Origin of the sequence: Chryseobacterium jejuense, assembly GCF_900100075.1 — a bacterium.
In the GTDB taxonomy this organism is placed as follows: Bacteria; Bacteroidota; Bacteroidia; order Flavobacteriales; family Weeksellaceae; genus Chryseobacterium; species Chryseobacterium jejuense.
In genome coordinates, this window is record NZ_FNEG01000009.1 from 57672 (window position 1) to 115342 (window position 57671).

54 protein-coding genes and 1 tRNA gene (2 of these 55 cut by a window edge) are annotated in these 57671 nt (G+C 35.8%); 41 read left to right on the top strand and 14 right to left on the bottom strand.

Annotation, left to right across the window (positions count from 1 at the left end):
• Positions 1 to 534, top strand: the 3' portion of a protein-coding gene (locus tag BLS98_RS23450) for a DUF4822 domain-containing protein (RefSeq protein WP_167356267.1). The gene continues 324 nt to the left of window position 1, outside the view; the window shows 534 of its 858 coding nt (coding positions 325-858); the start codon falls outside the window, past its left edge; the stop codon is at positions 532 to 534.
• A gap of 182 nt (positions 535 to 716) precedes the next feature.
• Here the strand turns inward: BLS98_RS23450 and BLS98_RS21520 are convergent, their stop codons facing one another.
• The 7 genes from BLS98_RS21520 to mce all read right to left on the bottom strand — a co-directional run bounded on the left by BLS98_RS21520 (position 717) and on the right by mce (position 8384).
• On the bottom strand, positions 717 to 1763 hold the full coding sequence (locus BLS98_RS21520) for an MBL fold metallo-hydrolase (RefSeq protein ID WP_089739320.1): 1047 nt from the start codon (positions 1761 to 1763) through the stop codon (positions 717 to 719).
• 12 nt (positions 1764 to 1775) lie between these two features.
• Positions 1776 to 3356 carry a Na+/H+ antiporter gene (locus BLS98_RS21525; protein ID WP_089739323.1) on the bottom strand — a complete coding sequence of 527 codons (1581 nt, stop codon included), beginning with the start codon at positions 3354 to 3356 and terminating at the stop codon, positions 1776 to 1778.
• 601 nt (positions 3357 to 3957) lie between these two features.
• Entirely contained in the window at positions 3958 to 4650 is a 693-nt protein-coding gene (locus BLS98_RS21530) for a hypothetical protein (protein WP_089739325.1), read from the bottom strand.
• A gap of 93 nt (positions 4651 to 4743) precedes the next feature.
• Positions 4744 to 6495: an alkaline phosphatase D family protein gene (locus tag BLS98_RS21535; RefSeq protein ID WP_089739328.1), complete on the bottom strand. Its 1752-nt coding sequence runs from the start codon at positions 6493 to 6495 to the stop codon at positions 4744 to 4746.
• 163 nt (positions 6496 to 6658) lie between these two features.
• On the bottom strand, positions 6659 to 7441 hold the full coding sequence (locus tag BLS98_RS21540; RefSeq protein ID WP_089739329.1) for a DUF5694 domain-containing protein: 783 nt from the start codon (positions 7439 to 7441) through the stop codon (positions 6659 to 6661).
• A gap of 408 nt (positions 7442 to 7849) precedes the next feature.
• Positions 7850 to 7923, bottom strand: a tRNA-Ile gene (locus tag BLS98_RS21545).
• A gap of 62 nt (positions 7924 to 7985) precedes the next feature.
• Positions 7986 to 8384 carry a methylmalonyl-CoA epimerase gene (mce, locus tag BLS98_RS21550; protein ID WP_047095995.1) on the bottom strand — a complete coding sequence of 133 codons (399 nt, stop codon included), beginning with the start codon at positions 8382 to 8384 and terminating at the stop codon, positions 7986 to 7988.
• Positions 8385 to 8477: 93 nt separating this feature from the next.
• Between mce and rbfA the strand changes: the two genes are divergently transcribed.
• The 10 genes from rbfA to BLS98_RS21595 all read left to right on the top strand — a co-directional run bounded on the left by rbfA (position 8478) and on the right by BLS98_RS21595 (position 19019).
• Entirely contained in the window at positions 8478 to 8837 is a 360-nt protein-coding gene (gene rbfA, locus BLS98_RS21555; RefSeq protein WP_089739331.1) for a 30S ribosome-binding factor RbfA, read from the top strand.
• A 3-nt stretch (positions 8838 to 8840) separates the two neighbouring features.
• Positions 8841 to 10046 (top strand): ABC transporter permease, encoded by a 1206-nt coding sequence (locus BLS98_RS21560; RefSeq protein ID WP_089739333.1) that lies wholly within the window; start codon positions 8841 to 8843, stop codon positions 10044 to 10046.
• An 80-nt stretch (positions 10047 to 10126) separates the two neighbouring features.
• Positions 10127 to 11917, top strand: coding sequence for an endonuclease (locus tag BLS98_RS21565; protein ID WP_089739335.1), 1791 nt, complete (start codon positions 10127 to 10129; stop codon positions 11915 to 11917).
• Between the two features lie 62 nt (positions 11918 to 11979).
• Positions 11980 to 12717, top strand: coding sequence for a shikimate dehydrogenase family protein (locus BLS98_RS21570; RefSeq protein WP_089739338.1), 738 nt, complete (start codon positions 11980 to 11982; stop codon positions 12715 to 12717).
• A 74-nt stretch (positions 12718 to 12791) separates the two neighbouring features.
• A complete protein-coding gene (locus tag BLS98_RS21575; RefSeq protein WP_089739340.1) occupies positions 12792 to 14594 on the top strand; it encodes a DUF349 domain-containing protein in 1803 nt (600 codons plus the stop codon).
• 64 nt (positions 14595 to 14658) lie between these two features.
• A complete protein-coding gene (gene ribD, locus BLS98_RS21580) occupies positions 14659 to 15684 on the top strand; it encodes a bifunctional diaminohydroxyphosphoribosylaminopyrimidine deaminase/5-amino-6-(5-phosphoribosylamino)uracil reductase RibD (protein ID WP_089739342.1) in 1026 nt (341 codons plus the stop codon).
• Positions 15685 to 15750: 66 nt separating this feature from the next.
• Positions 15751 to 15915, top strand: coding sequence for a bacteriocin-like protein (locus BLS98_RS23830; RefSeq protein WP_164466604.1), 165 nt, complete (start codon positions 15751 to 15753; stop codon positions 15913 to 15915).
• Between the two features lie 42 nt (positions 15916 to 15957).
• Positions 15958 to 16143: a bacteriocin-like protein gene (locus BLS98_RS21585; protein ID WP_089739344.1), complete on the top strand. Its 186-nt coding sequence runs from the start codon at positions 15958 to 15960 to the stop codon at positions 16141 to 16143.
• Positions 16144 to 16249: 106 nt separating this feature from the next.
• Entirely contained in the window at positions 16250 to 18310 is a 2061-nt protein-coding gene (locus BLS98_RS21590; protein ID WP_089739346.1) for a YCF48-related protein, read from the top strand.
• A 103-nt stretch (positions 18311 to 18413) separates the two neighbouring features.
• A complete protein-coding gene (locus BLS98_RS21595; RefSeq protein WP_089739347.1) occupies positions 18414 to 19019 on the top strand; it encodes an IMPACT family protein in 606 nt (201 codons plus the stop codon).
• On the opposite strand, the gene BLS98_RS21600 is transcribed toward BLS98_RS21595, so the two are convergent.
• A complete protein-coding gene (locus BLS98_RS21600) occupies positions 19016 to 19726 on the bottom strand; it encodes a zinc metallopeptidase (RefSeq protein ID WP_089739349.1) in 711 nt (236 codons plus the stop codon). The two genes, BLS98_RS21595 and BLS98_RS21600, sit on opposite strands and share 4 nt — an antisense overlap.
• Before the next feature lie 106 nt (positions 19727 to 19832).
• Here BLS98_RS21600 and BLS98_RS21605 point away from each other — a divergent pair, with 106 nt between their 5' ends.
• From BLS98_RS21605 to BLS98_RS21725, 26 genes are all read left to right on the top strand, one after another.
• On the top strand, positions 19833 to 20966 hold the full coding sequence (locus tag BLS98_RS21605; protein WP_089739352.1) for a GTP cyclohydrolase: 1134 nt from the start codon (positions 19833 to 19835) through the stop codon (positions 20964 to 20966).
• A gap of 66 nt (positions 20967 to 21032) precedes the next feature.
• Complete coding sequence (locus BLS98_RS23455; RefSeq protein WP_167356268.1) at positions 21033 to 21209, top strand: hypothetical protein; 177 nt, start codon at positions 21033 to 21035, stop codon at positions 21207 to 21209.
• Between the two features lie 122 nt (positions 21210 to 21331).
• On the top strand, positions 21332 to 21703 hold the full coding sequence (locus BLS98_RS21610) for an NADH-quinone oxidoreductase subunit A (protein ID WP_089739355.1): 372 nt from the start codon (positions 21332 to 21334) through the stop codon (positions 21701 to 21703).
• Between the two features lie 79 nt (positions 21704 to 21782).
• Positions 21783 to 22343, top strand: coding sequence for an NADH-quinone oxidoreductase subunit B (locus tag BLS98_RS21615; protein ID WP_002983540.1), 561 nt, complete (start codon positions 21783 to 21785; stop codon positions 22341 to 22343).
• A gap of 6 nt (positions 22344 to 22349) precedes the next feature.
• Positions 22350 to 22844, top strand: coding sequence for an NADH-quinone oxidoreductase subunit C (locus BLS98_RS21620; protein WP_089739357.1), 495 nt, complete (start codon positions 22350 to 22352; stop codon positions 22842 to 22844).
• Positions 22845 to 22916: 72 nt separating this feature from the next.
• The gene (nuoD, locus tag BLS98_RS21625; RefSeq protein ID WP_076553057.1) at positions 22917 to 24140 is read left to right on the top strand and encodes an NADH dehydrogenase (quinone) subunit D; all 1224 of its coding nucleotides are present in this window, start codon (positions 22917 to 22919) and stop codon (positions 24138 to 24140) included.
• Between the two features lie 127 nt (positions 24141 to 24267).
• Positions 24268 to 24777 (top strand): NADH-quinone oxidoreductase subunit NuoE family protein, encoded by a 510-nt coding sequence (locus tag BLS98_RS21630; RefSeq protein WP_089739359.1) that lies wholly within the window; start codon positions 24268 to 24270, stop codon positions 24775 to 24777.
• A gap of 103 nt (positions 24778 to 24880) precedes the next feature.
• On the top strand, positions 24881 to 26239 hold the full coding sequence (gene nuoF / locus BLS98_RS21635) for an NADH-quinone oxidoreductase subunit NuoF (RefSeq protein WP_089739361.1): 1359 nt from the start codon (positions 24881 to 24883) through the stop codon (positions 26237 to 26239).
• Between the two features lie 5 nt (positions 26240 to 26244).
• Positions 26245 to 27117: a hypothetical protein gene (locus tag BLS98_RS21640; RefSeq protein ID WP_089739364.1), complete on the top strand. Its 873-nt coding sequence runs from the start codon at positions 26245 to 26247 to the stop codon at positions 27115 to 27117.
• Positions 27118 to 27158: 41 nt separating this feature from the next.
• Complete coding sequence (locus BLS98_RS21645; RefSeq protein ID WP_089739365.1) at positions 27159 to 28157, top strand: NADH-quinone oxidoreductase subunit G; 999 nt, start codon at positions 27159 to 27161, stop codon at positions 28155 to 28157.
• A gap of 85 nt (positions 28158 to 28242) precedes the next feature.
• Positions 28243 to 29307, top strand: coding sequence for an NADH-quinone oxidoreductase subunit NuoH (gene nuoH / locus BLS98_RS21650; protein ID WP_089739367.1), 1065 nt, complete (start codon positions 28243 to 28245; stop codon positions 29305 to 29307).
• 57 nt (positions 29308 to 29364) lie between these two features.
• On the top strand, positions 29365 to 29922 hold the full coding sequence (locus BLS98_RS21655; protein ID WP_040996950.1) for a NuoI/complex I 23 kDa subunit family protein: 558 nt from the start codon (positions 29365 to 29367) through the stop codon (positions 29920 to 29922).
• A complete protein-coding gene (locus BLS98_RS21660) occupies positions 29922 to 30419 on the top strand; it encodes an NADH-quinone oxidoreductase subunit J family protein (protein WP_089739369.1) in 498 nt (165 codons plus the stop codon). Before BLS98_RS21655 ends, BLS98_RS21660 begins: the two co-directional genes overlap by 1 nt.
• Positions 30420 to 30423: 4 nt before the next feature.
• The gene (nuoK, locus tag BLS98_RS21665; RefSeq protein ID WP_045492868.1) at positions 30424 to 30753 is read left to right on the top strand and encodes an NADH-quinone oxidoreductase subunit NuoK; all 330 of its coding nucleotides are present in this window, start codon (positions 30424 to 30426) and stop codon (positions 30751 to 30753) included.
• A 2-nt stretch (positions 30754 to 30755) separates the two neighbouring features.
• Positions 30756 to 32669: an NADH-quinone oxidoreductase subunit L gene (gene nuoL / locus BLS98_RS21670; RefSeq protein WP_089739371.1), complete on the top strand. Its 1914-nt coding sequence runs from the start codon at positions 30756 to 30758 to the stop codon at positions 32667 to 32669.
• A gap of 2 nt (positions 32670 to 32671) precedes the next feature.
• The gene (locus tag BLS98_RS21675) at positions 32672 to 34165 is read left to right on the top strand and encodes a complex I subunit 4 family protein (protein WP_089739373.1); all 1494 of its coding nucleotides are present in this window, start codon (positions 32672 to 32674) and stop codon (positions 34163 to 34165) included.
• A 137-nt stretch (positions 34166 to 34302) separates the two neighbouring features.
• Positions 34303 to 35682 (top strand): NADH-quinone oxidoreductase subunit N, encoded by a 1380-nt coding sequence (locus BLS98_RS21680; protein ID WP_089739375.1) that lies wholly within the window; start codon positions 34303 to 34305, stop codon positions 35680 to 35682.
• Between the two features lie 347 nt (positions 35683 to 36029).
• Positions 36030 to 37103 (top strand): hypothetical protein, encoded by a 1074-nt coding sequence (locus BLS98_RS21685; protein ID WP_139166168.1) that lies wholly within the window; start codon positions 36030 to 36032, stop codon positions 37101 to 37103.
• 39 nt (positions 37104 to 37142) lie between these two features.
• Positions 37143 to 37646, top strand: a complete 504-nt coding sequence (locus tag BLS98_RS21690) for a DUF4280 domain-containing protein (RefSeq protein ID WP_089739380.1) — start codon at positions 37143 to 37145, stop codon at positions 37644 to 37646.
• Positions 37647 to 37663: 17 nt separating this feature from the next.
• On the top strand, positions 37664 to 40876 hold the full coding sequence (locus tag BLS98_RS21695; RefSeq protein WP_089739383.1) for a peptidoglycan DD-metalloendopeptidase family protein: 3213 nt from the start codon (positions 37664 to 37666) through the stop codon (positions 40874 to 40876).
• Positions 40854 to 41963 (top strand): hypothetical protein, encoded by a 1110-nt coding sequence (locus tag BLS98_RS21700; RefSeq protein ID WP_139166169.1) that lies wholly within the window; start codon positions 40854 to 40856, stop codon positions 41961 to 41963. Before BLS98_RS21695 ends, BLS98_RS21700 begins: the two co-directional genes overlap by 23 nt.
• 38 nt (positions 41964 to 42001) lie before the next feature.
• A complete protein-coding gene (locus BLS98_RS21705) occupies positions 42002 to 42499 on the top strand; it encodes a hypothetical protein (protein WP_089739386.1) in 498 nt (165 codons plus the stop codon).
• A 2-nt stretch (positions 42500 to 42501) separates the two neighbouring features.
• Positions 42502 to 42957, top strand: coding sequence for a hypothetical protein (locus tag BLS98_RS21710; protein WP_089739388.1), 456 nt, complete (start codon positions 42502 to 42504; stop codon positions 42955 to 42957).
• A 13-nt stretch (positions 42958 to 42970) separates the two neighbouring features.
• Complete coding sequence (locus tag BLS98_RS21715) at positions 42971 to 43627, top strand: ankyrin repeat domain-containing protein (protein WP_089739390.1); 657 nt, start codon at positions 42971 to 42973, stop codon at positions 43625 to 43627.
• A gap of 14 nt (positions 43628 to 43641) precedes the next feature.
• A complete protein-coding gene (locus tag BLS98_RS21720; protein ID WP_089739392.1) occupies positions 43642 to 44553 on the top strand; it encodes a hypothetical protein in 912 nt (303 codons plus the stop codon).
• A 225-nt stretch (positions 44554 to 44778) separates the two neighbouring features.
• Positions 44779 to 47097: a GAF domain-containing protein gene (locus tag BLS98_RS21725; protein ID WP_089739394.1), complete on the top strand. Its 2319-nt coding sequence runs from the start codon at positions 44779 to 44781 to the stop codon at positions 47095 to 47097.
• Between the two features lie 82 nt (positions 47098 to 47179).
• Here BLS98_RS21725 and BLS98_RS21730 read toward each other — a convergent pair whose 3' ends face one another.
• A complete protein-coding gene (locus BLS98_RS21730; protein WP_089739396.1) occupies positions 47180 to 48355 on the bottom strand; it encodes a Pycsar system effector family protein in 1176 nt (391 codons plus the stop codon).
• Positions 48356 to 48381: 26 nt separating this feature from the next.
• Between BLS98_RS21730 and BLS98_RS21735 the strand changes: the two genes are divergently transcribed.
• Together BLS98_RS21735 and BLS98_RS21740 are read left to right on the top strand one after the other, a co-directional pair.
• Positions 48382 to 52098 carry a metallophosphoesterase gene (locus tag BLS98_RS21735; protein WP_089739398.1) on the top strand — a complete coding sequence of 1239 codons (3717 nt, stop codon included), beginning with the start codon at positions 48382 to 48384 and terminating at the stop codon, positions 52096 to 52098.
• Between the two features lie 123 nt (positions 52099 to 52221).
• Positions 52222 to 52677, top strand: coding sequence for a hypothetical protein (locus BLS98_RS21740; protein WP_089739400.1), 456 nt, complete (start codon positions 52222 to 52224; stop codon positions 52675 to 52677).
• A gap of 59 nt (positions 52678 to 52736) precedes the next feature.
• Here BLS98_RS21740 and BLS98_RS21745 read toward each other — a convergent pair whose 3' ends face one another.
• From BLS98_RS21745 to ruvX, 5 genes are all read right to left on the bottom strand, one after another.
• On the bottom strand, positions 52737 to 53615 hold the full coding sequence (locus BLS98_RS21745) for a hypothetical protein (RefSeq protein ID WP_089739402.1): 879 nt from the start codon (positions 53613 to 53615) through the stop codon (positions 52737 to 52739).
• 58 nt (positions 53616 to 53673) lie between these two features.
• Positions 53674 to 54441 carry a nucleoside triphosphate pyrophosphohydrolase gene (mazG, locus tag BLS98_RS21750; RefSeq protein WP_089739404.1) on the bottom strand — a complete coding sequence of 256 codons (768 nt, stop codon included), beginning with the start codon at positions 54439 to 54441 and terminating at the stop codon, positions 53674 to 53676.
• Positions 54442 to 54731: 290 nt separating this feature from the next.
• Positions 54732 to 55289 carry a DUF5606 family protein gene (locus BLS98_RS21755; protein WP_089739406.1) on the bottom strand — a complete coding sequence of 186 codons (558 nt, stop codon included), beginning with the start codon at positions 55287 to 55289 and terminating at the stop codon, positions 54732 to 54734.
• A gap of 76 nt (positions 55290 to 55365) precedes the next feature.
• Positions 55366 to 55938 carry a peptide deformylase gene (gene def / locus BLS98_RS21760; protein WP_089739407.1) on the bottom strand — a complete coding sequence of 191 codons (573 nt, stop codon included), beginning with the start codon at positions 55936 to 55938 and terminating at the stop codon, positions 55366 to 55368.
• Positions 55935 to 56351, bottom strand: coding sequence for a Holliday junction resolvase RuvX (gene ruvX, locus BLS98_RS21765; protein WP_089739409.1), 417 nt, complete (start codon positions 56349 to 56351; stop codon positions 55935 to 55937). The genes def and ruvX overlap by 4 nt, the downstream gene beginning before the upstream one ends.
• A gap of 115 nt (positions 56352 to 56466) precedes the next feature.
• Between ruvX and BLS98_RS21770 the strand changes: the two genes are divergently transcribed.
• The gene (locus BLS98_RS21770) at positions 56467 to 56943 is read left to right on the top strand and encodes a SixA phosphatase family protein (protein ID WP_089739411.1); all 477 of its coding nucleotides are present in this window, start codon (positions 56467 to 56469) and stop codon (positions 56941 to 56943) included.
• A protein-coding gene (locus BLS98_RS21775) for an archaemetzincin (protein WP_089739413.1) crosses the window boundary here: on the top strand, positions 56924 to 57671 show its 5' portion. 146 nt of this gene lie beyond the right edge of the window; 748 of the gene's 894 nt are visible here — the first part of the coding sequence; its start codon is at positions 56924 to 56926; the stop codon falls past the right edge of the window. The genes BLS98_RS21770 and BLS98_RS21775 overlap by 20 nt, the downstream gene beginning before the upstream one ends.

Below are 57671 nucleotides of genomic sequence, written 5' to 3' on the forward strand. Positions count from 1 at the left end.
GCTTTAAACCCGGATGGAACAACCATTTTCAAACGTGATGTTGAAATTCTTGTCTTAAACAGAAATGAATTCACGTACAGAATTCGTCCTAATGCTGCTGACCAATCTATTTATTATGACATTATCCATACGAGAACTCCTCATGCGGAACCTAAAAACGGACAACTTACATTAGCTTCCACTCCATGGAAAACAACAGGTGCTAAAAATAATAGCGGAAGTGATGTTGCTTTAGACAACGCCAGTGTGGCAGGTTATGTAGGATATTCGTACTTCAAAGCTAACGGAACTTTTAAAATCTTCGGATTAAACGATGTTCTAAGATCTCAGGGAACATGGACTATTTCTCCTGATGGAAAAACAAGAACTCTTGTTGCCTTAGATGCTAGTGGTAATGTACTTTTTACCCGTACTGTAGAGATTCTTGTCCTGAACGAAAATACGTTTACTTACAGAATTACTCCTGATGCAGCACAACCCACTGTATTTTACGATATCATTCATACTAAGGATTCTCACAAAGAGCCTCAGTAGTGATTATTTTTTTTGATAATAAGGAAAAACCTGTCCATTATGGGCAGGTTTTTAATTTTATTGATTCATCCTGAAAATTGAAGAAAGAGAGATTCTTCATTCAGAATGATAACTCTTTTTATTTACAACATGACAGCTTTCCTTTAATTATGTTTGGAAGGGTATAAAAATTATGTTGATTCTTACCAATATTCTTCCCACCATTTTTTCCAGGTTACATTTTCTAATTGATCCAGATCTACTTTTTCACCTATAACCGGTAAAGTAATGGGTTGATTATTTTCTTCTGCATTTTTAGCAGCCAACTCTACAGGTTCAAACCAAGCATGTTGGGATAGCTTGAATTTAGAATGATGCACAGGGATAAAGTTTTTGGCTTTTAATTCCTGTACTTCTCCTATAAGCTGATCCGGCAATGTATGAATGTAGGGCCATTTTTCATTGTATTGGCCACATTCCATGACAGCAAGGTCAAATGGACCATACTTTTCTCCTATTTCTGTAAAATGATTTCCATAGCCGCTATCACCGCCTAAAAATAAGTTTTTAGTAGGCGTTTTCAGGACAAAAGAGGTCCAGAGGGAAATATTTCGGTTCAGTAGCCTTCCGGAGAAATGTCTTGCCGGTGTTAGTGTAATTCTGAAACCTTCTGCAATATCAATGCTTTCCCACCAGTTTTTCTCGATGATTTTTTCTGGTTTCCAACCCCAGTATTCGAAATGCTGTCCTGTTCCCAGTCCACAAATTACTTTTCCTACTCTATTTTTTAATTCCTGTATAGTTTTATAGTCCAGATGATCCCAATGATCGTGTGAAATTAACAGAAAGTCGATATCCGGCATATGTTCTGGCTTATAGTAATCTGCTCCCGAAAATGCTTTTATAGATCCGGGCATTGGTGAGGCATTCCCACTGAAAACAGGATCTATCAGGAATTTTTTGCTATCAACCTGGATAAAATATGAGCTATGTCCAAACCATATCAACACGTTTTCTTCCGGGGGAAGTTTTTTCAAATCGGTGATTACAAACGGAAGAGCAGTTCTGGGAGAGGTATGCTCAACTTTGCATAGACTTCCCAAAAGGGCTTTGGTCATACTTTCGCCTTCTAATAAAGCTGGAGTGATGAGTATATTCTGAAATCTCCCATTGGCATAATTGGGAAGTGTGCTAAAGTATTCCTTTCTTTTTTCATCAGGAAACTGCCCGAGCTGTTTTACTAAATTCATTTCCTTATTTTTTTACATTCTCAGCCTTTCTTCTTCAAGATCCAGCCTTGTTAAATAATGTCTTATATATTCTTCGTCAATATTTAAATTTCTTCTGTTTTCTTCTCTAAGCCAGATGCGCTGCTGTTCCAGCGTTTCAAAGTAAATTTCTTTGGCTTCATTAGACAGTTTATGGACAGAACTTTCTTTGTCTTCCTGCTCCCAACGGTCCATCAGCCTGTTGAAATATTCGTTTTCGTTTCTTCTTTCTTTATAGTTTTCGTTGAGATATTTTAAGGCAACACTACGCATTTCTTTTCTTAAAAAGTGTTCTGATTCTTCTTCAGACAAGTACCCTCTTCCAATATCAGACAGATTGAGTTTTTTAATTAAAGCCGGCAACGTAAGTCCCTGAATAATAAGAGTTGCTAAAATCACGATAAAGGTAATAAAGAGAATGAGATCACGATGGGGAAAAGGCTGTCCGTTTTCCATTACAACAGGAATTGATAAAGCTGCGGCCAGTGAAACTACTCCGCGCATTCCTGTCCAGCTCATGAGTATCGGTGCTTTCATTCCCGGATCTCTATCAGCTACATTAATGAAATTTCGCATAATCAGGGTAACAAAGACCGCTCCAAAAGAGGATAAAAAACGGACGATAATCAGAACTGCAGTAATGAGTAATCCATACATGACTGCATCGGAAAGGCTTATTCCTTCTTTGTCTATTCCTACCATAATCTCCGGAAGATCTAGACCGATCAACAGGAATACAATCCCATTAATCAGGAATACAAAGCTTTCCCATACATTGGAACCTTTAAGCCTTGATTCTGAGGTCCGGAAAATTTCATGTCTTCTGATGGAAAGAAATAATCCACCACTTACTACCGCCAAAACACCGGATGAATGAACTTCTTCAGCAGCAATATACATTACATACGGAGCGGCCAGGCTGAGGATAGCATCCATATTGACATCGGTAGGAAATATTTTTTCTATTTTAAGAAATATAAAAGCGAGTACAACGCCTATTCCCAATCCTCCGAATACCATCCATCCGAAGCTTACTACAGCATCCTGCCAGATAAACTGTCCGGTGGCTACGGCTACCATTGCAAATCTGAAGATGATAAGAGAGGAGGCGTCATTAAAGAGACTTTCACCTTCTAAAACAGTAGATAGATTTTTTGGAACTTTTACAAATTTTAAGATAGCTCCTGCACTCACTGCATCCGGCGGAGAGACAATTCCCCCCAGTACAAAGCCTAACGCTAATGAAAATCCAGGAATATAAGAATTCGCGACAAAAGCTACTGATATAGCAGTAAGAAATACTACAATAAAGGCAAAACTGGTAATGATACGCCTCAACTTCCAGATTTCTTTCCATGAAACGGCAAATGCTGCTTCGTATAATAAGGGCGGTAAAAAAATGATAAAGATAAGTTCAGGATCAATTTTTATAGGAGGCAGACCAGGGATAAAGCTAATAAGCAACCCTGCAATTACTAGTATGATAGGATATGCAACTCTTAAACGGTTAGCCAGCATAATGGCTCCAATAATCACCAGAACCAGCCCCAGATAATAAATAAAATTTTCCACCATTTGTTTCTCAATTAATTTTTAAACCAATTTATATATTTTTTGAGAAATATGATTGTTTTTTATCTGGTTTTCAATCTTAACCGAAAAATATCTATAAGGATTTTGTTCAGTAATTTCCGAGCTGGTTTCTTTTCTTTTTTTTTTGATAGACCAAAAGTAAGGCGAGAGTTATCTTGCAAACGGAAATGTATTACCTGAAAACAGATCCATTTTACTTTTTAGGTTTTGGCTAAAGCCAAATGAATTGTATTAATATGATTTAGGCGGGCTAAAGCCCACCTCTACTGATATTATTAGCCATAAAGCATGGGCTGACGTTTATTTATACAATGGAAGTGGGTTAGAATTTATTAAAAAACAAATGGCACAGATTTTCAGAGATGATTATGGAGATTTCATTGATGGATCTCAGCGGGCTGAAACCCATTCTTATTAGCATAAACAAACAGACATTGAGTTTTAACAGTCATATCATTCATTACTAATCTACTAGCCCCACAATAGTAACGGTTACCCCGCAGCATAAGTTGGCGGGTAAGGATTAAATGGTCTCCTTATGATACATATTCAGGAAAAACGAATACTTTTTACTGTTTTTGTTCTATTTCATTATCCTTATAATAACGATTATTAAGCCACTTATCAATAATAAGACTCCTACTCCAACAGCATTATCTACAACATGTTTCATATATCTTTTTCCGTCAAACGTAAATTTTTCGGGATGAATACTGAATTCTTCAAATACCAATGGGTCTATTCTCAAATCTGGTCTGAAGCGAGCAATACCTTCGATAAATCTGGCTCGTAGCGCTCTTGCATTTTTAATGTAATACATACTTCCAAGGTGTGTTCCATCAAACACCACCTTAATTTCACTACGATCTATTCCTACAGCAAGCATCCATGTTTTGTGTTGTGTCGAAATGTATACCTCATAGTTATCTGAAAGGTAGGATGGTCCCAACTGGCTGTAAAGAACATCATCTACGCTTCCATCTTTTTTATAAAAATGTACACCCTTATCATCTACTATAATCTTTTTGATTGCTATAGCCATATTTCTTCTCATATACCGGAAAAACCGATACATAGCTACAGCCCAAACAGGATAATACAATATAGCAACTACAATCAATATCTTTATGCTCCCGGAGACTAAAAAGGGAAACACAGCAAGCACTATAAACATAATCAGCAACACTGCTCCTCCGAAAATATTCATCAGCCAGGTCATTATCCAGCTAGGTTTGGAAGCTAATGGTAAAAAATCTTTTCTAAAATTCTCTTGCATCTGTTCAAGATACGGAAAAAGTGAGAATAAAAAAAGAGCTTCAGTGTTCTCTGAAGCTCTGTACAAAATTGAAAATAAGATATGTTTTTAAAACTATGAAATAATGTGTGTTTTTTCTGTAGTCGTATTATAAATTTCTGAGGTAACATTGTCTACAAACCTCCATTCTGCAAAGGACTCTCCTGCTGTAAATTTCACATGCAGATAACCTCTTTTATAAAGATTGGCATACTCCAGATCATCGATTAGTGAGGAAAATGCCTGGGCTAATCCAATCGCCTGAGTAGGATCTGATGTGATTCCAAGATACCCTTCAAGGCCCGGTGAAGAAACAGAACTGCATGCTAACTCGGTTCCAATAACTTTCCCTTGTGCATTGGTGAGTGTTCCTAACCATGCATTGTGTGTATCACCTGCCAATACTACTATTTTTTTACCTGCAAGGACAGAATACAGCTGTTCTCTTTCCATAAAATACCCATCCCATGCATCAAGATTATAAGGTAAGGTAGTGGTAATTCTTGCTATTTCCTGTGGAGTAAGAGTAGGATCCTGAGCTTTGTATCTGGCTTTTAGAACCATCAATTGGGCAATTGTAGTCTGAAGAGCCTGCATAGTAGCCGGCTGTGCACTTCCCAACTTTTTAATCTCTGCTAAAATCTGATTAAGCAGCATCAATAATTCTGCGGGAACCATCATTTTGGTCATCAAGATCTGTTGTCCCAAGACTTTCCATTTTGCAGCATCAGCATTGATTTGAGAGCCTAGCCAAGCCATTTGTTCGCTTCCAATCAGTTTTCTGTTAGGATCTAAAAAAGCAGTTTTAAACTTTACCTGATCAAAGTTTCCGGCATTATCAAGATAATCTGAATACTCTAGCTGTTTATCTCTCGCAATCACCCTTGTATCCATCATGTAAAGGGAAACTATATTTCCGAAGTTGAAGCTTCTGTAAATTCTAAGATCTTTACCTGTTTTAAGTGGAATATATTCGCTGTATGCTTGGAAAGCAGCTTTTTTTCTTAACTCAAAATCTCCTTCATCCGGCTGATGGTTTTCTGCTCCGGATTTATAGGTATCATTTGCAAATTCGTGGTCATCCCACACACAGATAAAAGGTTTTTTCTGATGGGCCAACTGAAGATTTTTGTCGCCTCTGTACTGTCTGTATCTTTCTCTGTAATCGTCCAGATTCAGGATTTCTTTAGCGGGCTTATGAGCTCTGCCCAGTTGATTGGTGTATGGATTGGTTCCGTATTGCCCCGGAGCATATTCATAAATGTAATCGCCAAGGTGTACTACTACATCAGCTTCAGATTTAGCAATGGCTCCATATACATTGAAAAGTCCTGCAGGGAAATTAGAACACGATACCACAGCCATTTTCACATCGTTAACGGAATCTGTTTTGGATGGTAATGTAATGGTTTCTCCTGTTACACTAATTTCCTTTGTTGCTAGGTTATAGAATCTATAATAATATTTGGTATTGGATGGAATATCCTGTACATCGATTGCTACTGTAAAGTCATTAACAGCAGAAGCACTCGCTTTTCCTCTTCTTAAAACATTGGAAAAATTACTGTTTCTACTTATTTCCCATGTAATTTCTGCATGTATTCCGCCTGAATATCTTGTCCACAAAATTACTCCTGTTGCTGCAGGATCAAAACTGGCAACTCCGGTATCAAAGCCTGAATTTTTAAGATCATTAGGAGCCGTTTCTCCTTCTGTAAAATCATCATCGCTGCAACTTATAATCAGAGGAGCAATGAAAAGCCCTCCGGCTGCTAACAGTGAATTCTTAAGAAACCGTCTTCTGTTAAGTAGATTGTTATTTTCCATCAATTACTTTTTTCTGCAAAGCAACGGTATCTATGGAAGAAGGTTGTTAACTGAGTTTTAATTATTCTTTACGCTTTTTTTAAACATATGTTTAACATAGTATTTTCTTAAAACATTGATAATTAAAAATAATTTGAGAGGGCTCGTTACCCTCTCAAATCATTTATTTTAGATAATCAAAAACATCTACAGTCTTATATTTTGGACTTCGTTTTAAAAATTCACTAAAAAATGCGGCATGAGTAGCCCCAGAAATAATAAGGACTTTATCATTTTCCGAAAGTGGGATTTGATTAAGGTTAGAATACATTCTCAGATTTCTTCTGTAGTATTTGGCAGCTTCGTCTGCTCCCTCAAAATTATTTGCTGTACTTACATGAGTCAAAATATCTGCATTAGCTTCAATCAGCCCTTGTAAAGTAGATTCTTTATTATAATCAATAAGCTTTTCTTTTACAGAAAGGTTTTCCTGTTTTCCGAATCCTTCAATAAATGTGGTTATAAAACGTTTATAAGTGACATTATCTACCTGATTTTTCAGCTGCTCCCCTAATCTATAATTGTATTGACCCGTTTCCTGCTCATCTATTCCGTATATTTTTTTCACATTGGCTATTTTTGCAATCTGATAAGCGAGTAATGAAACTTCACCTTCATAGACTGTTTTAAAGTCTTTATTCTTTAAGAAGTTCTGATAATCATTCTGGATCTTTTCATTCTCAGCTGGAAGAACCTCAACACAAATAACTGTTGGTTTAAATTCAGCAAGCAGTTTTGCAATTTCCAAAACTTCTTTTTGACTTTTCTCACTTTTTGGATCAAATTTAACTTTTGCTGTATCCGGTGTTTCCCCCATATGAAAGGTAGCAAAATTAAGTACCTCTATCTTTTGTGCTGATAACCACATACTCATCAAAAATCCACAAATAACACTTATTCTTTTCATAGTTTTAATTTATGGTTCAAAAATAGAGCATGAACAAAAAGAAAACAATTCTGTATCGACGAAAAGGCTTATTTATCCGATGAAACGGTACTAATGGGAATATTCCTAAATCAAAGGTGAATAGTTAACGGCTCCTTTTTGTGGCAAAAATCATTTTCAGTCCTTTAAAAGAATCAGCAGGGATAACTTTAAATCCAAAAGGTAATAAATCCTGTCTTAGTTGATTAATGATAAAACTAAACCAGGAAGCAAATATACATGCTAAAAAAATATTTTGAGAATTTACTCTTAATAGAAGTTTCTAAATATTATAAATCAGTTTGGATAAGTAATCTGCTATTTTAATTATTGAGTGATATATTTTAAAATAAAAAAACCGCTCACATTACGTAAACGGTTGATTTTCTGTGGTCCCACCTGGGCTCGAACCAGGGACCACCTGATTATGAGTCAGGTGCTCTAACCAACTGAGCTATAGGACCTCAAAACTTGGTTAAATTTTGTGTTTGCAAAAATAGTAAAATTTCTTTCACTACAAAATTTTTTATTGCTTTTCTTGGCAAAGTTCTACCAGCACGCCGTTTGTTGACTTTGGATGAAGGAACACAACTAATTTGTTATCAGCACCTTCTTTGGGTTCTTCAGAGATAAATTGAAATCCTTCTTTTTTTAATCTTTTTACTTCCTCCAGGATATTTTCAACTCCAAAAGCCAGGTGATGGATACCTTCCCCTTTTTTTTCAATAAATTTTGAGATGGGACTTTCAGGATTACTGGCTTCTAAAAGCTCAATTTTACTTTCTCCGGTTTCATAGAAAGAAGTTACCACTCCTTCTCTTTCTACAGTTTCCTGTTTGTAGGATTCTTTTCCTAATAGTTTAGCAAAAAGTTCGTCAGAAACTCCTAAAGACTTTACGGCAATACCGATATGTTCTAGCTTCATAAATACTAATAAATATAATTAATTCGTAAATTTGATACGATCGCTGAATTTCAAAGTATCAATTCAAACAAAAGTACTAAATTTGCAGAAATTATGGAAAGTAACAGACAAAGAAAAGTAGCACAGATTATTCAGGAAGACTTCGCAGAACTTTTCCGCAAGCAGGCTGCTGACAGCAAACAAAGTATATTGGTATCCGTTTCTGATGTAAAAGTAACGGCAGATTTAGGTATTGCTAAAATTTATTTAAGTATTTTCCCTCAGGAGCACCGTATAGCGGTAATGAAGGAAATTGAAGAAAACAAAACTCAATACAGAAATTTTATTGGCCAGAAAATGGCAAAACAGGTACGTATCATTCCCCAGCTTAACTTTTACTTAGACACAGCTCTTGATGATGTAGAAAAATTAGAAAGAGAATTAAGAGGAGAAGGCGACAATCCTGTTTTATAGATCTTGAAGAATATTGCATTTTACATAGCATCCAGATACCTTTTAGCAAAAAAAGGCAGTACCGCTGTGACGTTCATCACATGGCTGGCAGTAGGTGCCATGACGGTTGCTGTGACTGCAATGTTCGTTATTATTTCAGTTTTTTCAGGTCTTGAGGATCTGAATAAAGACTTGATTTCTAATCTTCATGCTGACCTTACCCTAAAAAGTGCATCAGGTAAAACAATTAAAAACCTGGATCAGGTTAATAAGGTTTTAAAGAGCAATAAAGAAATCAGCAGCTATTCCCGTGTTATTGAAGAAAAAGTATATATAAGTTTTAACGGAAAAGGTGACATTGCCTACTTACGTGGTGTAGATTCTGCCTATGTAAAAGTAAATCCTATCAATAAAGAAGTATTTTATGGAACTTATCCAAGTTTCAAATATTCTAATGAAGTATTGATGGAAAACAGTCTTGACAATCGGTTATCCATTCCGGTAGATTCTTCCAACCATTATGCTACCGTTTTCATGCCTAAGCCTGGAACCGGAATCATCAGTAAAGAAGAAGATATTTACAATAAAAGAGACATTCTGGTAACAGGTGTTTTTCCAGGAAAAGACCAGCTGGACAATTATATTGTCTCCCCTATTGAGCTTGCCGAAGAATTATTAAGCCTTCCAAAAAAATCTGCATATCAGATCGTTATTAAATTAAGAAACCCTGAAAATGCTGATGCTGTAAAACAAAATCTACTATCTTCTTTCGGTAAAAATATTGAAATCAAAACTAAAGAAGAGGAAAATGCAGCCTTCTGGAAGATGATTAATACTGAAAAACTATTCATCTATCTGATTTTTGCACTGGTTATTTTCATCACAACTTTTAATCTTGCAGGTGCTATTATTATCTTGCAGCTTGACAAAAAAGAACAGGCAAAATCTCTTATTTCTTTAGGGTTTCCTTTAAGCCACTTAAGAATGACCTATTTCTACACCGGACTTCTTATTGTTGTTTCCGGAGTGATTACCGGTTTAATCTTTGGAACAGCTTTATGTTATTTCCAGCTTTACACAGAATTCTTCAGAGCAAATGAAGTATTACCCTTCCCTGTTAAAATAGTGGGTAAAAATTATCTTATTGTTGCTCTTACCGCTTCCATATTTGGAATTGCGATCTCGTGGTTCTTCTCCAAAATCAGTAAAGAGTATATTACTAAAAGTTAACATACTACACTTACACATTTAACATCAAAAGCATTTTCAGCTTTCATTTTTTTGTACCTTTACGCCCCAATTTTAAAAAAATGAAACGAATTTTATCTTTTTTTTTATTAAGCTTTGCAATCATCAATGCATTAGCACAAGCACCCGCTGGTTATTATAGTGCAGCAGACGGTTTAACAGGAGCTCCTCTTAAAACAGCCCTTAAAGCTATTATTACCTCTGGACACCTGGATAAAGGCTATGGAGGTTTATGGACAGCTTATTATACCACAGATCGTGATACAAACACAAACTTCGAAAACGATGGAACCATTTTAGACATCTACTCTGAAAAGCCTAACGGATCAGATCCTTACAACTTCACTGTAGGTACTAACCAATGTGGAACCTATTCTAACGAAGGAGATTGTTATAATAGAGAACATATTGTTCCTCAAAGTTTATTCAATAAAGCTTCCCCAATGGTTGCAGACATTCACTTTATCCGTCCTACAGATGGAAAAGTTAACGGAATGAGATCCAATTATCCTTTTGGTAAAGTAGGTTCTGCTACTTTTACTTCAGATAATGGTTCTAAATTAGGTAATTCAGTTTCACAAGGATATGGTGGAACAGTATTTGAGCCAATTGATGCTTTCAAAGGAGACGTTGCCAGAATGATATTCTATTTTGTAACAAGATATGAAGATAAGCTTTCTACATTCAGCACTGGTAATATGCTTGGAGGATCTGCTTTCCCTGGTCTTCAACAATGGGAACTTCAACAGCTTTTAGCATGGAATGCGATGGATCCTGTATCTCCTGAAGAAATAAACAGAAATAATGCTGCCTTCCCGTTTCAAGGAAATAGAAACCCTTTCATTGACAATTCTGCTTATGCTGATTTAATCTGGGGATCTCCAGTTGTGGATAACCAAGCTCCTACGGCACCTACTAATCTGGCTACAAACACTCCAACTTCAAACTCTATTTCATTAAGCTGGAATGCATCAACAGACAATGTTGGCGTAACTGGTTATGATATTTATGTAAATGATATATTTAAATCCACTGTTTCCGGAACATCAACAACGGCTACAGTATCAGGATTATTACCACTTACTTCATATACATTCCATGTCATTGCAAAAGATGCATTTGGAAATACATCTCCAAAAAGTAATGTTGTCCCAGGGACTACTCTTGACGGCCCGGTAAACGCAGTAAATTGTGGTGATGAGAATTTCACTAATATTCCTGCTAATGCAAGCGATTATAAAACCAGAACATGGACAAACAACAATGTAAGCTGGACTGCAACACTTGCAAGAACTGATCAAACTATTAGCGGTAAGGCAATAACACTTCAAGGAGGTGATCTAACCAGTTCTAATGTACCTGGCGGAGTTCAAACATTAACGCTAACTACTCAACGTAAATTTAACGGAGGAGATGGCAACCTGAATGTTTTTGTAAATAATAATTTAGCAGGAACAATTCCTTACAGCGCATCAGTAGCAACTAACTTCATTAATGTAAACGTTTCAGGCAATGCTGTTATTAGAATTGTAAACCCGAACAACAATGATAGAGTAGCAATTGATGATCTTAAATGGACATGTTACGGCGGAGCATTAGCAACTTCTGAAATCAAAAAAGATAAATCAGAATTCACCATCTACCCTAATCCTGTAAAAAACAATGAACTGTTTGTAAAAGGAGAAAACCTTAGCAAAATTTCAAAAGCTGAGATCTATGACCTTTCAGGAAAAGTAATTGAAACACTTCCTAATCCATTCAAAAATTCAAATAAAATTAATCTTAAAGGGTTAGTAAAAGGAACTTACATCTTAAAAACAGATAATTTCTCTACTAAATTTATCGTAGAATAATTATTACAAAATATTTCAAACTAAAGGCCGGATTTATCCGGTCTTTTTTTTAATTTTGATGTATGGATTCCAATAAAAAATTAGGATTGATAGGAAGAAATATTTCCTATTCATTTTCTAAAAAATTCTTCGAAAATAAGTTCCAAAAGCTTATGCTTAAAGGTTTCTCCTATGATATTTTTGATTTGAATGAAATTGATGAAGTAGAAAACCTTTTCTCCTCACCTGAATTGCTAGGTTTTAATGTAACCATACCTTATAAAGAACAGATCATCAGCTATCTTGATGAATTAAGTGATGAAGCTGAGAAAATTGGCGCTGTGAACTGTGTTTTAATTCAGGACGGTAAAAAAACCGGATACAATACAGATGCTTTTGGTTTTGAAAAAACCCTTCTTCTTCACCAAAAACCATCACAAGACAAAGCATTAATCCTGGGTAACGGAGGCGCTGCAAAAGCAGTAAAATATGTTTTAGACAAACATAATATTCCATCCCAAACCATTTCAAGAAGTACAGAAATCAATTTTGAAAACCTGGATAAGGAGACCGTACAGGAACATAAAATTATTATCCAATGTACACCGGTAGGCACATTTCCGAATGTTGAAGACTGCCTGAGCTTTCCATTTGATGCACTTTCTCCGGAACATTTAGTTATCGATTTAATTTATAACCCAAACTATACACAGTTTATCATCAACGCATCTGAAAAAGGGGCAAAAACGGTAAACGGTTATTATATGCTTGAACAGCAAGCAGAAAAAGCTTGGGAAATTTGGAATTTTCAAAAAAAATAACATAAATTAGTACTTTAATTACCCTTACAGCTATATATAAAGGATATTAACGCCACTCACATAAAAGATTTGCTATGACTACAGAAAACAATCTTTCTGAAAACGAAGAAAAGAAAAATCCTAACGAAGTATCTCAGGAGACATCGGAAAACACTGTTTCTCATGATGCCCATCCCCATGAAGATGATGCTGAACACCTGGAAGAACATGAAGAAGTTGAAATCTCTCTGGCTGATGCCCTGAAAGAAATGGAAAAACTCATCAATGCACCTAATGCCGGTGAGAACTCCAAAAGATTCATTCAGTTAAAAGAAAAAGCAAGTCATCACATCCATGATGAAGTGGAGGATAAAAAGCACGAGTTTGCAGAAACTGGAAATGCTGCTGAAACATTCAGTTATGAACACCCCTTACAGGCTAAATTCTCTGCTTTAGTTAATATCTTCAGAGAAAAACATGACGAATTCCAGAAAGGACAGGAAGAAGAACAGAAAAAAAATCTGGAGCACCGTCAGAATATTATTGAAAGATTAAAAAATCTATATACCAATTCCGAACCGGGAGTCAATCTTTTCAAATCTATTCGTGAGATTAAAGAAGAATGGTCAAAAGCCGGACAGGTTGCCAAATCTGAATTCAAAATCCTTAACAATAACTATTTCCACCATCTGAACCAGTTCTATCAAATGCTGGATTTAAATAAGGAATTTTTGGAGCAGGAATACAGCCACAACCTTGAAAAAAGACAGCACATTATTGCCCGTGCTCAGGAATTGGAGAATGAACCTGTTATCCAAAAGGCTTTAAATGAACTTCAGTATCTTCACAAACTTTGGAAAGAAGAAGCAGAGCCTGTAGCAGAAGAATTCCGTGAAAAAACTTGGGAAGAATTCAAAGAGATCTCCAATAAAATTCACGAAAGAAAATCTGAACTTTCTGCATCTATTGAAAAAGAACAGACAGCTAATCTTGAAAAGAAAAGTCAGATTATTGCTGAAATCAAGAAGCTTTCAGAACCTTCAGAAACTCCTAACCATAATTACTGGCAAAATGCCATCAAAAGAGTTGAAGATCTTCGTTCTGACTTCCTGAAAACCGGAAGTGTTCCAAGAAAACTATCCAACCAAAATTGGAATGATTTCAAAACAACCCTTAGAGGCTTTAATACCACAAAAAATAATTATTACAAATCCTTAAAAGGTTCTCAGCAAGCTAATCTGGAAGAAAAATTAAAATTAATCCAGACTGCTCAGGATAATCAGGGTAATGAAGAATGGGATATCTCTGTTCCATTATTCAAAAAACTTCAGGAAGACTGGAAAAAGATTGGACACGTTCCAAAGAGCATGACCAATAAAATCTGGGATGAATTCCGTGATGCTTGTAATGCTTTCTTCAACAACTACAGAGAAAAGAGCAATACTTCTACCGACAACTGGAAAGAAAATTACAAAAACAAGAAAATCCTTCTTGACGAATTGAAATTGGTTTCCAACGATGAAGGAAGCATTGAAAAAATCGAAGCGATTAAAACAGCTTGGAATAATATCGGAAAAGTTCCAAGAGATAAAATTGCTATCAACTCTGAATTCAATAAGACTTTAAGAGAAAAACTGAAGATCAATAAAATCAATGAGCTTGAACTGAAAGAAGAAGGATTATCAGAAAATCAACTTACTGACAAAGCAAGAAAGATTAAAAATCAGATTTCTGATCTTGAAGCTGAAATTGTTAAGCTTGAAAATAACCTTGCATTCTTCAATAAACCATCAAGAGAGAATCCTCTATTAAGAGATACTTACAACACCATTGATGAAAAGAAAGCTCATTTGGAAACTTTAAAGCAAAATCTCCACAGTATTATTGCCGGAGAATAAATCTTAACAAAATAAATAAGGGCGGAGCAAAGCAATTTGTCTTCGCTTTTTCTTTTTATACGCTATGAATAACGACGAACTCTATATTAAAAGATGCATTGAATTGGCTCAAAAAGCCCTTGGAAAAACCTACCCTAACCCTCTTGTGGGAAGTGTGATTGTTCACAACGGAGAAATTATTGGCGAAGGATACCACCACAAAGCTGGAGAAAACCATGCAGAGATCAACGCCATCAATTCAGTAAAGGATAAAAGTTTGATTCCGGAATCAACCATCTATGTTTCTTTGGAACCATGTGCTCATTATGGAAAAACACCACCATGTGCTTTAAAGATTAAAGAACTGGGCTTTAAAAAGGTAGTTATTGGAGCTATGGATTCTCATGATAAAGTTAATGGAAAAGGGAAAAAGATTATTCAGGATGCAGGAATAGAAGCAGTTTCTGGGATTCTTGAAGAGGAATGTATTGAACTGAATAAAAGGTTTTTCACCTATCATGAAAAGAAAAGACCTTATATCATCTTAAAATGGGCTGAATCCCGTGATGGATTTTTAGATAAAGATTTTAAACCAACAGCTGTTTCAAACGCTTTGGTTAACCAGTTTGTTCACCAGTTAAGAGCAAATGAACATGCAATTCTCGTTGGAACTCAAACCGCTTTAACGGACAACCCTGGCCTTACTGTAAGAAATGTTGAAGGAATTAATCCGGTTAGAGTTCTTATTGACTTTGATCTGAAAGTTCCTGAAGACTTCAAAATTTACAATAACGAAGCCAAAACTTTAGTCTTAAACGCTATTAAAGAAGGAACGGAAGACCACATCCAATTCATTAAGATCGAAAAAGATAATTTCTTGTCCGATTTGATGGAAACTTTATACAACGAACATATTCAGTCTATCATTATTGAAGGAGGTTGCTTTACCTTACAGCAATTTATTGATGCCGGTCTCTGGGACGAAGCTATCGTTATTAAAAATGAAAATCTGAAACTGGAAAACGGGACAAAAGCTCCGGAATTCACTCAGAATCCTTACAACACAGAAAACTATAGAGATAACACCATTTCTTTTTTTAAATCAAAATAAAACCTATTTCTCACCGCCAAATGAAATAATTTATTTACCTTAGTAAGATCCAAAAAAAATTTTACCATGAAAAACTTAAAGAAAGTTTCAAGACAAAGCTTAAAAAAAGTAAAGGGAGGTATAGCGCCTGAATGCTGTTCTTTTTACCCACCTTCATTACAACACTGCTGTGCAACCCCATCAAGTATGAGTTGTCCACCCCCTTGGGCAGACGGATCATTCCCATGCTAATATTATGAAACCGTACAAATTAGTCAAACTAAAAATAGTATCATGAAAAATTCAAAAAAACTATCCAGAGCAGGATTAAAAACAATTCAGGGAGGTGCTGTTTTCGTAACATGTACATTACCTAATGGACAACCAACAAGATGTAGAGACAGATGTCCTCAGGATTTCTGTGGCCCTACAAGCTATATGTGCCTGATTCCTATGGACCTTTGCGGAGATGGAATTTAATAGAATTACATTCAAAAAATATATAAGCCGTCAAATTTTGATGGCTTATACTTTTTTAAATACAAACTATTGATACTTTTACTAGTTTTGCAAAAAACTAATAATAATGTACAAATACTTTTCTATTCTTTTCTTGAGCTTAGTCTCCTTCATCAAAGCCCAAGAATGGAAATTTTTAACTCCTGTAAAATCTTTTTCAACCATCACTAATCTGGAGGTTACGCCAGATCAAACATTATACATGCTTGATCAGTCTCAATATGGAATCGTAGCATCTTCAAAGGATGGAGGAAAGACCTGGAAAAAGCTCTTCAGAAATGAAATATACAGAGATATTCAAATGCTCAATAATAATATTGGATTTGTATTAACCCAAACCGGAATTTATAAAACCACAGATGGATTTAAAACTTCTGTTTCTAAATCAGCAAATGCTGCTTTTTTAAGAAGTTTCTATTTTGTAAATGAATCTACAGGTTTTCTTGGAGGTAATTCAGGCGTTATATACAAAACATTAAATTCAGGAAATTCTTTCTCTTTTGTTTCATTACCGGAGCAAAGTAATATAAATGATATCTATTTTATAGACGAGAATATTGGATTTGTGTGCGCCGCCAATGGAAAAGTCTATAAAACAATAAACCAAGGAACAACCTGGACTGCTACAAGCTTAAGCACAACCAGCATCAATAAAATTCTTTTTATGAACAGTACAGATGCTTTTATTGTAGGAAATAACGGTAAACTCTTTAAAACAAATGATCAGGGAGCAAACTGGTCTCCTGTAAATATTTCAGCAACCTATAATCTAAATGATATAAAACTGTACTCCAACCAGCTTTATATTGTTGGCGATGACAATAGACTGTATAAGTCTTCAGATATGGGACAAAACTGGACGAATCAAAGATTAATTAATACTTATCCTTACTTCAACCTTAATTCCATTGGAATCATCAATGGTAATATGATCGTTGGAGGTGAATCAAACATTTACAAATCTACTGATACCACCAACTGGAGCTTATTAGTTCCTGGCGTTTATCCTTCTGAGTTAAAAAGCATTTCTTTTGCAAATGATAACCAGGGAACTGTCATAGGAAATGGATCTACCGGATTCTACAGTGTTATTTACCGTACAACTGACGGTGGACACACTTGGATTAATCAAACAGCAACATTTACATCGAACGCTTTTAAAGGGGTACAGTTAAAAGAAAACGGAAAAGGTATTCTTGTTGGGAATGGAAATTATTCTTTAACATCAAATTTTGGTCAAACATGGAATAGTTCCGGTTCAACTAATCCAGTAACATATCTTTCCGCATTCTGGATTAAAGATAATGGAGATGTCTTATTAGGTACTGCATCACCTTATATAACCCCTCCAAATGGAATACATTTAATATCACCACCATCAACAGCTTCCCAATTTACCGAAATGGGAGAAATAGAATCTATTCAGTTCTATAACGATATGATTGGCTATGCAGGCGGCTCCCGAAAACTGTATAAAACTACGGACGGGGGAATTACCTGGAATTCTATTTTCGAAGCAACAGGTTATCTAAATTCTGTAAATGTAATTAGTGCCTCTAAAATTTCTATAACAGCCAATTATGGAAAAGCATATATGAGTACTAATTCAGGAGCAACATGGGTAGAAACTACAAATTCTGTTTCTTCTAAATATTATTTTCTCAATGAAAATCTAGGCTATTACTATGATTCTAGTAACGCTCTCTACAGAACTACAGACGGAGGTGCTACCTCACAACTTGTTGTTTCTGCTGCAAGCAATGAAGATTTAGATCTTGTAAATATTAATGCTTATAAATATTTTAATAACAAAGTTATAGTTGTAGGAAATTATTCAGATATCTATATCGTTGACTTTCCGAATGCATCTTTAGCAACCAATGAAAATGATATTGTAAGCAAAAATGACTCAAAGCTATTATTATATCCTAACCCCACAAGTTCTTCCGTTTTTTTTAAAACAAACGTCATTTTAGATAAAGTTCAGGTTTATGATACAAATGGAAAAACAGTTCTATTTAATAAAGAAAATAACGGCATCAATATATCACATTTACCACAAGGAGTTTACTTTGTCAAATTTGAATCCAATGGAAAATGGTTTACCCAAAAAATAATAAAAAAATAAAAATACTGAAGAAGCTGTCGGAATTCCGACAGCTTCTTTTCTAATAAAGGTGCAAGTTTATAAAGCATTTAATACTTTTGCATAAATAAAGCCGGAATACAGAATGACGTTTGAATATAAAACCATTGATAAACCCATAGAAAATACCTTATTAAAAGAAAAAGGAAGCAAGTTTATAGGATTTGCCTTCCCGGTTACTAATGAAAAGGAATTAAAAGCTGCATTGGAAAAAATCAGAGAAGAACATCCAAAAGCAACACATCATTGCTATGCTTTCAGAATGGGATTAAATGGTGAAAACTATAGAGCGAATGATGACGGTGAACCTTCAGGAAGTGCTGGACTTCCTATTTACAATCAATTATTAGCTAATGAAATTACCAATGTTCTGGTTATTTCAGTTCGTTATTATGGTGGAACTAAATTGGGTGTTTCTGGTTTAGTAAAAGCTTATAAAGAATCTGCAAAGATCACATTAGAAGAAGCCAATATCATCACAAGGGAACTGGAAACAGAAATTGAGATCCAGTTCAACTTCAATCAGCAGAATACCATCTTCACCCTGCTTTCAAAATTTGATGCCAAGGTTGTTAATTTTGATGCGAATGAAAACTGCATCCTTACCGCCTCATTAAAACTGGCACAAAAAGAAAGCATCTCAGAAAAGTTATCTGAGATGCAATATGTTTCATTTGAATTTAATGATTAATCTCTTCTCCCACCGAGAAGTAAAGATCCCCAGTAAAGGAGCTGAGCTAAAGATCCTAAAGCTGCTACAACATATGTTCTTGCAGCCCACTTTAAACTATCCTGAACTCCTACAAATTCTTCGGCAGTTACAGTACCTGTATCTTTAAGCCATTTCATTGCTCTGTTACTTGCATCATACTCTACCGGTAGTGTTACAAAAGCAAACAGAGTGGTTACTGCAAACATTGCTACACCAATAGCCAGGATGGCTGTATTTCCATTAGGATTATCTACTGTTCTGGTAGCTGCCATTATCGCAATACCTGCAATAAGAACAAACTGCATCAGATTGGAACTTATATTAACAACAGGAACCAATTTTGAACGTAGATTCAACATTGAGTATCCTACTGCATGCTGAACGGCATGTCCACATTCATGAGCTGCCACAGCTGCTGCCGCTGCATTTCTCTGCATGTAAACACCTTCAGAAAGGTTTACTGTTTTATCTGCCGGATTATAGTGGTCCGTTAGCTGTCCGGGAACTGATATTACCTGAACATCATTAATCCCGTTATCTCTCAACATTTTTTCCGCTACTTCTTTCCCCGAAAGGCCATTTCGAAGATGTACGTTGGAATAATATTCAAATTTTGATTTCAACCTGGACGAAACCCACCAGCTCACCAGCATTGAAATACCAATAATGATATAATAACCCGTCATTTTTATTTAGATTTTGTGTTCAATTTTTAACCATAATGATATAAAAACTGTGCCAAAGTATACGATTTTATTATTTATATTTGTCCCTAAATTACCATCAAAAGTTATGTCTAAGGTTTCAATTATTGAAGTAAAAACAGCTGATCATCTCAAGCAATTCGTAAGATTTCCAATGGATTTATATAAAAATAATCCATACTACGTTCCATCCTTTATTAAAGATGAAATGAAAATCTGGGATGCAAAAGAAAATCCTGCTTTACAATATTCAGAATCCAAACAATTTCTGGCTATAAAAGACAATAAGATATCAGGAAGAATTGCTGTAATTATTAACCATAAAGAAGAAAAAGAGTTAGGCATCAAAAAAGTAAGATTTGGCTGGATAGATTTTATTAATGATCCAGAGGTTTCCAAAGCCTTAATCCAAACTGCAATTGATTACGCCAAGGAGCATAATATTGATAAAATCGAAGGTCCGATGGGTTTCACCAATCTGGACAAAGCAGGTATGCTGACAATGGGATTTGATAAATTGGCTACTATGATTGGAATTTATAATCATGCCTATTATCCGGAACATCTTGAAAACCTTGGATTAGTAAAAGAAAAAGAATGGGTAGAATATGAAATGAATTTTCCGAAAGTACTTCCTGAAAAAGTAGAAAAATTCAGTGGATTGATTGCTCAAAAATATAAACTTAGTGTTCTTAAATTCAAATCAAAAGAAGAAATTCTTCCTTATGTAGAACCTATGTTTAAACTATTAGATGAAACCTATAAACACCTTTCCACTTACACCCCGATTTCGGACGAACAGATCAAAACCTACAAAGAAAAATACTTCCCTCTTATTGATAAAAACTATGTAATCTGTGTGGTAGACGAAAACAAGCAATTGGTTTCTTTTGCCATTACCATGCCTTCCTACTCCAAGGCTTTACAGAAATCAAAAGGTAAACTATTTCCTTTTGGATGGTGGCATTTTTTACAGGCTGCCAAGAAAAATGACCGTGCTAATTTTTATCTTATCGGAATTCATCCTGAGTATCAGAGACGTGGAGTAACCGCTATTATTTTCAAGGAAATCTTTGTCCGATTTACAAGCATGGGAATTAATTTTGCTGAAACCAACCCGGAACTTGAAGAAAACAAAAGTGTACAGCTTTTATGGCAGGACTACAACCCTGTGAATCATAAGAGAAGAAGAACATACTCACTTGAGATAAATGATAAGTGATAAATCATGAGTGGTACAATCTCACTCATCCACTTTTACACACTCTCACCTCAAATAATCTCCCCCATGAAGCCACAACTTATCATTTTCGCTGTTTTAATTGCCGGATTTATTGCTTATAATTTCTTTTTCCAATCGTTGGACAACCGAACAAATACAGTGATTAACATTGTTTTTGCGAGCCTTCTTTTTGGATATATTGCATATATGGCCTACTCTCTTCTTAAAAAAATGAAGAAATAATCTGTTATTTTTATTGATTCTAAATTGTAACTTTTCTCTATTTTCACCCGACTTTTAAGCTGATAAATTTCATGCTTTCTTGTTTATTCGTTAAATTTGCAAATTGAGATAATAATGCAAAAATGAATTTACCTGAAAGTTATATTCCAATCCTTATCCAGGCAGGTGTAGCAGTAGGATTTGTCGCTGTTTCATTACTTGGAGCACATTTCTTAGGTCCAAAGCAGAAAAAAGGAAATTCTGTAAAAAACCAAAGTTGGGAATGTGGGGTTCCTAGTGAAGGAAACGCTAGAACACCGTTTTCTATCAAGTACTTCCTGACTGCGGTATTGTTCGTACTATTCGATATTGAAATCGTATTCTTTTATCCTTATGCGGTAAACTTCAGAGAATTCGGTATGGAAGGATTCCTTGCTGTGCTTACGTTCGTTGCGATTTTCTTCGTGGCGTTTTTCTATGTTTGGAAACGTGGTGCACTAGATTGGGATAAATAAAAGCAAATTATGAGTTTTGAATGATGGATTTTGAATCAATAATCCAGCATTTATAATTCAAAATCTAAAAACAAACAACATGTCAGATAAAAAACCAGTAATAAGAACAGATGCACCTGCTCCCGAAGGCTATGAAGGAGAAGGGTTTTTCGCAACAAAACTGAGCAGTGTAATCGGGATGGCAAGAAAGTTTTCACTTTGGCCATTGCCATTTGCAACCTCTTGTTGTGGTATTGAGTTTATGGCTACCCTAAACCCTACTTATGATGCTTCAAGATTTGGTATGGAAAGAAACTCTTTCTCTCCAAGACAAGCGGATATGCTGATGGTTTGCGGAACTATATCAAAGAAATTAGGACCAGTCCTAAAAGAAGTATATACTCAAATGGCTGAGCCAAAATGGGTAGTAGCTGTTGGTGCTTGTGCTTCCAGCGGAGGTATTTTTGATACTTATTCTGTACTTCAGGGAATTGATAAAATTATTCCGGTAGACGTTTATGTTCCTGGATGTCCTCCAAGACCAGAACAGATTATTGAAGGAGTAATGCAGGTACAGGCTCTTGCAGAAAGCGAAAGCATCAGAAGAAGAGATATGCCTGAATATCAGAAATTATTAGATTCTTACAACATAAGCAACTAAACGGAAATGACAAACGAATTTGTATTAGAAGCAATCACCAGAGAATTTCCGGAATCTGTTATTTCAAGTTCAGAACCTTATGGAATGCTGACGGTGGAAGTGAAGAAAGAAGATATCAAGAAGATCATTCACTATCTTAAAGATTCATCATTGGAGTTTAATTTCCTTACAGACATCTGCGGTATTCACTACCCTGAATTCCCGGCAAAGGAAATTGGTGTTGTATACCATTTACATAATATGATGGCCAACTTCAGATTACGTCTGAAGATCTTTATGTCCAGAGAAAATATTGAAGTAGACTCACTTGTTGAGCTCTATGCTGGGGCTAACTGGATGGAAAGAGAAACGTATGATTTCTATGGGATTAAATTTAAAGGGCACCCGGATCTTAGACCTATTTTGAATATGGAAGATCTTGGATACCACCCAATGTTGAAAGAATATCGCCTTGAAGATGGTACCAGAACCGACAAGGACGATAATATGTTCGGAAGATAAATAAATTTGAAATTGGATATTTGGGATTTGAAGTTAACAATTCAAATTTCAAATCTCAAATCTAAATATATTATGAAAGATAACTCATTATCTAATATACTAAACCAGTACGAAAGTAAGGAACAGATTGACGGGCAATTATACACCCTGAATCTAGGACCTACCCACCCTGCTACTCACGGGATTTTCCAGAACATCCTAACGATGGATGGAGAAAGAATTCTTCACGCTGAGCAAACAGTAGGATATATCCACAGAGCATTTGAGAAAATTTCTGAAAGAAGAAACTATTCTCAGATCACTACCCTTACTGACCGTATGAATTACTGTTCTGCACCAATCAACAACTTAGGTTGGCACATGACAGTTGAGAAGCTGATTGGCGTTAAAGTTCCAAAACGTGTAGACTATATGCGTGTTATCTTAATGGAGCTGGCCAGAATTGGTGATCACCTGATCTGTAACGGGGTAACCGGGATGGACTCAGGAGCTATTACAGGACTTACCTATATGTTCATCGAAAGAGAACGTATTTATGATATGTATGAGCAGATTTGTGGAGCAAGGATGACTACGAACATGGGAAGAATCGGAGGATTTGAAAGAGATTTCACCCCTAAGTTCCATGAGTTATTACAGGACTTCTTAAAAACATTCCCTGCAAGATTTAAAGAATTCGGTACTTTATTAGAAAGAAACAGAATTTTCATGGACAGAACCATCGGTACAGGAGCTATTTCTGCCGAAAGAGCATTAAGCTACGGTTTCACAGGTCCAAACTTACGTGCAGCAGGTGTAGATTACGATGTAAGAGTTGCACAACCTTATTCCTCATACGAAGATTTCGACTTCATTATTCCTGTAGGAACTTCAGGAGATACTTACGACCGTTTCATGGTTCGTCAACAGGAAATCTGGGAATCACTAAAAATTATCAAACAAGCATACGAAAACCTTCCAGAAGGACCATTCCACGCGGATGTTCCTGATTTCTATCTTCCTGAAAAGGCAGATGTATATCAAAAAATGGAAGCTCTAATCTACCACTTCAAAATCGTAATGGGAGAAACTGATGTACCGAAAGGAGAAGTTTACCATGCAGTAGAAGGTGGAAACGGAGAATTAGGTTTCTATCTTGTGAGTGACGGAGGAAGAAGCCCTTACAGACTTCACTTCAGAAGACCATGCTTCATCTACTATCAGGCATACCCTGAAATGATTACAGGTTCTGTAATTTCAGATGCCATTGTAACGATGTGTAGTATGAATATTATTGCGGGAGAATTAGACGCATAATACATTAGACTAAAAGATAATAGAAGAAAAGATAATAGACTTTCTTCACCCAATATAAAACGAATTTAGAATAACGGACTTTAGAATCTTTTTTCTTTGTTCTTTACTCTTTAATCTTAGATAAAAAATGAGCGAAACAATAGCTTTTAAACCGGAAAGTTTAGCACAGGTACACAAAATTATCGCAAGATATCCTGAAGGAAGACAAAAATCTGCTCTTCTTCCTGTACTTCACTTGGCACAGAAAGAATTCGGAGGATGGTTAGATGTTCCTGTGATGGATTATGTTGCCGGACTTTTAAGTATCAAACCGATCGAAGTATATGAAGTGGCTACTTTCTATACCATGTTCAACATGAAGCCGGTAGGTAAATATGTTTTAGAGGTTTGCAGAACAGGACCTTGTATGGTTTGTGGAAGCGAAAAAATCCTTGACCACATCAGAACGAAACTGAACATTAAGGATGGTGAAACTACTGAAGACGGGATGTTCACTCTAAAGCCAGCTGAATGTCTTGGAGCATGCGGATACGCACCAATGCTACAGCTTGGAAAGTTCTTTCATGAAAATTTAACAATAGAAAAAGTAGACGAAATCCTTGAACTTTGCAGACAGGGACAGCTTGCTTTAGACTAATAAAGATTTTGAATCCTGAATTTTGGATTTAAACTCAGTTAATTTTTTTAATAATTATAAAAAGCTAGAAGTCAAAAGCCGATAGCTAAAAGCATAATAAACAATGAGTAAAAAACTTTTACTTAAAGACGCACATATAGAAGGTATTCGCTACTTTGAAACATACCGTAAACAGGGGGGTTACACTGCAGCTGAAAAGGCCTTGAAGATGACTCCTGACGAAATTCTTGAAGAAGTAAAAGCTTCAGGACTAAGAGGACGTGGTGGAGCTGGATTCCCAACTGGGATGAAATGGAGCTTTTTGGCAAAACCGGAAGGCGTTCCAAGACACCTTGTAGTAAATGCAGATGAATCTGAGCCTGGAACATTTAAGGACAGATATCTGATGGAGTTCCTTCCTCACCTACTGATTGAAGGAATGCTAATTTCATCTTTCTGTTTAGGTTCAAATGTTTCTTATATCTACATCCGTGGAGAATATTCATGGATTCCTGATATTTTAGAAGAAGCTATTGAAGAAGCTAAAGCAGCAGGATTTTTAGGTAAAAACATTTTAGGAACTGGTTTCGATTGTGAAATCTATGTACAGAGAGGTGGTGGAGCATACATCTGCGGTGAAGAAACTGCATTGCTTGAATCCCTTGAAGGAAAAAGAGGTAACCCAAGATTAAAACCACCATTCCCGGCTGTAAAAGGTCTTTGGGAGAGACCAACGGTGGTAAACAACGTTGAGTCTATTGCTGCCATTGTTCCAATCATTGATATTACAGGTGCTGAGTATGCTAAAATCGGAGTTGGAAGATCTACAGGAACGAAATTAATTTCTGCTTGTGGAAACATCAACAAACCGGGTGTATACGAAATCGATATGACCATTACCGTAGAAGAATTTATCTATTCTGATGAATATTGCGGTGGTATTAAAGATGGGAAAAAATTAAAGGCTTGTATTCCTGGAGGAAGTTCTGTTCCAATTGTTCCAGCTAATTTATTGTTGAGAACGGTGAACGGAGAGCCAAGATATATGAACTATGAATCATTGGCTGATGGTGGTTTTGCTACCGGAACAATGATGGGTTCAGGAGGTTTCATCGTTTTAGATGAAGACCAGTGTATCGTAGAACATACGATGACTTTAGCAAGATTCTACCACCATGAAAGTTGTGGACAGTGTACTCCTTGCCGTGAAGGAACGGGATGGATGCATAAAATCCTAAAGAAAATTGAAAAAGGAGAAGGAAAAATGGAAGATATCGATCTACTTTGGGATATCCAGAGAAAAATCGAAGGAAATACAATCTGTCCATTAGGAGATGCAGCAGCCTGGCCGGTTGCAGCAGCCATCCGTCACTTCAGAGATGAATTTGAGTGGCACGTGAAAAACCCTGAGTTATCTCAGACTCAGAACTATGGATTGGCACATTATGCAGATCCTATCCCAGCTGTTGAAAAGAATGCGTAGTTGAAATGAAAAGATTGTTTGTTGTCGGCTTAATGATGTCGAGTTTTGTTTTCGGACAAAAAAAAGATTCTCTAGTAGTAGAAAATAATGCAGACCTGTTTAAAGCTCCTGTTTCTAAAAAACCTGAGCCTTTAAGCAAAAAAGGACAAATGTTCTTTTTTTATGGATGGAATAGAGCGGCATTCAGTAATTCTGACATCCATTTTAAAGGAAATGGATATGATTTCCAACTGAATAATGTAACGGCACAGGATAGACCTACAAAATTTGGAATTGTTTATTTTGATCCAAGCTGGTTTACTGTAACGCAGTATAATTTCAGAATAGGATATTTTATTAAAGATAATTTAGCGCTTGTTTTAGGAATTGATCACATGAAATATGTGATGGATCAAGATCAAACCGTTAACTTTAAAGGACATATTTCAGATCCTCAATATGCAGGCATGGTGCAAAACGGTCAGGTAAACCTGGCAGATGAGAAGTTCCTTACTTTTGAACATACAGACGGACTTAATTATGAAAACTTAGGTCTTGAAAAATACCAAAGCCTTATCAACAAGAAAAATGTTGATTTAGTTTGGTCTTATGGTGCCGGTATCGGATTCATGTTCCCAAAAAGTAATGTAAAACTTTTCGGAAATGAAAGAAGTGACCGTTTCCACGTTGCTGGTATGGGAACTGATGTAAGAGCCAGTCTTAATTTAGTGCTATGGAATCATGTCATGGTAAGACTAGAAGGAAAAGCCGGTTACATCAATATGTGGGATATTAAAACTACATTGAACAACAAGCCAGACAAAGCTCAACAGGATTTTGTTTTCGGACAAATAATGGGGGGAATTGGATATACATTTAATACTAAGAAATATAAATAACAAAGCCTATTGCTTAACGCATAAAGCTTAAAGCATACAATATGAGCGAAGAAGTTAAAAAATTCACAATAACTATAGACGGACAGACTACTGAAGTTTTGCCTGGTACTTCTATTTTGGAAGCGGCAAGACAAATTGGCGGTAAATCTGTACCTCCTGCTATGTGCTATTACAGCAAATTAGAAACCAGTGGAGGAAGATGCAGAACTTGTCTTGTAGAAGTTTCTAAAGGATCTGAAGCAGATCCGCGTCCTATGCCTAAATTGGTAGCAAGTTGCAGAACGAATGTAATGGACGGGATGGAAGTTAAAAACCTTACTTCTGAGAAAGCTCAGGAAGGAAGAAAAGCGGTTACCGAATTCTTATTGGTAAATCACCCGTTAGACTGTCCTGTTTGTGATCAGGCTGGTGAATGTCACCTTCAGGATCTTGGATATGAGCATGGAAATCTTGAGACAAGAACAGAATTCGAAAGGAATACTTACGAAGCAGATGATCTTGGACCGAACATCAAGTTGAACATGAACCGTTGTATTCTTTGTGCAAGATGTGTATTAGCCGCTAACCAATTAACAGGAGAAAGAGAGCATGGTATTCTTTTCAGAGGAGATCACGCTGAAATTTCTACGTATTTAAATAAAGCTTTAGATAATGACTTCATCGGAAATGTTATTGACGTTTGTCCTGTAGGAGCATTAACAGACAGAACCTCTCGTTTTGCAAGCAGAGTATGGTTTACAAAACCAATGAATGCTACTTGTAAATGTGATAAGTGTTCAGGAAAAGCTGTAGTTTGGATGAAAGGTGATGAAATCGTAAGAGTAACTGCAAGAAAAGACCAGTGGGGTGAAGTTGAAGAATTCATCTGTGATACATGTCGTTTCGAAAGAAAAGCATTATCAGACTGGAATATTGAAGGTCCTAGACATATCGACAGACACTCTGTAATTTCATTGAACCACTACGAAAAGCCTAAAGATGAGCTAAGAGTTTTAGACAATCCGATGGCTAAGGAAATCAGTGAAAAAGACGAAAAATAATTTGAATTAAAAGACATCAGATTTCAGATTCCAGACTTCAGACCATTTGATATCTAGCATCTGACATCTTAATATCTAAATAAAAATGGATTTACTTACATTTAAACTTATACTTGTACTAGCACTTTTCCTGCTTTCGTTAACGATTGCAGCCTACTCTACCTGGGCAGAAAGAAAAGTTGCCTCTATCATGCAGGATAGAATTGGTCCTAACAGAGCTGGACCTTTCGGATTACTGCAACCTCTTGCTGACGGTGGAAAATTCTTCTTCAAGGAAGACTTTACGCCTGCCAATGCTGAAAAATTCCTTTTCGTATTGGGACCGGCTTTAGTAATGTTTATTTCATTAATCACAGGAGCAGTTATTCCTTGGGGTAAAAGTTTAAATATTGCAGGTACTTCTTTTGATCTTCAAGTAGCTAACATTGATGTTGGTGTACTTTTCATCATCGGAATGGCCTCCATCGGGGTTTACGGAATTATGATTGGAGGTTGGGCTTCGAACAACAAATATTCATTATTAGGTGCTATCCGTGCTTCTTCTCAGATGATTTCTTATGAATTGGCAATGGGATTAGCGCTTCTTTCTATTATTATGATGGCTGGAAGCCTAGACTTAAAAGAAATCACAGAAAGCCAAACTACTGGAAAATTATGGGGAGTTATTCCTTGGGTTTCCGGTATGAACTGGAATATTTTCTACCAACCAATTGCTTTCCTTGTTTTCTTTGTAGCCGCTTTAGCTGAAACAAACAGACACCCGTTCGATTTACCTGAGTGTGAATCTGAATTGGTAACAGGATACTCTACAGAATACTCTTCCATGAAGTTAGGTTTATATATGTTCGGGGAATACGTGAACATGTTTATATCTAATGCTTTCATGGTAGTTCTTTTCTTCGGAGGATACAACTATCCTGGGATTGAATGGGTAACTCAGAACTGGGGAGAAAACATTGCAGGAATCTTAAGTATCGTAGCATTCTTAACGAAAACTGTAATCGGGATTTTGATCTTTATGTGGATCAGATGGACGCTTCCAAGATTCAGATACGACCAGTTAATGCACTTAGGATGGAAAACATTAATCCCGATGGCATTGGTAAACCTATTAATTACAGGAGCTGTAATTTTAGCATTTGCAAACTAAGAGATAAGAATATATTTTTAATGCTGGATACAGGTTCAGCCTAAAAAAATTAAATAAATGAAACTTACAAACAGATCAAAAGTTGTTTCCAATAAAGAAATGACCCTTGCTGAAAAAATCTACCTTCCTGCAATATTTACAGGGATGGGGATTACATTTAAGCATGCTGTAAGAACCGTGATAAAAGGTGCTCCCGCAGTATATTCGTATCCGGAAGTACAGAAGCCAAGAACTACCATCTGGAGAGGTCAGCACGTTTTGAAAAGAGACGAAGAAGGCAGAGAAAGATGTACAGCTTGCGGGCTTTGTGCGGTAGCTTGTCCTGCAGAAGCCATTACAATGACTGCTGCTGAAAGAACTAAAGAGGAAAAAGGACTTTACAGAGAAGAAAAATATGCTTCAGTATATGAAATCAATATGCTAAGATGTATTTTCTGTGGTATGTGTGAAGAAGCTTGTCCTAAATCTGCCATCTATCTTACAGACAGATTGGTAGACGTAGAAACCAACAGAGGTTCTTTCATTTACGGAAAAGATAAATTAGTTGAAAAAATAAATGAAAGGATTGACATCACGACAAGACAATCCGAGAAACAAAAAAATGCGGTAAAATAATGGATCAGTTTTTATTTTTCTTGGTGGCGTTTTTAGCAGTAGCAAGTGCGGTGTACTTCGTGTTTGCAAAAAATCCTTTATATGCTATTTTGTCATTAATTGTTACGATGTTTTCAATTGCCGGAATGTACATTCTTTTGAATGCACAATTCTTAGCAATCATCCAGATTATAGTGTACGCAGGTGCCATCATGGTACTTTTCCTTTACATCTTAATGATGCTTAACCTTAATAAAGCAGACGAAAGTAAGAAGGGTAATACTTTAAAATTTATTGGAGTTTTTACTGCAGGTCTTCTTTTAGTAGGAGTTTTAGGAGTATTCAGAGGGGTTCAGCAAAACCAAATTGTTGTTGAGAATGTAGACAGAGGGGTTGGTCTTACTAAAAACCTGGGTAGACTTTTGTTTAATGAATATGTTTTGCCGTTTGAGCTTGCTTCCATCCTGATTTTAGCAGGTATTGTAGGCGCGGTATTAATCGGTAAAAAAGATTTATAAAATTATGGGAGAAGTAAATACATTTATACAAAGCATCCCTTTGAACTACTTCATTATCCTTTGTTCAGTATTATTCTGCTTAGGAGTGATGGGAGTATTGCTTAGAAAAAATGCTATTGTGATTCTGGGCTGTGTAGAGCTTATGCTTAATTCTGTAAACCTTTTATTGGCTGCTTTTTCAGCATACAAAGGGAACGGTGACGGACAGCTTTTAGTGTTCTTCATTATGGTGGTTGCTGCTGCTGAAGTAGCGGTAGGTCTGGCAATTATTGCTATGCTGTATAGAAATACCCGTTCTGTAGATGTTAGTATATTTAATAAATTAAGAGGATAAGAATGGAGAATTTAGTATATGCAATAGTACTTTTACCACTTTTAGGGTTTCTTATTAACGGTTTATTCGGAAAAAATCTTCCAAAAATATTGGTTGGATCTTTAGCAACAGCTATGGTTTTCGGATCATTCTGTATTGCTGTAAGTCTTTTCATGAATTTCAATTCTGAAAGCCAGCCTGTAATCGTAAAAGCTTTTGAATGGTTTAGAGTAAATGGGATTCAGATCAATTTTGGGTTCCAGATTGATCAGCTGTCTTTAATGATGGTTATGATTATTACGGGTATCGGTTCACTGATCCACTTATACTCTATCGGATATATGAGTCATGATAAAGGATTCTATAAGTTCTTTACTTATCTGAATCTTTTCATCTTCTCAATGTTACTTTTAGTGATGGGAAGCAACTACCTTATCTTATTCATCGGATGGGAAGGTGTAGGTCTTTGTTCTTACCTATTGATCGGATTCTGGTACACGAACGAGGAATACGGTAAAGCGGCAAGAAAAGCTTTCATCATGAACAGAATTGGTGACTTAGCATTATTGATTGGTATCTTTATGATTGCTGCTCAGACGAATGCTGTAGATTACCTTTCAGTAGCTGAAAATGCTTCAAAATTTGAATTAGACGGAACAGTGATTATCTTTATCACAGCGAGTTTATTCATCGGTGCTACCGGTAAATCTGCTCAGGTTCCATTATATACTTGGTTACCGGACGCAATGGCCGGGCCAACTCCTGTTTCTGCGTTAATTCACGCAGCAACAATGGTAACAGCGGGTATTTATTTAGTAGTAAGATCTAACTTCTTATTTACTTTAGCACCAACTGTACAAGGAGGAATTTTATTAATCGGATTCTTAACTGCAGCTTTAGCAGGATTCTATGCACTACGTCAGAACGACATCAAAAAAGTATTGGCATACTCTACAGTTTCACAACTTGGATTTATGTTCATCGCTTTAGGACTTGGAGCGTATACAACAGCTATGTTCCACGTAATGACACACGCTTTCTTTAAAGCTTTACTATTCTTAGGTGCAGGTTCTGTAATCCACGCTATGAGCAACGAGCAGGATATGCGTTTCATGGGAGGTCTTAAAAAATATATTCCTCTTACGCACGCTACATTCCTTATCGGAACATTAGCGATCTCAGGTTTCCCTTTATTATCGGGGATGATCTCTAAAGACGAAATTTTAGTAGCAGCTTTCGCTAAAAATCCAATCTATTGGGTAATCTTATTTGTTTTAGCGGCAATGACTGCAACGTATATGTTCAGACTATACTATCTGACTTTCCATGGAGAGTTCAGAGGGACTGAAGAGCAAAAACACCACTTACACGAAAGCCCGTCTAATATGACATTACCATTGATCGTATTGGCTATTCTTTCTGTAGTTGGAGGTTTCATCAACTTGCCACACTTCATCGGTCACGGACACTATGCTAAACTGATGGAATGGTTAAAGCCTGTTCTTACGGAACAAAGCTACAGCCAGATGGAAGCTACTCTTTCAGGAGTAGATTTCAACACTGAAATGATCTTATTAGCAGCTACAGTTCTTATGTTCTTCTCTGTATGGTTTATCGTTAGAAATACCTACGTAAAAAAGAAAAAAATGGCTGTGGCAGAAGAAAGCTATACCGGATGGGAAAAGCTTTCTGCTAAGAAATTATACGTTGACGAACTTTACAACGCATTGATTGTAAAAACTGTTGAAGGATTAGGACGCGGAGGAAAGATGTTTGATAAGGGTATCTTAGACCGTTTTGTAAACTTTGTAGGTGATGGTGCTGAAGACAGCGGAAAAGCTATGAAGCGTGTTCAAAACGGAAATGTAGAGACGTATATTCTTATCATGTCTTTAGCTGTGGGAATTATATTAATTGTTAACTTTTTATTACAATAATAATGTCTTGTTTATTATTAACATTATTACTATTACCTCTAGTAGGTTCGGGATTAGTTTTTGCATGGAAGAGTAATTCCAGCAAATATTTGGCACTAGGGATTGCATTGATCCAAATGCTTCTTACGTTCTATATACTATCGGATTTTGATTTTACTCCGACAGTAGACAGCGTATTGCAGCATGAAATCAGTTATCCGTGGTCACAATTTATGAAGAGCTCTCTTCACTTCGGTATCGATGGAATGAGCATGCTTCTTTTATTGCTGACTAACATTTTAGCGCCAATTATCATTTTATCTTCTTTCAACGAAAGTGTAAGCTACAGAAATACATTCTACGGACTGATTCTGTTGATGCAATTCGGTCTTGTAGGAGTATTTACTTCTTTAGACGGATTGTTGTTCTACATTTTCTGGGAAGTCACTTTGATTCCAATTTGGTTTATTGCCGGACTTTGGGGACAAGAGAATAAAAGGTTTGAATTCACTACGAAGTTCTTCGTATATACATTCGTTGGATCTTTATTTATGTTAGCCGGATTGATCTATGTGTACAACCACTCTGCATCATTCGCTTTAACAGATCTATACAATGCGCAACTGAATGAAACACAACAAACGGTGGTATTCTGGTTCATTTTCTTTGCTTTTGCAGTGAAATTACCAGTATTCCCATTCCATACATGGCAGCCTGATACGTATACCTACTCTCCTACTCAGGGATCGATGTTGTTATCTGGTATCATGCTTAAAATGGCGGTGTACGGTGTATTACGTTATTTACTTCCAATCACTCCACTTCCAATTGCAGGAATTTCCGGACAGATTGTAATCATCCTTGCTATTGTGGGAATTGTTCACGGAGCATTGATTGCCATCATCCAAACAGATATGAAGAGAATTATTGCTTATTCATCTTTCTCTCACGTAGGATTGATGGTAGCAGGTATCTTCGCTTCTGCAGTAGTTACTTTAAGAGGAACTTTCAATGTGGAAGGTGCTGAAGGAGCATTGGTACAAACTTTCGCTCACGGTATCAACGTAGTGGGATTATTCTACTGTTGTGATATTTTATACAAGAGATTTAAATCAAGAGACATCAGACAAATGGGTGGTTTAGCTAAAGTAGCGCCTAAGTTTGCAGTCTTGTTCCTGATTATTATATTAGGCTCAATGGGAGTTCCATTGACGAATGGATTCATCGGAGAATTTATCCTGTTAAAATCAGTATATGATTTCAACGGAACAGCAGCAGTAATTGCTGGTCTTACGGTAATTCTTTGTGCGGTGTACTTATTGAGATTCTACGGAAAAGCAATGTTCGGAGAAGGAAATGCAGAAGTTTTAAGCACAGCAAAAGATTTATCTGCTGTAGAATTCTCTGTATTGGCTAGTATCGCGGTTTTTGTAATCTTACTTGGTATTTTCCCACAACCGGTAATCGATATGGTGAGTAGTTCAGTGAAGTTTATCTACACGGCGATGGCTAACTAAAAAATTAAAAGATTTAAAAATTAAAAAAATAAGAGATTAGAGAGAATAAAGATAAAAGACGAAGAGATAAGAGACAGGAACTTTTAACTCTGAACCAGAAACTTTAAACTTCAAATCTCACATCTCAAATCTATATTATGAGTGTTTTAATTATTGTTTTCCTAACGGCAGTTATTGCGTTATTTTCAGGAGTTTTTGAACAAGGGAAATTCGCAAGATACATTGGGATTTTCGGTTTAATCGTTGCATTGTACGTAAGCTTTATGCCTGAATGTTCGTTCTTCGATCATTACAAGCACATGTATGAATACAGTGCCAATACTGCATTATTCACGAAATTATCCATTGTAACAACTTTATTGTTATTCTTTTTGGGAGGTTTTGCATTCAGCAATCACAGAAGCCACCAATCAGAATTATATGCATTAATGTTATTTGCATTAGTGGGAGGAATTGTTCTTTTTGGATACCAGAACTTGGTAACAATGTTCTTAGGTGTTGAAATCCTTTCTATTCCGTTATATGTAATGGCTGGTGCCAACAAAACTGATCTGAGATCAAACGAAGCTTCAATTAAATATTTCTTAATGGGTGCATTCGCAACAGGTTTCCTACTTTTCGGAATCGCGTTCATCTACGGAAGTGCAGGAAGCTTTGATTTATATAAGATCCACGACTTTGGAGTTGCAAACGCTTCGAACGTAATGTTCATCTTAGGAGTATTGCTTATCCTTTGTGCATTGGCATTTAAAGTAGCTTTAGCACCATTCCACATGTGGAGCCCTGATGTATATGCAGGATCGCCTTCATTAATTACAGCATTCATGGCGAGTGTGGTAAAGATTTCAGGTTTCTTCGCATTATTCAGATTAATGACAATCGGATTTGCCGGAGTTACTCACGAATGGATTAATGTTTTAGGAGTATTCTTAATTATTACTTTATTATTAGCAAACGTTATGGGTCTTGCTCAAACGAATGCAAAAAGAATGTTGGCATACTCTTCAGTATCTCACGCAGGATACATTGGATTGGTATTCTTCGGAATGACAAGCCTTTCTACTTATAACTTAGCGTTCTATTTATTCGCTTATGCTTTATCTACAGTAGGAGTTTTCATGTGTCTGATCTGGGTAGAGAAATTAAAAAGAGAAACTTCTTTCGGAGCTTTCAAAGGATTGGCGAAAACAGAACCTCTATTAGCTACAGTAGCAACAATCTCTATGCTTTCAATGGCAGGAGTTCCGCTAACAGCTGGTTTCATGGGGAAATTTGCTTTATTCTCTCAAGCAATGAACGGAGCAGCTTTCTTAGTATTAGTAGCCGTTTTAGGTTCTGCCCTATCCATTGCTTACTATTTGAGACTGATTATTGCAATGTTCTTCTTTAAAGAATCAACATTTAAGTCATCAGAAAAAGTAACACTTACTTACAATATTGTTGCAATATTTGTAATTGTAGCAATTATCGTTCTGGGTATCTTCCCGGATCTGTTTGCAAAAGTGTTCGGATTATAAAAAGTTATCCATACTATATCAAAAACCTTTCAGAAATTCTGGAAGGTTTTTTTGTGTTAGTAAGTTTAATAGATAGAGTAAAAAGGAGATAAATGCCTCTCTACATTTCATGTTTGTTTTAAGTAAAGAAAGATACATTCAAACAAGCAGAATACAATCAAAAACAAAGAAAATTTCTACCCCAAATTGAGTCTATACAAAGTATAAAATTACTCCCTGATTTCAGGGATAATTGCTTTATTAATAAACCTTTCACATGATTTGGAAGGTTTTTTTGTGAGATTTTTTCTAAATTACACGCTGAGAAATGAATCTCAATATTTTAATAATTATTAATCACCAATCACATGATTACTTATATGACACTTCCAGGTGATACGTTGGAAAAAATTGCTTCTGATCTGAAAGTAGAAAATCCAATATATCTCAAAGATTTTCATAATAAACATTGTGCTGTATATGACAGGCTTGCAGAACCGGTGAAGATGACCCCGGGAACCCTGCTTTTTATTCCCTTTGGTGATGAAATCAATAAACTCAATCATGAGATCAATAAAAACGGAGATAGCTTATACTACCATCCGCCTCATGGAAAAATACCATACCCAATTCCTTTATTAAGTGGAATTTACACCATAACCCATCAAAAGCTTGAAAATGGAACCGTACAAACCAGCTATTCATACCAAACGGAACTCAAATATCTGAGAGCTGAACAGGATGATTATTTCTTTTCATTACAAATATTTGGTTCTCATAAAAATGGAACAGAATCAGACAGTAAAATGTCAAGCTTATCAAAAGCCACTTCAGCCATCTTATTTCCTATAGAAATCAGAGTAAGCAAAACGGGAAAAATTACAGAGACAAAATTCTTTCATTCCGAAACCGTGATCAAAAACGAACTGGATGCTTTAAAAAAGTATTTTACGGATGATCTGTCTGCATCTTATATTGATCATCTGAAAAAAATGACTGAGAACAATCACCAAGTTTTAAGAAGTATCAGAAATACACTGCCTGTTCAGTTTCTTTTTGGTTCTTTTTACAGAGCAAAATATAAAGACTGGACGGATTCTGATATCTACCATGAGTTTATTCCATGGTTATCCACAGCCTCCCCTATTCGCTTTGAACTTAATAATCGTATTTTTCCTAAAGATAAAGAAAATGATATAGTAAAAATTATACAATTTGGAAATTCCTGTGACTACCGGAATCTGAATCAGCTTTATGATAAAGACTACGAATATCATGAACAGTCTCCTATCAATAGTTATTCAGTTGCCTGCCGTCATGAAGCTGAATATACTTTAAATCTTACCAGTTTAATGGTTCAAAAGGTCGCAGCGCACTTTGAAATTCAGATTGGAGATGTAACAGAACAGGATATTTTCACGATAGAAAAGCAATTAAAATAAATTAGTATCTTTGAAACAACACCAATAAAACCACACAATATGTCCGAATCCGCATCCCCACATGACGGAAAACACTTTGTCATTCAGAAGGGAAAAGCACAATGCAATCAGGGAGACCAATTCCCGCAGTTTAAAGTAACTACCCATCAGAAACATTATTGGAATAATGCAGAGGGGCAGGCAGATTTTTTGGCTGTCACCGAACAAGATCTTCAATTTAATCCTCAGGGCCCTAGCTTTGGAAAATGTAAATTGAAACCAACACCAGGAGGATATCTTCCCTGTGCTTACGCTCCTGCGGGCATATGGCAGAAAACTTATGACAAAGTAAAAGTGATGGGCAATAGCTGTGTCACAGAAATGTCAGAACTAATGTGTTCCACAGGTGGAAAAATTACCATTATGAAACACGGGCAATCCGCATCAATGAGCAAACAGAATGTAAAAAATGCTGATCCACAGGAGCAGCATAACATCAATCCTTTTGTCAATTTTAAAGAATTTCAGAAGGAAACAGAAGATGATGAAGTGGATGCTTATTAATTAAAAACTTTTCGGCCATGTCAAAACAAGGAATTTATAAAATATCGGGAAATACAAAACCAAAGGTTGGAGAACAGGTTACCTATAGAATTGATGAATGGTATCCTGCCACTCCATTAGCCAAAAGAAATCCGGCACACGTCACCTGGCATTTATTTAAAAAGGTAAATGGAAGGTTTGTTCCAACTAATATCAAGAAAGTGGGAGTAAGCAGTTTTACTTTTAATACAAACGCTTACAAAGATACCTTCAGAGTTGAAGCTTATCTTCACAATCCGGAAGGGAGAACTCCTATGGCCTTAGAGGTACAACCACAGCCTAGTGATGTCCCAAGAATCAATAAAGTTGAATTAAAATATATAGATGATACCCCCGGAACCGTTTTTAATTTTACGGAAAAACTAATTGCTGAAGCCAAGTGTATGAATCTGGAAGGGCAATATCTACAGTTTACCCTTTGGGAAGATGATTCCAGAGATTCAGGGCACAGTAATAGCAACCAGTCTATAGAAAATAAAAGGGCAAAGGTTATTAACGGAACCGCCAGAGCAGAATTCATGCTGACGAAAGCCCTCATGAGAAAAGCTATGGAAGGAGAAGCCGACCCTCAGCAACTTGAATTCTATGTAACTGTGGAGTATTATTCCAATAGAAAGCATACAACCAATAATGTCAATGTAAATACTCCTGGGGAATTGCGTCCCGCATCAGGACAACCACAACAACCTCAACCATCACAACCTCAACAGCCACAACGGCCTCAACCACAGCAACCGCAGCCTCAGCAGCCACAACCTGCCCCACCTCCAGTTCAACCTGAACCTGATCCACAATCTGCTCACGGGAGTGCTCATAATACACAGCCACCTACCCCTGCAGCTCCTGGAGGAGTTTCCCCTTCCACAGTTAATCCTGTAAATATTGAAGAACTTCTGGATGCTTATTTTGCTAAAAAAGAATATATCAAAGAAACCGGTGAGGAAGATGGTACCCATACCTATACCTTCGGAGGAAGCAAAAGTGGTAACAAAACCTCTACTGCCGAAGAGAAAAATAAAGTGGCTAAGACTATTCTTGGTAAAATAAAAGATAGCCTGAAGTCTCAAAAGAAATATACTACACTGGAAGTAATTACAGCCGCATTAACTGCTGAAGCTTACGGAAAAGATACTACAAATCAAAAGACTGTTACCTTTAAAACGTTCAAACTGGGTGTAGACTTTAAGAAAGTAGACAGTGCCCCATTAGATAGTAAATTGTACCTGGTAGCCAGAACCATGCTTCTGGACGGAAAACAGGTGACGATCTCCATCAAAGAAAAAGATGGGCTTATTAAAGGTTCTCCAGATGCTGTTCTTCCTGTTCTGGAAATTACCGAAGAACAGATGGAACAAAAAACTCCTGCCGGACAAGCTGTTCCGGGAACTGAAAAAACAGTATTCACAGGAACCGTAAAAAACAATATTGTCCAAATTCCGATTCATCTTCGACCAAAATCCGAAGAAGACTTAAAACAGTGGCGGGATAAACTCAGCAAAGGAAAAGAAGACGGAACTTACACCTATACATTCGGAGGGGCTACCAATATAACTAATGAAGCCCAAAAGGTTTCCACTGCTAAAATCATCCTCGAAAATGCCCAGAAAGGGAATGCCAAAAACACTAAAATAGCAAATGGCAAAACTTCCAGCGAAGAAGAAATAAAAAAAGCTTTAGTCATAAAAAATTATCAGGCCGGAGATACTATTACCTTTAAACTCCTGAAAAAAGTACCAGAATTCCTATACCTTCATGCCAAAGCTCAAGGTCAGAGACAGCATGATAAGAAATTCCTGAATAAGGATGGAGCTTACTTCCAGATTGGAAATAAGTGTCCGAGATGTGAATCTGAATTTACTTTTGAACAGATAAAAGAAGTCTTCCCAGCTGCTGCAAGTAATGAACCTTTAGCTAAGCTCCTGATAAAAGAACTTAATGATATAAGACTGGAATACGAAATCAATACGTGCAGAAGAAAGGCGCATCTTATTACTCAGATGGGTTCTGAAACAGAGTTCCGAACACTCCTTGAAGAAATTCACGGTTACAGTGTTTCTACATTAAAAAGTCTCTTCAAATATTTTAGAAGACATCCAAATGAAGCAGAACTTTATAAAGGAAATACTTATGAATTAGCAATAAGAGCATATGGTTTAAGAAATGTTGATCATGAAAGAGATATTGTTTCCTGTAGTGTATCCAGAACCACAAACTGTAACGATTTAGGGAATGAAACCAAACAGGAAGGCTATACCTATATGGGAAGAGGACTTATTCAGTTAACAGGAAAATACAATTACACTCAGATTAACAGAGAGTTCCAGAAAGCATTTCCAGGTAAGGGGAATTTAATGACTAATCCTGAATTACTGGAACAACCTAAGTATGCAGTTATGTCAGGATTAAGTTACTGGATTAACAATAATCTGAACAAAAAAGCTGATGAAGGGACTTCTGATGATATTGTAAATTCAATTACGAGAATCATTAACAGAAACCTTGATGAAAGCCATTATGTAAGACGTAGAAATTTCTTCAAAAAGGCAGCTACAACTTTTAAAGTTAATGAATGTACTCCAGATGAAGGAGGTGGCAACAGTACCTGGCACGATCCTATAGCCTACTCACAACGAACCTATTATAACTCTGAAAGTGCACACGCAGAGAAAAATGGTGCTTTCGGTAAAGTAAGAAATGGCGGAACGACCAACCATCAGGGATTAGACCTTTTTGCAACACCAGGTACTCCGGCTGTAGCATGCCTAAATGGAACCGTTGTAGAAATAATGGAGAGTTCTTCTTATGGAACTATATTGATTCTTGAAGTAGAAGGAGATGATCTTCGCGCAGCAAAAAGAAATTATACCCTTCAGTTTACTGGAGAAATTGAAAATGGAGAAGGCTTTGATGTCAATGCTTCAAAATATTATCTACGATATTGTCACTTAAGTTCTGTAGAAATCAGAAGTGGAGAAGTAACAGCAGGAAAAACAATCTGTTATACGGGCGATAGCGGTAATGCAAAAGGAGTTCCTAACCCTCATTTACACTTTGAAATTGGTAGTAATAAATATCCTGGACATAAAGAAGGTACAAAAAGCAGAACTAATCCCGCACTTTATGTAAATTTAAAACCTATAGATGAACCTAAACAAACACAAGTTAAAAATGACAGAACTAAAAGAAAGTAACAAGCTAATACTACTCGCTTTTTTAATTTTCTTTGCCTTTTTTGGACAATGTAAGGAAAAAGTCAACGGGGATATTACCACTACAGATTTTAAATTTGAAGGCAGATTTATAACCAATGACGAAACCATTTTCAAATTGAATCAAACCACTATAAAATTATTTTCTGACCAGCCTGATCATGTCGAAATATTAACCGATAATAAAGCTAATAAAATCGATATTACTGAAGCTAATCATTGTAATATGGATGCCGTAGGAGTCTCCGCTTATTTATATAGTAATTCGAATGATGCCAATCTTAAGATCATACTTATAGAAGATTATCAGGACATTCTTACGGGAAGTCTATATGCCGTTTTAGTTGATAAAGACAAACTTGTAAAAACATTCAGGTTTTGCGGTCCACAGTATCATTACGAAAAATATAGCATTAAGGATGTTCTCTCCATACAGAAAATAGCCCATCAGATTTCATTTACTTTTGATCCAAAAAAAATCGTATCAAAAAATAAAGAGCATATATTTAATTTCTCTTTAAATGCAAATCCATCTGATACTTCAGCTACAAAGAATAATGTTCAATCTCAAAAAGATACTCCAAAAGTTGTTACTTCCAGCGAAGTGGTGTTAGACAGTCTCGTATTTGATTTTAACAATGATCAGATAAAAGATAAAGTTTTAATACGCGCCAATCCAAAAGAACAAGAAACGATGGGGGATGAATATTTTAATAATATTGATTCATATTATAGGACATTAGATATTCTTGTTGGTAAGAACAATGGGAAATACACTCAGATCAGCAGTAGTAAGAACATTATTCCTTGTTTAAGATGCAATGAACCCATGGAAGCTTATTCTGATTTCAAACGTATTGGCAAAAATTCTTTTTCAGTAGATGTAATCCAAAAAGCAGAAAGTTCTATTTATCAGTTAATATTTGAATGGAAAAAAGATAATTTTTATTTGGTTAAAATAGGAGTAAAAAGCTTCTATGATGAAAATACTAAGATTATTAAATTAAAACACAGTATCAACATCAACGAAGCAATGACTAAAAATATTTCTGATTATATAAAACAATAACTAGTTTCTCTAAAGATAGACTCAAAATTTTGGAAACAATGAGATTGACTTATTTAACTTTTATATTGTCTTTGTTTGGCCTATTATTAAATTGTAATAATACCAAATTAAAAGAATCCGAGCAAAGCACCATTCCTTCGGATCTAAAAGGAACATGGGCAGTAATTTGTAAAAATGAATTAACAGAACTTGAAATCAATAAAAACGAAGGGTATTTATCACTATATGATTTCAATGCTATTTACATCAATCTAAAGGTCGAAAAGGTATCCAACAAAAATGAATATCTTCTAAAGTATGCAAGTTTAGCCTCTCAGCAAGATTACTATAAGGAAAATTTGAGAATTGTGGATGAAGACATCTCAAAAGATAAGGTGATTGGAAAACTTATTCTGCAAAAAAATGGAAAAGCAGAGTTGCAATGGACCGGATTATATAACATGAAAAAACAAAAGCTGGAATTTGTAGGCAATGACTTCCTTCTCATAAAAGAAAACGGTGGTAAGACTCCCTTGATTCTTGAGCCATGTAAATAAAATTGAAAAATATCATTATCACCCAATTACTGCTTATAACTCTTTTTTCCTGTAAGAAAGACAACCATAAAGCAATTGTTCAACCCACCGAAAATATAGGAGCTCCAGCTCAGAATAACCCAACAAAATCTATAGAAGCTCCGAATCATTGGAAAGGACATTATCATTTTGAAGCATCAAACAGGGATGAGATTAAAACGAGTTATGACATTATGATCAAGTCTCTAAATGATATTTCAATCCAGATTAATGACGGTGGAGATAAAGAATCCTATTCTCATATACGGGCGGAAAAACTCAATGATGATAAAATAAAAATCATTTTCAACCCTTCTTTAGAGGATGAAATGGGAATTATTTACATCGAAAAATCAGATAATACTTATTTAATTTCTGGTTACCCAATCTATTTTATTAACCCTGGAAATAATGAAATGCCTTTAATAAAGGAAAAATAAATACTTTTGGTGTATGATAAAAAATGTAGTAGCTGTATTAGCCATAATTTCATTAATGAGCTGTAGCTCTAAAGAAGTAAAAAAAGACAACCCGCCGAAAGCTGAAAAAACAATTATAAAAGATACTACAGCAAAACCTCAGCAAATTGTTGAAACTTCTTCTCAGGATCAAGAAGATCATTTAAAATATAATCAACTTGGATTAGCTGTAAAATCCGGAAACATTGAAGAAGCCGGAAAACTATTAAAAAACGGGGCTGATATTAACAATGCTGCAGAAGACGAATATTATGCTTATGGAGCTTTATATATTGCCATCAATGCAGGAAATGAAAAAATGGTAAAATTCCTTATAGATCATAAAGCAGATCTCAATACCCAGATCAATGAAGAAGGATATTCTCTTCTTATAGCAGCTATCAACTCCAAGAATGCAAATATTGTGAACCTATTGATACAATCCGGAACAAAAATTGAAACATTTACCGATCCTGAAGGAAACAAAAAATTCATCCCTTTATTAGAAGCTGCTCAAAGCAATCAACCTGAAATAGTTAAATTATTGCTTGAAAAAGGAGCAGATCCACATGAAAAGACCTTTGAAGGCTTCTCTGCTTACCACTATGCCCAAGAGCATAATAAAAGTATCTTTAGTTTATTCAAAAAATAGCCAATCCTCATCATATGACAACAAAAGCAATTCTAACATCTCTATTCATCATTTCTCTTTTATCCTCTTGTAAGAAGAAAACACTGGAACAAAAAATAGAAAGTCTTCCCCCGGCACAAACCACAGCTATAGCAACTCCTTCCAAAGAAACCATAGCAAATATGGAAAATAATTCCTTCACTCTAAGTTGTGGTGCAGGATGTGCAGCCACCTATACTGCTGAAGAAATTTCCCAGGATAAAACTTCCGTAAAAGTAAAGTTCAAAGTGGAAAACTATATAAACGACAAATTGGAGGAAACTAATGAAGAAACCTATCTTTTCTATTACAGCAATACAGGGGAAATTGATAAAATCATCAATCAGGAAACCAATAAGAACATTCTGGATGAATATATCCTCGATGCACAGGAATCATTCAAAGAATTTGCAGCTTCACTGATTAAAAATAAGAAGGTTGAAATTCCACAGGTAAATGAACAAGGCAACTCAGCAAATACAAAATACAGGATATCTGCTTTACCTTTCGATCATGAGGATTATTATTCTACATGTTATGTAAAATTTGATGAAAAAGAATGTGCAAATAGATATCCAAAGTACTCTTATCCTGAAAATAAAAATATTCTTGAGGAATATGGGATTAAAGATATTCCCACCAGCTTTTTCATGCTTCCCAAAATCAATAATGTACAACCTTTTATTCTTGCCTATACAGATTCTGATATAGAAGGATACGATCTGATAGTGGCTGCAAAAAACAAAGTGATTTCATCGTTGCAGATTGCAGAATTTGATGGTGAAACCGTCAATGACTTCATCATTACCAAAAATTTTGAGATTGAACTCTATACAAGAAAAAACACCACCGAAAAAAGAATATTGAAAAAGAAATATAGAATCCAACCGGATGGCAAGATTAAGTAAGGCAACATACAGTAAAAAACGGTGTCATTTTATTCAATAATTCTTAAAAAGAGAAAATGACTGCTGATATTTTTAAAAAGTAAATCAGAACCATACAATGTTATATGCATTTTGATTATTTCTTCAAAAAAACAGAACAAAAGAAGTATAAAGAATCATTTTTACCAATCTAAAACAGAGTTGGAAATAGTCTTTTTTTCATAACTTTACTCTAAATTTCAGCAGTTGGCCAATCTTTACAAAAAAGACTCTCCCTTTCAGGTTTATATATCATTCAAAAAATATTTGGATGTATTGGAGCATATCCGTTATAACGACCGCCTGGAATATAGGGTTAATTATGCTGAATCTTTAATTGAGAAGACGAAGAATTTTAAAGAGCTGAAAGAGGGCTTTCAGGACATCAGCCTTTTGGAAAAAAATGGTGACCTCATCAGATTACTTCTTGCTGACCTCTTCCCTACTGGCCTTACCCATAATGAAATAAAAGCGGCTAGTATTCCTCTTTCCAACATCACCTTCAATTATACCGAAAGATTTAAAGGAATACTGAAAGATGCAGGAACAGACTTTGAGATAGAGCTCAGAAATATTAGCGATAACGAATTTTATGTATTCTGTTGCTGCCTGATTCTGCAAGCTTATTTTAAAAAAGATATTAAAAGTACCATCCCTTTTTATTATGATATCCCCAATAAACAGGGAATCATGAAACATTATAAGATTACAGTAAATTCAGATTTTACTGAAATTTTTCCTACAGAAGACGCTAAAATTCCTTCGGATGATATTCTGGATATGCTGTTGGAAAATCTGGATGATTTTAAACTGTGGAAAAAGTATTTTCCCTCTCAATCATGGATACTGAAAGGTTTTACCATTATTTCTCTTGTGGACTGCACCTCTGAGGTAGCATTGTCTGATCTGAAATCAAGCATGATAGAAATTGATCCCGAAGATTTAAACCCTAATGAAAACCTGACTGAGATCTTCAAATCTTATTTTGATGTAGCCGAACTCAACTTCGGGCTGATGACTTTCAATAAGAAAGAACAAAAGCTTGATAAGCTTCCTATTTATGAAAGCGTATTAACAAATCATATCCTTGACTTCTGGATCAATACGTTTGATGAAGAAACCAGAATAAATACTTTCAACAACTTAAGTCATAATTCAAAACCCATTGTGGTTTCCAATGTGAATAAGCTGGATGAAAATGTCAGGCAGCTTCCATCTTTTAATATTTTAAAGGATAATAATGTCAATAGTTTCATGGTAATCCCTATCATGAAAGACAATGATCTGCTTGCGATCATGGAGTTCACCTCTCCTATTGCCGGTAGTTTTAATGGTTTAAAACTCAAAAAAATGGAGTTTTTCTCAGATATGATTCTTTTCTCTCTGAGCAGGTTCTATTTCGAAAAAAATTACCAGATAGAAGCAATCATCCAGCGTGAATACACTTCAATTCACGATAGTGTAGTGTGGAAATTCAGAAATGAAGCAGAGAAATATTTTACAGCTTCATTGGGTAAAAAAATATATACTTTAAAGCAAATTTCCTTTAAAAATCTAACTCCTTTATTTGGAGTATCTGATATTCGTTCTTCCTCTGAAAAGCGGTTTAACTTAATGCTTCAGGATCTCAACCAACAAATTGAGTGGCTTATTGATATCCTGACATTAACGAATTCTGATTCGGAAAAATTTACACTGGCTCTTGATGTTTTTGAGAATGAACTAAACAATGAAATCAAAGCTGATACAGAACAACGTTTTCAGAGATTATTGAGAGAAGAAATTCATCCTTTTTTACAAGCCAAACTGGAAGTGAGATCATCCCGGGAGGTAAAAACAAAAATTAAGGATTATTTCTTACAGGTACTTTCCCAAACCGATCTGTTCTATAATCACAGAAAAAAACTGGACGATTCTATAACGCTTCTCAACAGAAAACTGGCAGACATGCTGGATGAAAACCAGATCAAAGCCCAGCAGATCTTTCCTCATTACTATGAAAGATTTAAATCTGATGGTGTAGAGCACAATCTATACATTGGCCATAATATTTCGCCGGAACTACATTATACTTCAAAAGTTGTACACAAATTAAGATACTGGCAGCTGAAGACCATCTGCAAAATGGAACTTGAGTTTCAATCCTTTAAACAGGACCTTCCCATTTCTTTGGATATTGCTTCCCTGATCTTTGTGTATAATGAAAAAATAGACATCCGCTTCCGAATGGATGAAAAGCGTTTTGATGTAGACGGAGCCTATAATTCCTACTACGAGATCATTAAAAAACGCCTAGATAAAGCTCACGTAAAAGATTCTTCAGAGCGAATTACTGCTCCCGGAAAAATTACCATCGTATATTTCGGAATGGAAAATCAGAAAGAATATCTGGAATATATCACCAAGCTTCAAAAGAAAGGTATTCTGCAACATGATATAGAATTTCTAAAGGTAGAGGATCTCCAGGGAATTACAGGATTGCTGGCATTGAGGGTTTCTATCAGCCAGGATGATACTGTAAATTAAGATCTGTTTCTTACTTCAAAAAAAATAAAAAAAAATCAGCCAATATAAAAATTGACTGAAAATCATTATATTTTTCTTTTAATTAAAGACTAAAGAAAGCAAATCCAAAAGACAGTACGGAAATAATAATTCCGGCCATAAATATTTTATAGGTTATGGATAAAAGTTTATACTTCCTGTCCAGAACCTTACCCAGATAATACAGATCTTTTACCATAGAATCATAAATATAATCTCTGTCTTTAATCAGATCTCTCATCGCGTCCAGATAGTTATCAAACAACATTTGATTAAAGTTTCCGAAGAACAACAGGTTGACTTTCCTGTTGGCAATATCCTGAGAGGTGAACGTTGTCTTCGTAACATTAGGTTTTGTAGACAATATTGCAAACACAATAGTCAATACGCTTGACAGCAACAATATGAAGCTCGGAAGAATAAGATGTGAATTTTTCGGAGCATCAAGTTTCGGAACCAATACGGAAAGACAAACCGAAATGATAACTGCATTTACAGACAAAAGAATATTCGCTTTACTGTCTGCAATATCACTCAGCCTTGTATGGTTGTTAAGTGTTACCCTGAATAAGGTATCCACACTTCTGTCTGATTTTTCTTTATCTTTTTTGTTATCAGATTTAGTATCCGTATTCTCTTTTTTCTCTTCTTCTTTTCCCAGCTTCTTTTCGATCTTCTTGATATTTTTCTTTTTTAAAGGTTCCCAGTTTTCTTTGGCATAATCTGTATAAAAAGTATGCTTGTTTTTCAGCATATCCAGATTTCCGGCATTCCATTCTTCATTAGAAAAGCATCTTACATTGGTAAGCTCCCATTCTTTTCTTAAAGCATCAGAAATATCATTGTAATCATGGCCGGCAAAATGACTGAAGTCTGCATCTTTTACAATTTTCTCCAGTAAGTTCTGAGGAACATAGGCAATTTTAGTCGCCAGAATCAGTTTCTCCACATCTGAAATATAGCTTTCCGGATAATTTTCCTGATGAAGAAATTTTTTCATGATTTCCACTCCTCTTTCTTCATGATTCATCGCACATTCTATATATCCTGTATCATGAAACCATAAGGCCACAAGTACTTTTTCCTGATCCTCTTCAGAAACAGGGGTATGCTTCATAATCTCCTCGGCCTTATTGACTGTATAGGCAGTATGAATAAAATTATGATAAAAATATACTGAAGATAACTTATCTTTGAATAAGATTTCAACATAATTTTTAGCGTTGTCTAGAATGCTCATTCCTGAATTTTTGTTAATGTAAATTTATGAATTTATCCTTTAAAACTCATCTAAAAAATACTTCTATTGTTCTGAGAACAGTAATGTCCGCCGGAGTGATGTATTCCTGCGCAACATATAACGTACAAAAAGGCAAAAACTTATTCGAAGTAAAAGATTCCGAGATAAAATCTGAAAATGATTTTAAGCTTTTCCTCATTGGAGATGCCGGAAATGCAGATGAACCACAAGCACAGAAAACGCTGAATTTACTTAAAGGCAAGCTGGATTCTGCAGACAGCAACTCTATGCTGATCTTCCTTGGAGATAATATCTATCCCAACGGAATGCCTAAAGAATCTGATAAAGGCTATGCTTTAGCCAAACAAAAACTGGAAGATCAACTTTCTATCACTAAAAATTTTAAAGGAAAAACTCTTGTAATCCCTGGAAACCATGATTGGTACAGTGGATTAAGCGGATTAAATGCCCAGGAATCGTTGGTGAAAAAATATTTTGATGATAAAAAGGCCTTCCTACCTAAAAACGGATGTCCTATTGACGACATCAGCATCACTAAAGATATTAAGTTAATTGCCATCGATACGGAATGGGCAATTACCAACTGGGACAATTATCCAGGAATTAATAAAAGCTGCAACATCAAAACCCGTGAGGATTTTTACACAGAATTTAAAGATCTTATCATCAAAAACCAGGGTAAAAAAATTATTGTTGCCCTACATCATCCGATCATCAGCAGTGGAACCCATGCAGGATTTCATTCTGCGAAATCGCACCTTTATCCTCTGAAAAGTAAAATACCGGTACCAGGAGTAGCCAGTCTTATTAATATTCTAAGAAGCTCTTCAGGAATCAGCCCGGCAGATATTAACAACCAACACTACACTGAGCTGGCCAACAGACTGAAAAGTATTGTACAGGATAAAGATAATGTCATTTTCGTTTCGGGACATGACCACAATTTACAGTATCATGAAGAAGGAAATATGAGACAGATCATCAGTGGCGCAGGTTCTAAAACAGATCCTTCTACCATTGCTGAAAAAACAGACTTTTCCTATGGTGGAAACGGCTTTGCGATCCTCAATATCAGAAAAGACCAAAGTACAGATGTAGAGTTTTTTTCCACAAAGGATGCTAAACTTCAGAAATTATCCCAGATCTCCGTGATATCCAAACCTGATGAATTTGTGAATAATTTTCCCAATACATTCCCAGCTACATTCTCTTCCAGCATCTATCCGGTTCAGCTTACCCAAAAAGGTGGATTTTACCGATGGCTTTGGGGAGATCACTACAGAAACTATTACGGAATTCCTATTGATGCTCCTACGGCCAATCTTTCTGAGCTGAATGGCGGTTATATTCCTTTTAGAGAAGGAGGAGGAAACCAATCCAACAGTTTAAGGTTAAAAGCTAATGACGGACAGGAGTTCGTGATGCGTGGAGTGAAAAAAAGTGCCGTACGATTCCTTAATAATATGGCTTTTCAAAAAAGCACTTTGGCAGAAGAATTAACCAATACTTTCCCTGAGAAATTCCTTTTAGATTTTTATACCACCAACCATCCGTTTACTCCGTTTACCATTGGAAACATGTCAGAAAAACTGAATATTTTCCATAGCAACCCGAAGTTATATTATATTCCCAAGCAACATGCTTTAGGAAAGTATAATCAAAACTATGGTGATGAAATGTATATGATTGAAGAACGTTTTTCTTCGGATCCGAAAACATTGGCTTACCTTGATCATGCAAAAGATATTGTCTCTACTGACGATGTTCTGAAAAACTTGACCAAAAACTACAAATACTCTGTAGACAGAGAGTCTTATATCAGAGCAAGATTGTTTGATATGCTGATTGGTGACTGGGACAGGCATTCTGATCAGTGGAAATGGGCAGAATATGAACAAGGTGATAAAATCATCTATAAACCGATTCCAAAGGATAGAGACCAGGCATTCAGTAAATATGACGGGGCAGCATTCAGACTTATCATGAATGTTCCGGCCATCCGACATATGAAAACCTTTACAGAAGATATCAGCAGTGTAAAATGGCTGGCTATGGAACCTTATCCCATGGATCTTGTCTTTTTAAAAAGTTCGACTCAGGAAGAATGGGAAGCTCAGGCAAAATACATCCAGGAACACCTTACTGATGCGGATATTGATGATGCATTCCATAACCTGCCTAAAGAAGTTCAGGATAGCACCGTAGCAGAGATCCAGAGAAAACTGAAAATAAGAAAAACAAAACTACAGAAATACGCATCCGATTATTATAATGTACTCCAGGAAAAAGTTCCTTTGGCAGGAACTGTGAACCCGGATAAGTTTGTCATTACCAAAAATGGACATTCCGTTCTTGTACAGCAATATAAATTAGGTAAAAACAAAGATAAAAATGAACTGGTTTTTGAGAAGACTTATCATGATTCAAAAACAAAAGAACTTTGGATTTACGGATTGGAAGATGATGATATTTATGATGTAGTGGGAACTGGTCGCCCTAAAATGAACATCAGACTGATTGGCGGCTATAACCATGATGTATATAATGTGGCAGATGGAAGAAAAGTAAAAATTTACGACTTCGCCTCTCAAAAAAACACTTATAATGCAGGAAATGCTACTAAAAATATTGCTGATGATTATGAGATCAACACCTACAATTATAAACATCCGAAATACAATGCATTCGCAGGATACCCTAATTTAGATTATAACCCGGATGACGGGGTTATTGTTGGTGTTTTAGCTAATTATACGGTGAATAACTTCCTCCGTGACCCTTTTACTCAAAAACATAGTTTAAAAGCCAATTTTTATACTGCTACTGCCGGGTTCAGCCTTATTTATAAAGGTATTTTCAAGAAAGCAATTTCGGGATGGGATTTTAATATTGATGCAGCTTATACTACCCCAAGATTTTCACAAAACTTCTTTGGACTCTCTAATGAAAGTCTATATGATAAAGAAGGTACGGAAAGAGAATACAACAGGGCAAGAATTTCAAAATTTAATGTTGCTCCTTCCATCTCGAAGAAGGGCTGGATGAATTTCAGCCATCAGATGCAGCTTACTTTTGAAGATAATAAAGTACAGAGAAAGGACGGACGTTTTATCAACACTTCCCCTGATGTAAGATCTGAGGTTTTTGACAGCCAGCAATTCTTAGGTGCTAATTATACGTTCAGCTATAAAAATGCAGATAACACAGCCTTCCCAACTCTGGGAATGGAATTGATGCTGAATGCCGATTGGAAAGCTACTTTTTCCAATTTCAACAGAAACTTCCTTACAGTAAAAGGAAGATTCGCGATTGACCATAGAATTGATAAAAAAGGGGTTTTCGTTTTTGCCAATGCCAGCAATGCCATGTGGATCAACAATGATAATTTTGAATTCTATCAGGCTGCAACTATCGGAGGTAATAATGGAATGAGAGCATTCAGGAATGAAAGATTCTCTGGAAGATCCTATTTCACCAATAATTCAGAGATCCGTTGGGATTTTGGAAGAATCAGAAATAATATTATCCCTGCCAATCTGGGAATTCTTGTTGGTTACGATATTGGCCGTGTATGGAATGATGGTGAATACTCCAGAAAGTGGCACCAATCAGTAGGTGCCGGAGTTTGGTTAAGTGTTGTGGAAATGATGTCTGCCAGACTGAATTATTTCTATGGTGCAGATGGTGGACGTATCTCTGCCGGAATAGGAATGAAATTTTAAATAAAAATATTTGTCAACAAAAACTCAGGAGTTTCCTGAGTTTTTCTTTTTTAACGAACATAATAGTTTTATATTCAATACGTTTTTATACTTTAGCCAATAAACCATCATAAAAAGCACATTATGAAAACACTTATCACTTTACTTAATATTATTTTAGTTGTATCAAGTATTCAATGCCAGAACCAAAGCAAAAATGGAAACATTGAAAAAAATGTAAATGTAAACACTCAGAAGACAAAAATCGAAAAAATAGAATTAACGGAACAAACCAGAGGCTTTCATACAATAATGACCTTCACTCCTAAGTCTAAAACCTCTTCTTTTAATGGTGAGGAAAAACAATCTCCAATGGCTTCTTCTGACTGGGAGCGCATTACACAACAGGCTGCTGCTATTGATTTATCTAAAATATCAACACTTGAAGCTCCTACTACAGGACGACATTCCGATCAGGCTATGATCGCTAATCTTATGATTACTAGTAATGGCACTACTTATACTTCTGCAAGCTTTGATTCCGGTAACCCGCCCAAAGAATTGAAATCGCTGTACGACGAATTTCAAAGGAAACAATAATAAAAAAATCCCATGGAACACTCCGTGGGATTTTTAGTTGATCTATTTTATTTCAAAATCTATGGTTTAAGAGAAAACTGGTATACATTTCCGCCTTCGTCTTTTCCTTTCTCATCTGCAATCATTAAAGTCTGGTCATTAAGAAAAACAATCGCTTCTTTCTGTGAGTTATGATGTAAAGGGATTTTATTAATCTTAGCAGTACTGAAATCATCTGCGTTAAATCCTGTAAGAACATGTACATTTTTATGCGTCAATAGCACAATCTTATCTTTTGTACTGTTAATGGTTGCTGAAGTAATAGCCGCATCATTATATCCGCCTTCTAACTTCAACTTTCCAATCAGTTTAGCTTCAAAGTCTCCTTCTTTATTAGGTACTTTAAAAACAAGGAAAGTTCCATCAAACCCCTTGCTTCTGTTCTTGGTGAAAAGATAGAAATTCCCATCCATCTCTACAAAACCTTCACAGTCATACAGCAAATTTGATTTTTTCGGTGGGAATTCCGTTTGCCCTTCATAATGGAACTTAGTGGTTTGAACAACTTTTGTAGTGGTTTGGGTAATATCTTTCAGATCGGTTTTTAAAATAGTCAGATCCTGTCGGTTATTATCATTATTTCCAAAATCCCCGATATAAATATTCCCCTGAGTATCTGATATAATGTCTTCCCAGTCTGTATTTTCAGCATTTTCAACCGGAACTTTAGCCATCATTTGCCCACTGTCATTAAGACCATATACCGCATTTTTATTTCCTCTGTCTTCTATGACCCAGATTGTTTTTTTATCTTTTGACAACGTGATCCCGGAAACTTCCTTTAATTTTTTAGGTAAAGAAAACTGGGGCTTCAGATCATCACCCTGAACAGGTGAATTCTGAGCTTTTGGGTTACAACTTAATAAAAGCATAGCGGGAAGTATAAGAAAACGTAACATATTTATGATTTATTTTTTTAACGGAATATAAGTAGCATTAATTGTTCCAATTCTGGGGTTATGATAACTGTTTTGCCTTTTCCCAGAGAACATCCATTTCTTCTAGAGACATATCTGCAAGCTTTAAATCCTGTTCTTCTGCAAGACCTTCCATCTTCTTAAATCTTGAAATAAACTTCAGATTGGTTCTCTCCAATGCTGAATCCGGATTGATTCCTGAAATTCTTGCATAGTTAATCAATGAGAAGAATACATCTCCCAATTCCTGTTCCTTTTTATCCAAATCGGTCTCTGCATGAAATTCCTGAATCTCCTCATCCACCTTTTTCCAGGCATCTTCTGCATCATGAAACTCAAAACCGATCCCTTTTACCTTATCCTGAATTCTATAAGCTTTTACCAAGCTTGGAAGGCTTTTCGGGACTCCTCCTAAAATAGATTTGTTTCCTTCTTTCAGTTTTAATTTTTCCCAGTTCTGTTTTACTTCTTCCTCATCTTTCACTTTAGTATCTCCATAGATATGAGGGTGACGGAAAATCAGTTTTTCATTTAGAGAATTAATAACATCTGCAATATCAAAGCTTCCTTTTTCTGAACCTATTTTAGAATAAAAAACCAAATGAAGCAGTACATCTCCTAACTCCTTTTTAACCTCCTGCAAATCTTCCTGTAAAATAGCATCGGAAAGCTCATACGTTTCTTCCAGGGTAAGATGACGAAGAGACTGCAAAGTCTGTTTCTGATCCCACGGGCATTTCTCACGCAAATCATCCATAATATCCAGTAATCTCCCGAAAGCTTCTAATTTTTCCTGTTTTGTATTCATAAGTAATTGGAAATTCAATATTATACAAATGTAAGGGTTATTCGGACACCATTACAAACGTTGGGAGTGAAAGTTACGAGGTAGAGGGTTCGGGATTCGGGGTGCGGGATAACGTGGTAGACTGAATGTTGAAACCTAACAGGTTTCGACAACCTGTTAGGTTTTTGGAATCTACTCTTTGTAGATCCTTTGTTCCGCTCAGAATGATATCAACAATATTTATCAATTCATACAAACAAAAAAACCTCATCATTTCTGACGAGGTTTTATATGGTAAATTCAAAAATGAGTTATCCTTGTTTTCTGTGCGTACTTTTCGGAGCTGATTTTGCTGCTGAAGTAGCTTTTACTTTTGGAGCTGCCGGCTTTTCTGCTTTTGGAGCTGCTTTTTTAGCATCTAGATCTAAGCTAACTTCTTCTGCTGGCTCACCATCTAAAGTTTCAGGCTCAGCCTTTACGAAACTGTCTGGAGTGATGTATCCAGCTTTCTGAAGTGTGTTGTACCACTGAGCCAATTTCTTGATATCAGAAGCATATACTCTTTCAGTATCGTAGTTAGGAAGAGAAGTTAACATAAAGTCTTTCAAATCTGCATCTGAAGATTTGTGAGAAATTGTTTCTTTGTAATCGTTGTTTTTTGCAATATTTTCAAAAACTTCGAACAATGGAACTTCTTTTTCAAATGTAAACATTGCGATATTATCTAATAAGCTTACTTGGCTTGAGTTTCCAATGCTTACTTTTTTCTTGTTGGTAACATCTTCAATGATGAATCCGTTTCTTAATTGAGAAACTAATTTGTAAAGTCCTGGTTTTCCAGAAATTGAAATTATTTTTTCTAACAGCATAATTTTATTTTTTGTAAATTCTGCAATCAGCAATCAGCTTTTTGCTTTTTATTATTTCTTTTAATCCTTGTTTAAATTATTTCGGAAATCTCATTTTGTAACCGATGCTTACATCCCCCTGAGAGATTTTTGATAGTTTTCCTTTTACCAGCTTTTTCTTCAAAGCACTTAAGTGATCGGTAAACAGAATCCCTTCAATGTGGTCATACTCATGTTGAATTACGCGGGCTCTAATATCGGAAAAAGTTTCTGTATGTTTCACAAAATTTTCGTCATAATATTCAATAACGATTGTGCCCTTTCTTTTCACATCTTCTCTTACATCCGGAATAGATAAACAGCCTTCGTTGAACTTCCATTCTTCTCCTGATTCTTCAAGAATTCTGGCATTGATGAATACTTTTCTGAATTCTGCCAGCTCATCCTTAATATCCTCATAGTCCTCATCTTCCGCAAGAGGAGTTACGTCTATTACAAACATACGGATATCCAAACCGATCTGAGGCGCTGCAAGACCAATTCCGTTTGCGCTGTACATCGTTTCGAACATATTATCTATCAGTTCCTGTAATCCGGGATAATCTTTGTCTATATCTTTTCCCACTTTTCTCAAAACAGGATCCCCAAAAGCTCTTATCGGTAATATCATTTTAATCTTTGTTCTAAAAAATTCTGCAATATGATGGTTGCACTTACTTTATCTATTAATCCTTTTTCCTGTCTTTTCTTCTTGCTTTTTCCACTTTGGGAAATAAAGAATGAAGCCATTTTGGAAGTAAATCTTTCATCAAAACGATGCACTGCAATATCCGAAAATTCTTTTTTAAATTCTTCAATGAATTTTAAAATATCGGTTTCCACCTCTGAAATATTTCCTTTCAAATCTATGGGAAGTCCAATTACTACTTCATCCACTTTATTTTCATTGAAATATTTTTTTAAAAATTCCATTAAATTACGGTTCTCTACAGTGTCCAGCCCACTGGCTATAATCTGCATATCATCCGTTACAGCGATGCCGCAACGGGCTTTTCCGTAGTCTATTGCAAGGATTTGTCCCATAAGTCTGCAAATTTAGTAAAATTTACTGATTTTATTCATTACGCAGTTTTTTTATATAAATCATGTTTTATTCCATATTTTTTTTTATAATTTTAATCTTCCAAAAAACAGATATATGAAGAGACTCATCCTCGTAAGACATGCGAAAAGCGACTGGCCGGAAGAAACGGAGGATTTTGACAGACCCTTGGCAGACAAAGGGCTGCAGGATGCTATGAACATGTCCAGATTCCTTAAAAACAATGATATTTCTATCGAATATTTTGTATCAAGCCCGGCAGTCCGTGCTTTGAACACTTGTAAAATTTTCAATCAAGCTTATCAGCTGGATTGCTCTACGAATGAAAAACTATACAATCCTTCGGAAAGAAATTTTGAATCTGTAATCTATGATCTGGATGACAATCTGAGTTCGGTTGCTATTTTCTCTCATAATAATGGAATTTCCAATTTTGCCAATTCCATTTCGGAAGATATTTTTCATTTTCCAACTTGTGGAGTAGCCGGTTTTGAAGTAGACTGTGAATCATGGTCTGAATTTGACGGTGCCAAAAAGAAACTCCTTTTCTTTTATGAGCCAGGGAAAATATAACTTTATCCCGATTTTTCTTTGCACCATTGTCTTTATACTCTTTTTTTCATGTCAGAAAAAAGAGAAGACTTATTTTGAAACCATTGCCATCAATGATGTAAAACTGTCTGCCACTCCCAAACCCGGAACCTGGAGATATAATCATGATGAAAAATTTCAGCAGTTTGAAGACTTTCAAAAATCAAAAAAGATAAAACCAGAACCGGGAAAGAACACTATTTATCTACAACCTATTGGAGATTTTGATAAGCTTCAGCAAAAGGAAATTGAGCTTACAAAAGACTATTTAAAGATTTATTTTCAGCTGGAAACGAAAATATTACCTGCTTTACCCAACAGGATTTTTCCTAAAAACGTAAAAAGAATTTTCAAAAATGGGCAGGAACAGATATTTGCGGGCTATGTACTGGATAGTTTTTTAATTAAAAGAAAGCCAAAAGATGCAATAGTGTTTATGGGAATTACTGAAAGAGATCTTTTCCCAAGGCCAGATTGGAACTATGTTTTTGGACTAGCATCCTATGAAAATGGTGTTGGAGTTACTTCAATGTACAGATTTGCGAACGGACGTTTAACAGATTCTAACTTTAATGAAAGCCTTTTAAGGCTTATGAAAATCAGTTCTCATGAAATTGGGCACATGTTTGGGATCAGTCATTGCCTGAATGCCAATTGTGTGATGAACGGAACCAATACGCTTACTGAAACTGATTTTCATTATGCAAGAG

What these genes read in the sequence shown, in the direction of transcription:
- BLS98_RS21520 (WP_089739320.1), bottom strand. Translation starts at nt 1,763, where the DNA reads ATGAATTTAGTAAAACAGCTCGGGCAGTTTCCTGATGAAAAAAGAAAG.
- BLS98_RS21525 (WP_089739323.1), bottom strand. Translation starts at nt 3,356, where the DNA reads ATGGTGGAAAATTTTATTTATTATCTGGGGCTGGTTCTGGTGATTATT.
- BLS98_RS21530 (WP_089739325.1), bottom strand. Translation starts at nt 4,650, where the DNA reads ATGCAAGAGAATTTTAGAAAAGATTTTTTACCATTAGCTTCCAAACCT.
- BLS98_RS21535 (WP_089739328.1), bottom strand. Translation starts at nt 6,495, where the DNA reads ATGGAAAATAACAATCTACTTAACAGAAGACGGTTTCTTAAGAATTCA.
- BLS98_RS21540 (WP_089739329.1), bottom strand. Translation starts at nt 7,441, where the DNA reads ATGAAAAGAATAAGTGTTATTTGTGGATTTTTGATGAGTATGTGGTTA.
- mce (WP_047095995.1), bottom strand. Translation starts at nt 8,384, where the DNA reads ATGAAGCTAGAACATATCGGTATTGCCGTAAAGTCTTTAGGAGTTTCT.
- rbfA (WP_089739331.1), top strand. Translation starts at nt 8,478, where the DNA reads ATGGAAAGTAACAGACAAAGAAAAGTAGCACAGATTATTCAGGAAGAC.
- BLS98_RS21565 (WP_089739335.1), top strand. Translation starts at nt 10,127, where the DNA reads ATGAAACGAATTTTATCTTTTTTTTTATTAAGCTTTGCAATCATCAAT.
- BLS98_RS21570 (WP_089739338.1), top strand. Translation starts at nt 11,980, where the DNA reads ATGGATTCCAATAAAAAATTAGGATTGATAGGAAGAAATATTTCCTAT.
- BLS98_RS21575 (WP_089739340.1), top strand. Translation starts at nt 12,792, where the DNA reads ATGACTACAGAAAACAATCTTTCTGAAAACGAAGAAAAGAAAAATCCT.
- ribD (WP_089739342.1), top strand. Translation starts at nt 14,659, where the DNA reads ATGAATAACGACGAACTCTATATTAAAAGATGCATTGAATTGGCTCAA.
- BLS98_RS23830 (WP_164466604.1), top strand. Translation starts at nt 15,751, where the DNA reads ATGAAAAACTTAAAGAAAGTTTCAAGACAAAGCTTAAAAAAAGTAAAG.
- BLS98_RS21585 (WP_089739344.1), top strand. Translation starts at nt 15,958, where the DNA reads ATGAAAAATTCAAAAAAACTATCCAGAGCAGGATTAAAAACAATTCAG.
- BLS98_RS21590 (WP_089739346.1), top strand. Translation starts at nt 16,250, where the DNA reads ATGTACAAATACTTTTCTATTCTTTTCTTGAGCTTAGTCTCCTTCATC.
- BLS98_RS21595 (WP_089739347.1), top strand. Translation starts at nt 18,414, where the DNA reads ATGACGTTTGAATATAAAACCATTGATAAACCCATAGAAAATACCTTA.
- BLS98_RS21600 (WP_089739349.1), bottom strand. Translation starts at nt 19,726, where the DNA reads ATGACGGGTTATTATATCATTATTGGTATTTCAATGCTGGTGAGCTGG.
- BLS98_RS21605 (WP_089739352.1), top strand. Translation starts at nt 19,833, where the DNA reads ATGTCTAAGGTTTCAATTATTGAAGTAAAAACAGCTGATCATCTCAAG.
- BLS98_RS23455 (WP_167356268.1), top strand. Translation starts at nt 21,033, where the DNA reads ATGAAGCCACAACTTATCATTTTCGCTGTTTTAATTGCCGGATTTATT.
- BLS98_RS21610 (WP_089739355.1), top strand. Translation starts at nt 21,332, where the DNA reads ATGAATTTACCTGAAAGTTATATTCCAATCCTTATCCAGGCAGGTGTA.
- BLS98_RS21615 (WP_002983540.1), top strand. Translation starts at nt 21,783, where the DNA reads ATGTCAGATAAAAAACCAGTAATAAGAACAGATGCACCTGCTCCCGAA.
- BLS98_RS21620 (WP_089739357.1), top strand. Translation starts at nt 22,350, where the DNA reads ATGACAAACGAATTTGTATTAGAAGCAATCACCAGAGAATTTCCGGAA.
- nuoD (WP_076553057.1), top strand. Translation starts at nt 22,917, where the DNA reads ATGAAAGATAACTCATTATCTAATATACTAAACCAGTACGAAAGTAAG.
- BLS98_RS21630 (WP_089739359.1), top strand. Translation starts at nt 24,268, where the DNA reads ATGAGCGAAACAATAGCTTTTAAACCGGAAAGTTTAGCACAGGTACAC.
- nuoF (WP_089739361.1), top strand. Translation starts at nt 24,881, where the DNA reads ATGAGTAAAAAACTTTTACTTAAAGACGCACATATAGAAGGTATTCGC.
- BLS98_RS21640 (WP_089739364.1), top strand. Translation starts at nt 26,245, where the DNA reads ATGAAAAGATTGTTTGTTGTCGGCTTAATGATGTCGAGTTTTGTTTTC.
- BLS98_RS21645 (WP_089739365.1), top strand. Translation starts at nt 27,159, where the DNA reads ATGAGCGAAGAAGTTAAAAAATTCACAATAACTATAGACGGACAGACT.
- nuoH (WP_089739367.1), top strand. Translation starts at nt 28,243, where the DNA reads ATGGATTTACTTACATTTAAACTTATACTTGTACTAGCACTTTTCCTG.
- BLS98_RS21655 (WP_040996950.1), top strand. Translation starts at nt 29,365, where the DNA reads ATGAAACTTACAAACAGATCAAAAGTTGTTTCCAATAAAGAAATGACC.
- BLS98_RS21660 (WP_089739369.1), top strand. Translation starts at nt 29,922, where the DNA reads ATGGATCAGTTTTTATTTTTCTTGGTGGCGTTTTTAGCAGTAGCAAGT.
- nuoK (WP_045492868.1), top strand. Translation starts at nt 30,424, where the DNA reads ATGGGAGAAGTAAATACATTTATACAAAGCATCCCTTTGAACTACTTC.
- nuoL (WP_089739371.1), top strand. Translation starts at nt 30,756, where the DNA reads ATGGAGAATTTAGTATATGCAATAGTACTTTTACCACTTTTAGGGTTT.
- BLS98_RS21675 (WP_089739373.1), top strand. Translation starts at nt 32,672, where the DNA reads ATGTCTTGTTTATTATTAACATTATTACTATTACCTCTAGTAGGTTCG.
- BLS98_RS21680 (WP_089739375.1), top strand. Translation starts at nt 34,303, where the DNA reads ATGAGTGTTTTAATTATTGTTTTCCTAACGGCAGTTATTGCGTTATTT.
- BLS98_RS21685 (WP_139166168.1), top strand. Translation starts at nt 36,030, where the DNA reads ATGATTACTTATATGACACTTCCAGGTGATACGTTGGAAAAAATTGCT.
- BLS98_RS21690 (WP_089739380.1), top strand. Translation starts at nt 37,143, where the DNA reads ATGTCCGAATCCGCATCCCCACATGACGGAAAACACTTTGTCATTCAG.
- BLS98_RS21695 (WP_089739383.1), top strand. Translation starts at nt 37,664, where the DNA reads ATGTCAAAACAAGGAATTTATAAAATATCGGGAAATACAAAACCAAAG.
- BLS98_RS21700 (WP_139166169.1), top strand. Translation starts at nt 40,854, where the DNA reads ATGACAGAACTAAAAGAAAGTAACAAGCTAATACTACTCGCTTTTTTA.
- BLS98_RS21705 (WP_089739386.1), top strand. Translation starts at nt 42,002, where the DNA reads ATGAGATTGACTTATTTAACTTTTATATTGTCTTTGTTTGGCCTATTA.
- BLS98_RS21715 (WP_089739390.1), top strand. Translation starts at nt 42,971, where the DNA reads ATGATAAAAAATGTAGTAGCTGTATTAGCCATAATTTCATTAATGAGC.
- BLS98_RS21720 (WP_089739392.1), top strand. Translation starts at nt 43,642, where the DNA reads ATGACAACAAAAGCAATTCTAACATCTCTATTCATCATTTCTCTTTTA.
- BLS98_RS21730 (WP_089739396.1), bottom strand. Translation starts at nt 48,355, where the DNA reads ATGAGCATTCTAGACAACGCTAAAAATTATGTTGAAATCTTATTCAAA.
- BLS98_RS21735 (WP_089739398.1), top strand. Translation starts at nt 48,382, where the DNA reads ATGAATTTATCCTTTAAAACTCATCTAAAAAATACTTCTATTGTTCTG.
- BLS98_RS21740 (WP_089739400.1), top strand. Translation starts at nt 52,222, where the DNA reads ATGAAAACACTTATCACTTTACTTAATATTATTTTAGTTGTATCAAGT.
- BLS98_RS21745 (WP_089739402.1), bottom strand. Translation starts at nt 53,615, where the DNA reads ATGTTACGTTTTCTTATACTTCCCGCTATGCTTTTATTAAGTTGTAAC.
- mazG (WP_089739404.1), bottom strand. Translation starts at nt 54,441, where the DNA reads ATGAATACAAAACAGGAAAAATTAGAAGCTTTCGGGAGATTACTGGAT.
- BLS98_RS21755 (WP_089739406.1), bottom strand. Translation starts at nt 55,289, where the DNA reads ATGCTGTTAGAAAAAATAATTTCAATTTCTGGAAAACCAGGACTTTAC.
- def (WP_089739407.1), bottom strand. Translation starts at nt 55,938, where the DNA reads ATGATATTACCGATAAGAGCTTTTGGGGATCCTGTTTTGAGAAAAGTG.
- ruvX (WP_089739409.1), bottom strand. Translation starts at nt 56,351, where the DNA reads ATGGGACAAATCCTTGCAATAGACTACGGAAAAGCCCGTTGCGGCATC.
- BLS98_RS21770 (WP_089739411.1), top strand. Translation starts at nt 56,467, where the DNA reads ATGAAGAGACTCATCCTCGTAAGACATGCGAAAAGCGACTGGCCGGAA.